The 57,671-nt window shown below is 35.1% G+C and carries 54 protein-coding genes, 1 riboswitch and 2 other annotated features (1 of these 57 running past the window's edge); of the genes, 15 read left to right on the forward strand and 39 right to left on the reverse strand.

Features of this window, described 5'->3' with window-relative positions; genetic code table 11:
• Positions 1-275: the 3' portion of a radical SAM protein gene (locus ACWG0P_RS00625; RefSeq protein ID WP_455800020.1), read on the forward strand. 1,120 nt of this gene lie to the left of the window's left edge; only the last 275 of its 1,395 coding nucleotides appear in the window; the start codon falls outside the window, past its left edge; it ends in the stop codon at positions 273-275.
• 41 nt (positions 276-316) lie between these two features.
• Here ACWG0P_RS00625 and ACWG0P_RS00630 read toward each other — a convergent pair whose 3' ends face one another.
• Genes ACWG0P_RS00630 through ACWG0P_RS00640 form a run of 3 tightly spaced genes read right to left on the reverse strand, consistent with a single transcriptional unit; the run spans position 317 to position 2,417 of the window.
• Positions 317-988 carry an amino acid ABC transporter ATP-binding protein gene (locus ACWG0P_RS00630; RefSeq protein ID WP_455800021.1) on the reverse strand — a complete coding sequence of 224 codons (672 nt, stop codon included), beginning with the start codon at positions 986-988 and terminating at the stop codon, positions 317-319.
• 11 nt (positions 989-999) lie between these two features.
• A complete protein-coding gene (locus ACWG0P_RS00635) occupies positions 1,000-1,626 on the reverse strand; it encodes an amino acid ABC transporter permease (protein ID WP_455800022.1) in 627 nt (208 codons plus the stop codon).
• A 17-nt stretch (positions 1,627-1,643) separates the two neighbouring features.
• Positions 1,644-2,417: an amino acid ABC transporter substrate-binding protein gene (locus ACWG0P_RS00640; protein WP_455800023.1), complete on the reverse strand. Its 774-nt coding sequence runs from the start codon at positions 2,415-2,417 to the stop codon at positions 1,644-1,646.
• Positions 2,418-2,481: 64 nt separating this feature from the next.
• Positions 2,482-2,721, reverse strand: a binding site (T-box leader).
• A gap of 459 nt (positions 2,722-3,180) precedes the next feature.
• Between ACWG0P_RS00640 and trpB the strand changes: the two genes are divergently transcribed.
• The gene (gene trpB / locus ACWG0P_RS00645) at positions 3,181-4,431 is read left to right on the forward strand and encodes a tryptophan synthase subunit beta (protein ID WP_455800024.1); all 1,251 of its coding nucleotides are present in this window, start codon (positions 3,181-3,183) and stop codon (positions 4,429-4,431) included.
• A gap of 54 nt (positions 4,432-4,485) precedes the next feature.
• On the opposite strand, the gene ACWG0P_RS00650 is transcribed toward trpB, so the two are convergent.
• The 16 genes from ACWG0P_RS00650 to ACWG0P_RS00725 all read right to left on the reverse strand — a co-directional run bounded on the left by ACWG0P_RS00650 (position 4,486) and on the right by ACWG0P_RS00725 (position 23,831).
• A complete protein-coding gene (locus ACWG0P_RS00650) occupies positions 4,486-5,307 on the reverse strand; it encodes an SDR family oxidoreductase (protein ID WP_455800025.1) in 822 nt (273 codons plus the stop codon).
• A gap of 89 nt (positions 5,308-5,396) precedes the next feature.
• Positions 5,397-6,257, reverse strand: a complete 861-nt coding sequence (locus ACWG0P_RS00655; protein WP_455800026.1) for a DegV family protein — start codon at positions 6,255-6,257, stop codon at positions 5,397-5,399.
• Positions 6,258-6,389: 132 nt separating this feature from the next.
• Positions 6,390-6,821, reverse strand: coding sequence for a DUF3021 family protein (locus ACWG0P_RS00660; RefSeq protein WP_455800027.1), 432 nt, complete (start codon positions 6,819-6,821; stop codon positions 6,390-6,392).
• A gap of 16 nt (positions 6,822-6,837) precedes the next feature.
• Positions 6,838-7,278, reverse strand: coding sequence for a LytTR family DNA-binding domain-containing protein (locus ACWG0P_RS00665; protein WP_455792616.1), 441 nt, complete (start codon positions 7,276-7,278; stop codon positions 6,838-6,840).
• A 13-nt stretch (positions 7,279-7,291) separates the two neighbouring features.
• On the reverse strand, positions 7,292-8,203 hold the full coding sequence (locus tag ACWG0P_RS00670) for an ABC transporter permease (RefSeq protein ID WP_455800028.1): 912 nt from the start codon (positions 8,201-8,203) through the stop codon (positions 7,292-7,294).
• A 2-nt stretch (positions 8,204-8,205) separates the two neighbouring features.
• A complete protein-coding gene (locus ACWG0P_RS00675) occupies positions 8,206-9,123 on the reverse strand; it encodes an ATP-binding cassette domain-containing protein (protein WP_455800029.1) in 918 nt (305 codons plus the stop codon).
• 190 nt (positions 9,124-9,313) lie between these two features.
• Positions 9,314-11,173, reverse strand: a complete 1,860-nt coding sequence (locus ACWG0P_RS00680; RefSeq protein WP_455800030.1) for an ABC transporter ATP-binding protein — start codon at positions 11,171-11,173, stop codon at positions 9,314-9,316.
• Positions 11,173-12,897 carry an ABC transporter ATP-binding protein gene (locus ACWG0P_RS00685; RefSeq protein ID WP_455800031.1) on the reverse strand — a complete coding sequence of 575 codons (1,725 nt, stop codon included), beginning with the start codon at positions 12,895-12,897 and terminating at the stop codon, positions 11,173-11,175. The genes ACWG0P_RS00680 and ACWG0P_RS00685 overlap by 1 nt, the downstream gene beginning before the upstream one ends.
• 12 nt (positions 12,898-12,909) lie before the next feature.
• Complete coding sequence (locus ACWG0P_RS00690; protein ID WP_455800032.1) at positions 12,910-13,338, reverse strand: MarR family winged helix-turn-helix transcriptional regulator; 429 nt, start codon at positions 13,336-13,338, stop codon at positions 12,910-12,912.
• Positions 13,339-13,457: 119 nt separating this feature from the next.
• Entirely contained in the window at positions 13,458-14,234 is a 777-nt protein-coding gene (gene phnX, locus ACWG0P_RS00695) for a phosphonoacetaldehyde hydrolase (protein WP_455800033.1), read from the reverse strand.
• Positions 14,234-15,331: a 2-aminoethylphosphonate--pyruvate transaminase gene (locus tag ACWG0P_RS00700; RefSeq protein WP_455800034.1), complete on the reverse strand. Its 1,098-nt coding sequence runs from the start codon at positions 15,329-15,331 to the stop codon at positions 14,234-14,236. The genes phnX and ACWG0P_RS00700 overlap by 1 nt, the downstream gene beginning before the upstream one ends.
• A 9-nt stretch (positions 15,332-15,340) precedes the next feature.
• Positions 15,341-17,950: an extracellular solute-binding protein gene (locus tag ACWG0P_RS00705; protein ID WP_455800035.1), complete on the reverse strand. Its 2,610-nt coding sequence runs from the start codon at positions 17,948-17,950 to the stop codon at positions 15,341-15,343.
• A complete protein-coding gene (locus ACWG0P_RS00710) occupies positions 17,943-18,695 on the reverse strand; it encodes an ABC transporter ATP-binding protein (protein ID WP_455792588.1) in 753 nt (250 codons plus the stop codon). Before ACWG0P_RS00710 ends, ACWG0P_RS00705 begins: the two co-directional genes overlap by 8 nt.
• Before the next feature lie 575 nt (positions 18,696-19,270).
• The gene (locus ACWG0P_RS00715) at positions 19,271-19,492 is read right to left on the reverse strand and encodes a hypothetical protein (RefSeq protein ID WP_455800036.1); all 222 of its coding nucleotides are present in this window, start codon (positions 19,490-19,492) and stop codon (positions 19,271-19,273) included.
• Between the two features lie 154 nt (positions 19,493-19,646).
• Entirely contained in the window at positions 19,647-21,545 is a 1,899-nt protein-coding gene (locus ACWG0P_RS00720; RefSeq protein ID WP_455800037.1) for a 5'-nucleotidase C-terminal domain-containing protein, read from the reverse strand.
• Positions 21,546-23,831 carry a bifunctional diguanylate cyclase/phosphodiesterase gene (locus ACWG0P_RS00725; RefSeq protein ID WP_455800038.1) on the reverse strand — a complete coding sequence of 762 codons (2,286 nt, stop codon included), beginning with the start codon at positions 23,829-23,831 and terminating at the stop codon, positions 21,546-21,548.
• 224 nt (positions 23,832-24,055) lie between these two features.
• On the opposite strand from ACWG0P_RS00725, the gene ACWG0P_RS00730 reads away from it, so the two are divergent.
• Both ACWG0P_RS00730 and ACWG0P_RS00735 read left to right on the forward strand, forming a co-directional pair.
• Positions 24,056-24,679: a transposase gene (locus tag ACWG0P_RS00730; RefSeq protein ID WP_455800039.1), complete on the forward strand. Its 624-nt coding sequence runs from the start codon at positions 24,056-24,058 to the stop codon at positions 24,677-24,679.
• Positions 24,643-25,635 (forward strand): transposase, encoded by a 993-nt coding sequence (locus ACWG0P_RS00735; RefSeq protein ID WP_455800040.1) that lies wholly within the window; start codon positions 24,643-24,645, stop codon positions 25,633-25,635. Before ACWG0P_RS00730 ends, ACWG0P_RS00735 begins: the two co-directional genes overlap by 37 nt.
• Before the next feature lie 153 nt (positions 25,636-25,788).
• On the opposite strand, the gene ACWG0P_RS00740 is transcribed toward ACWG0P_RS00735, so the two are convergent.
• Complete coding sequence (locus tag ACWG0P_RS00740) at positions 25,789-26,733, reverse strand: TIGR03943 family putative permease subunit (protein ID WP_455800041.1); 945 nt, start codon at positions 26,731-26,733, stop codon at positions 25,789-25,791.
• A 1-nt stretch (position 26,734) separates the two neighbouring features.
• Positions 26,735-27,757 (reverse strand): GTP-binding protein, encoded by a 1,023-nt coding sequence (locus ACWG0P_RS00745; RefSeq protein WP_455800042.1) that lies wholly within the window; start codon positions 27,755-27,757, stop codon positions 26,735-26,737.
• 182 nt (positions 27,758-27,939) lie between these two features.
• Here ACWG0P_RS00745 and ACWG0P_RS00750 point away from each other — a divergent pair, with 182 nt between their 5' ends.
• Both ACWG0P_RS00750 and ACWG0P_RS00755 read left to right on the forward strand, forming a co-directional pair.
• Complete coding sequence (locus ACWG0P_RS00750) at positions 27,940-28,542, forward strand: hypothetical protein (RefSeq protein ID WP_455800043.1); 603 nt, start codon at positions 27,940-27,942, stop codon at positions 28,540-28,542.
• A gap of 67 nt (positions 28,543-28,609) precedes the next feature.
• On the forward strand, positions 28,610-29,827 hold the full coding sequence (locus ACWG0P_RS00755) for a VanZ family protein (protein ID WP_455800044.1): 1,218 nt from the start codon (positions 28,610-28,612) through the stop codon (positions 29,825-29,827).
• Between the two features lie 33 nt (positions 29,828-29,860).
• Here ACWG0P_RS00755 and ACWG0P_RS00760 read toward each other — a convergent pair whose 3' ends face one another.
• The 7 genes from ACWG0P_RS00760 to ACWG0P_RS00790 all read right to left on the reverse strand — a co-directional run bounded on the left by ACWG0P_RS00760 (position 29,861) and on the right by ACWG0P_RS00790 (position 33,437).
• On the reverse strand, positions 29,861-30,334 hold the full coding sequence (locus ACWG0P_RS00760; protein WP_455800045.1) for a YbaK/EbsC family protein: 474 nt from the start codon (positions 30,332-30,334) through the stop codon (positions 29,861-29,863).
• A gap of 136 nt (positions 30,335-30,470) precedes the next feature.
• Positions 30,471-30,683, reverse strand: coding sequence for a hypothetical protein (locus ACWG0P_RS00765; RefSeq protein WP_455800046.1), 213 nt, complete (start codon positions 30,681-30,683; stop codon positions 30,471-30,473).
• A gap of 39 nt (positions 30,684-30,722) precedes the next feature.
• Positions 30,723-30,935, reverse strand: a complete 213-nt coding sequence (locus tag ACWG0P_RS00770; protein WP_455800047.1) for a hypothetical protein — start codon at positions 30,933-30,935, stop codon at positions 30,723-30,725.
• Positions 30,936-31,504: 569 nt separating this feature from the next.
• Positions 31,505-31,930 (reverse strand): hypothetical protein, encoded by a 426-nt coding sequence (locus ACWG0P_RS00775; protein ID WP_455800048.1) that lies wholly within the window; start codon positions 31,928-31,930, stop codon positions 31,505-31,507.
• Positions 31,914-32,465: a cytochrome B gene (locus ACWG0P_RS00780; protein WP_455800049.1), complete on the reverse strand. Its 552-nt coding sequence runs from the start codon at positions 32,463-32,465 to the stop codon at positions 31,914-31,916. The genes ACWG0P_RS00775 and ACWG0P_RS00780 overlap by 17 nt, the downstream gene beginning before the upstream one ends.
• Positions 32,416-32,910, reverse strand: coding sequence for an ATP:cob(I)alamin adenosyltransferase (locus ACWG0P_RS00785; RefSeq protein ID WP_455800050.1), 495 nt, complete (start codon positions 32,908-32,910; stop codon positions 32,416-32,418). The genes ACWG0P_RS00780 and ACWG0P_RS00785 overlap by 50 nt, the downstream gene beginning before the upstream one ends.
• Positions 32,911-32,927: 17 nt before the next feature.
• Positions 32,928-33,437 carry a cob(I)yrinic acid a,c-diamide adenosyltransferase gene (locus tag ACWG0P_RS00790; protein ID WP_455800051.1) on the reverse strand — a complete coding sequence of 170 codons (510 nt, stop codon included), beginning with the start codon at positions 33,435-33,437 and terminating at the stop codon, positions 32,928-32,930.
• Positions 33,438-33,527: 90 nt separating this feature from the next.
• Positions 33,528-33,690: riboswitch (cobalamin riboswitch) on the reverse strand.
• A 223-nt stretch (positions 33,691-33,913) separates the two neighbouring features.
• Here ACWG0P_RS00790 and ACWG0P_RS00795 point away from each other — a divergent pair.
• From ACWG0P_RS00795 to ACWG0P_RS00820, 6 genes are all read left to right on the forward strand, one after another.
• Positions 33,914-34,894 (forward strand): ABC transporter substrate-binding protein, encoded by a 981-nt coding sequence (locus ACWG0P_RS00795; protein WP_455800052.1) that lies wholly within the window; start codon positions 33,914-33,916, stop codon positions 34,892-34,894.
• A gap of 15 nt (positions 34,895-34,909) precedes the next feature.
• Positions 34,910-35,896, forward strand: coding sequence for an ABC transporter substrate binding protein (locus ACWG0P_RS00800; RefSeq protein WP_455800053.1), 987 nt, complete (start codon positions 34,910-34,912; stop codon positions 35,894-35,896).
• 12 nt (positions 35,897-35,908) lie between these two features.
• A complete protein-coding gene (locus tag ACWG0P_RS00805) occupies positions 35,909-36,826 on the forward strand; it encodes an ABC transporter permease (RefSeq protein ID WP_455793152.1) in 918 nt (305 codons plus the stop codon).
• Positions 36,827-36,836: 10 nt separating this feature from the next.
• On the forward strand, positions 36,837-37,637 hold the full coding sequence (locus ACWG0P_RS00810) for an ABC transporter ATP-binding protein (protein WP_455800054.1): 801 nt from the start codon (positions 36,837-36,839) through the stop codon (positions 37,635-37,637).
• A gap of 188 nt (positions 37,638-37,825) precedes the next feature.
• Positions 37,826-39,655, forward strand: a complete 1,830-nt coding sequence (locus tag ACWG0P_RS00815; RefSeq protein ID WP_455800055.1) for an NAD(P)-binding protein — start codon at positions 37,826-37,828, stop codon at positions 39,653-39,655.
• Positions 39,649-41,379, forward strand: coding sequence for a [FeFe] hydrogenase, group A (locus tag ACWG0P_RS00820; protein WP_455800056.1), 1,731 nt, complete (start codon positions 39,649-39,651; stop codon positions 41,377-41,379). Before ACWG0P_RS00815 ends, ACWG0P_RS00820 begins: the two co-directional genes overlap by 7 nt.
• A gap of 83 nt (positions 41,380-41,462) precedes the next feature.
• On the opposite strand, the gene ACWG0P_RS00825 is transcribed toward ACWG0P_RS00820, so the two are convergent.
• Positions 41,463-43,775: an ABC transporter ATP-binding protein/permease gene (locus ACWG0P_RS00825; protein WP_455800057.1), complete on the reverse strand. Its 2,313-nt coding sequence runs from the start codon at positions 43,773-43,775 to the stop codon at positions 41,463-41,465.
• A 181-nt stretch (positions 43,776-43,956) separates the two neighbouring features.
• Between ACWG0P_RS00825 and ACWG0P_RS00830 the strand changes: the two genes are divergently transcribed.
• Entirely contained in the window at positions 43,957-44,721 is a 765-nt protein-coding gene (locus ACWG0P_RS00830; protein ID WP_455800058.1) for an EFR1 family ferrodoxin, read from the forward strand.
• A 45-nt stretch (positions 44,722-44,766) separates the two neighbouring features.
• Positions 44,767-45,010: a binding site (T-box leader), on the forward strand.
• A gap of 161 nt (positions 45,011-45,171) precedes the next feature.
• On the forward strand, positions 45,172-46,458 hold the full coding sequence (locus tag ACWG0P_RS00835) for an O-acetylhomoserine aminocarboxypropyltransferase/cysteine synthase family protein (RefSeq protein WP_455800059.1): 1,287 nt from the start codon (positions 45,172-45,174) through the stop codon (positions 46,456-46,458).
• Between the two features lie 40 nt (positions 46,459-46,498).
• Here the strand turns inward: ACWG0P_RS00835 and ACWG0P_RS00840 are convergent, their stop codons facing one another.
• The 10 genes from ACWG0P_RS00840 to ACWG0P_RS00885 all read right to left on the reverse strand — a co-directional run bounded on the left by ACWG0P_RS00840 (position 46,499) and on the right by ACWG0P_RS00885 (position 57,051).
• Positions 46,499-47,272 carry an ABC transporter permease gene (locus tag ACWG0P_RS00840; protein WP_455800060.1) on the reverse strand — a complete coding sequence of 258 codons (774 nt, stop codon included), beginning with the start codon at positions 47,270-47,272 and terminating at the stop codon, positions 46,499-46,501.
• Position 47,273: 1 nt separating this feature from the next.
• Positions 47,274-48,206: an ATP-binding cassette domain-containing protein gene (locus ACWG0P_RS00845; RefSeq protein WP_455800061.1), complete on the reverse strand. Its 933-nt coding sequence runs from the start codon at positions 48,204-48,206 to the stop codon at positions 47,274-47,276.
• Between the two features lie 64 nt (positions 48,207-48,270).
• On the reverse strand, positions 48,271-48,918 hold the full coding sequence (locus ACWG0P_RS00850) for a TetR/AcrR family transcriptional regulator (protein WP_455800062.1): 648 nt from the start codon (positions 48,916-48,918) through the stop codon (positions 48,271-48,273).
• Between the two features lie 101 nt (positions 48,919-49,019).
• A complete protein-coding gene (gene treC, locus ACWG0P_RS00855) occupies positions 49,020-50,660 on the reverse strand; it encodes an alpha,alpha-phosphotrehalase (RefSeq protein ID WP_455800063.1) in 1,641 nt (546 codons plus the stop codon).
• 10 nt (positions 50,661-50,670) lie between these two features.
• The gene (treP, locus tag ACWG0P_RS00860; RefSeq protein WP_455800064.1) at positions 50,671-52,584 is read right to left on the reverse strand and encodes a PTS system trehalose-specific EIIBC component; all 1,914 of its coding nucleotides are present in this window, start codon (positions 52,582-52,584) and stop codon (positions 50,671-50,673) included.
• Between the two features lie 138 nt (positions 52,585-52,722).
• Positions 52,723-53,748: a PD-(D/E)XK nuclease family transposase gene (locus ACWG0P_RS00865; protein WP_455800065.1), complete on the reverse strand. Its 1,026-nt coding sequence runs from the start codon at positions 53,746-53,748 to the stop codon at positions 52,723-52,725.
• Positions 53,749-53,872: 124 nt separating this feature from the next.
• Positions 53,873-54,583 carry a trehalose operon repressor gene (gene treR / locus ACWG0P_RS00870; RefSeq protein WP_455790207.1) on the reverse strand — a complete coding sequence of 237 codons (711 nt, stop codon included), beginning with the start codon at positions 54,581-54,583 and terminating at the stop codon, positions 53,873-53,875.
• Entirely contained in the window at positions 54,573-55,571 is a 999-nt protein-coding gene (locus tag ACWG0P_RS00875; protein ID WP_455800066.1) for an alpha/beta hydrolase, read from the reverse strand. The genes treR and ACWG0P_RS00875 overlap by 11 nt, the downstream gene beginning before the upstream one ends.
• 110 nt (positions 55,572-55,681) lie before the next feature.
• The gene (locus tag ACWG0P_RS00880) at positions 55,682-55,885 is read right to left on the reverse strand and encodes a DUF378 domain-containing protein (protein ID WP_455790205.1); all 204 of its coding nucleotides are present in this window, start codon (positions 55,883-55,885) and stop codon (positions 55,682-55,684) included.
• 53 nt (positions 55,886-55,938) lie between these two features.
• Positions 55,939-57,051, reverse strand: a complete 1,113-nt coding sequence (locus tag ACWG0P_RS00885; protein WP_455800067.1) for a helix-turn-helix transcriptional regulator — start codon at positions 57,049-57,051, stop codon at positions 55,939-55,941.
• A gap of 189 nt (positions 57,052-57,240) precedes the next feature.
• Here ACWG0P_RS00885 and ACWG0P_RS00890 point away from each other — a divergent pair, with 189 nt between their 5' ends.
• Entirely contained in the window at positions 57,241-57,663 is a 423-nt protein-coding gene (locus ACWG0P_RS00890) for a DUF3788 domain-containing protein (RefSeq protein WP_455800068.1), read from the forward strand.
• The last annotated feature ends 8 nt before the right edge of the window (positions 57,664-57,671 follow it).

A 57,671-nucleotide genomic window follows, 5' to 3' on the forward strand; every position in this document is an offset into this window, starting at 1 on the left:
CAAAGTTTATTTATCCTGGATTGGGTGTTACTTTACGTGCTTATCAACGCGATTATTTTTACCATCAGCTGAATCATTATTTCCCAGGGAAAATGGAATTGTACGAACAGCGATATCATAAAACTTACTCTTGTGATGTACCAGACGCAAGACGTCTATGGAACATCTTTAAAAAGGAATGTGAGAAGTATGGGATCGTATATAAGATGAAAGATATTATCAACGGATATAAATCTGTTGTTCCTAATGAACAAATGCAACTGCCACTTTTATAAAGAACACCCCATCCTGCAAACGCAAAATGGGGTGTTTTATATTATTTTGTTGTTTTCTTATTGATATCATTGATGCGGATTACTCTTGTACCTACTGTTTTCGCAAATCCTTCATCATGTGTGATGATTAAAATTGCCATATCTTTACTTAAATCTTTGATAATGGATGTAACTGAGGCAATGGATTCTACATCTAATGCACTCGTAGGTTCATCAAAGCATAAGACGGAAGGCTGTAACATACAAGCTCTAGCGATAGCTACACGTTGTTTTTGTCCACCACTTAAGGTATTAGGATAGGCTCCCTCTTTATCTTGTATTTGTAAGCGAAATAACAATTCCAATGCTTTTGTTTTTGCTTCTTCTTTGCTCATCAACTTATGATACAATGGCGCATCCATCAAATTCTGTAATACGGTACGATGTGGAAACAATTGATAGTTTTGAAAGACAAGACCGATATCCCTACATATTGTTTGTTTTTCTTTCTTATCCGCAATGACTCCATCTTTCAAAAGATAATTGCCATTGATACAAATACTACCACTATCTGCTTGTTCCAAGTCGCAAAGGCAACGTAATAAGGTTGTTTTACCACTGCCACTTAAACCCATCAAAACAACGATTTCTTTGTCGTCCACATTCAAATTCAAATCCGTAAGTACCTGATTTTCTTTGAAGGATTTACATAAATTTTCTATTTGTATTTTCATCATGTTTCCTCCTAGTAGTAATTCAAGCGTTTTTCAATTACATTCAGTCCTCTTGCGATTGGAATGTTCAATAGTAAATAAATAATACCTACATATACAAATGGCATAACAGTGGCATAAGTACCTGCAGCTATTTTTGCATAACGTAACAATTCATCGATTCCAAGAATTGAAACAAGGCAAGTATCCTTTAATAAAGTCAAACTTTCATTAATGAAAGAAGGAATACAATTCTTTAATGCTTGTGGCATTAAAATGTGTAAGAAGGTATAACGAGAAGAAAAACCAAGGGTTTTGGCAGCTTCCACTTGTCCACCATCAATGGACTGTATTCCTCCACGCAATATCTCTGTAAAATATGCGGTATAGTTGAATAGGAATGCCACAAGTGCAGCCTCCATACGATCCATTTTAATCCCAAGAAATGGCAATCCAAAATAGACAAACATCAACTGTAATAAGAGTGGTGTTCCTCTCATAATATAAATATAAAAACGAACGATTGAAGAAAGTAAGCGATTTTTAGATAAACGAATATAAACCATAGGTAGTGCAAATAGGAAAGACCCTACTAATGTCACTACCCAGAAAAACAATGTAATCTTTAAACCCTCCATAAAGGAGGGTAATAAATCCATAAACATGCTCATGTATATTATTTAAACCATTCTGCTTTTACTTTATCGTATGTTCCATCGTCTTTCAATTCTTTCATCGCTTTGTTAATTGCCTCGCATAAATCCTTATCTGCTTTACGCATACCTACAGCATATTCTTCTGTACCAAAGTTTTCATCAAGGTATACATAGTTAATTCCGTTATCTTGTTGTTTTACATAATAACGTGCTAATGTTTCATCCACAACAATTGCGTCACTTCTTCCAGATTCTAAATCCATGAAACAATCGTTATTGGTATCAAACTGTACAAGTTTTCCATCTTTTAATTCTTTTACGAAAGCTTCTTCTTTCATAACTGCATCATATGCACTTGAATTCTTTTGTACGGAAACTGTTTTTCCTTTTAAATCTGCCTTTGATTTAATTCCTGTTTTATCTGTAGTGATGATCATCTGGCGATTTTCCATATATGCATCTGAGAATAATACCTGTTCTTTACGAGCTTCCGTTACGGAATATCCATTCCAAATCAAATCGATATTACCAGCATCTAATTCTGTTTCTTTTAGATCCCAGTCAATGTTTTGGAATTCCACTTTCTTATCCAATTTTTTTGCGACTGCTTGTGCCATTTCTACATCGAAACCAACAAGTTTTCCATCTTTTTTAAAACCCATTGGCGCAAAAGTATCATCAATTCCCACAATCAACGTATCTTTGCTCATAGTTTCTACACTATCTGAACTTCCACATGCACTCATTCCTATTGCCATCAACAATGCCAATCCTGTAACAACTAATTTCTTCATATCAATTCCTCCTCTTTTTGCTTTCCTTCATGAAAAGAAAAGACTTTCCTCCTACTAGCATTCACTAGAGGACGAAAGTCTTATGACTTGCGTGGTTCCACCTCAATTTATCAATACCTCACGATATTGACCTCATCAAGTACCATGTACTTGTTCATCGTATAACGGCTGTACCGGCAGACACTACTCTTTGTTCGCATCTGCAGCTCCAAGACGTGTTCCACAATATCCCATGTTCTTTTACACCAACCAAGAACTCTCTATGATGGTACAACTGTGTACTATTTCTTTTCATTGCTGTTGAATAGATTCAGTATAATAGATTGTATGAAAATTGTCAACATTTTTATGTAAATAAATGAAAAGAGATGTAAGTTAATTGAAATAATTTTCGTTTTCTTGTTGACATTAGGTTTCTTCCGTTTTATAATCAAGACAACAAATTCGTTTGATTCAGGAAGAGTAATATGTGTATGAACGAGATAGAGAGTTGATGAAGGTGGAAATTCAACACGAACGTCATATGTGAATGGGCCTGATAGAAGCATAGGTGAACAATACGTTTAGTAGCTTATGACGCTATTCCCGCGTTATCGAAGGAAACAGACATGATGGTGTTTGTATAAGAGTGACTTTCACACAATAGGTGGCATAACGAAGACATCCTTCGTCCTATGAAAATAGCGACGAGGGATTTTTTTATACTCACTCTTATGCATCCTGAAAAGAGAGGATGGTGCGTTATGATAATACACGCAAAACGATGGCAGAGTTCTTATATTTACAACGTATAAATACTGCCAAGTGGCAAGAAAAGGAAGATAAATATATGAATAAAGGTATGTTTGGAGAATTTGGAGGACAATACGCTCCAGAGAAATTGATAAAGGTATTAAATGAATTAGAAGAGGCTTATGATCGATTAAAAGATGATCCAAAATTTCAAGAGGACTTATCTTACTATTATCGTGAATATGCAAATCGTCCTTCTTTACTATATTACGCAGAGAAAATGACAAAGGATCTTGGTGGCGCTAAAATCTATATGAAGCGTGAAGATTTAAATCATACAGGTGCACATAAAATCAACAATGTACTAGGGCAAGCTTTGCTCGCAAAATATATGGGGAAAAAGAAGTTAATCGCAGAAACAGGAGCGGGTCAACATGGTGTCGCAACCGCTACTGCCGCAGCCCTATTTGATATGGAATGTGATATTTATATGGGAGAAGAAGATACACGCCGTCAATCCTTGAATGTATTTAAGATGGAATTACTAGGTGCTAAGGTGCATGCGGTTACCACAGGTACAAGAACTTTGAAAGATGCGGTCGATGAAGCGTTAAACGCATGGGTAGAAAACTGTGAGGATACGTTCTATTTATTAGGTTCTGCTGTTGGTCCTCACCCATATCCAACAATTGTACGTGATTTTCAAAAAATCATTTCAGAAGAAATGAAGGCACAGTGTTTAGAAAAAGAAGGAAGATTACCCGATGTAGTTGTCGCATGTATCGGTGGAGGAAGTAATGCCATTGGTTCATTCTATGATTTCATTGATGATAAAGACGTAAAACTGATAGGCTGTGAAGCTGCTGGTAAAGGACTTGATACTACAGATCATGCCGCAACACTCGCAAAAGGAAAAACAGGTGTCTTACATGGAATGAAAACCATTTTCTTACAAGATGAAAAAGGTGAAGTACTTCCTGTATATTCCATTTCAGCTGGATTAGATTATCCAGGTGTAGGTCCTGAACATGCTTATCTTGATGAAATAAAGAGAGCCGAGTATGTTTCGATTACAGATAAAGAAGCTGTTGATGCTTTCTTATATCTAACAAAAACAGAGGGTATTATTCCAGCGATTGAAAGTTCACACGCTTTAGCCTATGTTATGAAATTAGCTCCAACAATGCCAAAAGACAGTATTCTTTGTGTCACTGTTTCAGGTCGTGGAGATAAAGACGTAAAGAGTATTGCGGAATTCTTAGATATCGAAATTGATGAATAAATAATGAAAGCATATGGCAAAACCCATATGCTTTTCTTATGCGATTTTCTATAATCAATCCTTTCCATAAAGGAAATTCGCTGTGGCTCCCCCATCCATTAAAATATCACTACCTGTAATAAAACTTCCATGAACTCCCATCAAAAGATCCGCTACACCCGCTACTTCATCTGGTGTTCCAGCTCTTTTCGCAGGACATGCGTTTAACATGTTCCTATAGAATTCTCCTCTTACTCCGTGAAGTTCATCATTCGCAAGCGGAGTTATGATAATACCTGGACTAATAGAATTGATTCTAGCTCCTTTTTCACCCCATAGCAACGCCTCTTTTTGTACACGTAATACATTTGCTCGTTTCGCAAGTTGATACGCATGTAATGTATCTCTTATCTTATCCTTTTGTAACATATCTAAACTCATCAATTCCTCACTTGGAGTAAGCGCTAATAAAGCATTCTCACGTTCTTGAAGCGCGGGTAAACGATGTCCCGACTGTGAAGAAATAATAAGTCCTGCTCCACCATAGCTTATAACCTTACCAAACTCTTCTGACAATATTGCTGTTCCATATAAGTCTACTTTCAAAATTGTTTCTATCGATGCTTGTGATGGAGATACCCCTGCACCATTTACAAAATACTTGATATGTCCTAATGTTTTCGCATAAGCTATGAGTTTTTGTATTGATATTCTTGATGAAATATCGACTTGATGCGCATATGCTTCATATCCTGCATTGGATAAGTTTTGTACAACCTCCTGTGCTTGGCGCAAAGATACATCCGCAATCACAATTGATTTAGCAACTCCAATCCTTCGTATAATTGCGACTCCAATAGAACCCGCCCCTGTTAAGACTACAACTTCTTTGTTCATATGTATTTACCATCCTTCAACTATATTCTTACTATAATCCTTGGAGTTCACTCTAAGTCAAGAAAAAAAACTGCAAATTCTGCAGTTTCTTAATCTTCTAACACTTGTACACAAATACCAATTGTTCCAGGTCCGGTGTGAACACCCAAAGCTGGAGAACATTGCTTTTCTACATAAACATCAAGATTTGGTAATTTTGGTAAGATACTTGCCTTTATTTCATCAGAGATATCTTGCGCATCTCCATTTACAATGGAAACATTATATTTCTTATGATTTCCAGCAAACTCTAACGCCAAGTCTTTTGTCTTTGAAATTGATTGTTTACGACCACGTACTTTTGATACCGTATAATAAATACCATCTTCATTACAAGAGATAATCGGTTTTAAATTCAATGCATTTCCAAATAGAGAGGCAACTAAACCAATACGACCACCCTTTTGTAAGTATTCTAGTGTTTCCACAACGAAGAACACTTTACATTTTTTAATACCCGCTTCTAATTTCACTTGGATATCTTCAAAAGATAATCCTTCTTCTATATAACGTGCCGCTTGAATTGCATGAAACCCTGCGCCGATGGAGATATTCTTAGTATCTAAAATAAAAGTATCTAAATCCGTATTATCATCCGCAATTAAGTGCACCATATTATTAGTTCCACTCAATCCACTAGAAATGGTTACTGCAATTATTTTCTCATATCCATCTGCCTTGATTTGATCAAAGATTTCTTGAATATCTTGTCCTGAAGGAAGGGATGTCTTAGGTACTTCTTTTGATAAACCACGATATACTTCTTCAGCAGTGATATCTACTCCATCTAAATATTCAGCGTTTTGATAGATAACTTTTAAAGGGATCACGTACATTCCATATTGTTGCGCATAATCTTTTGGTACATCACAACAGGAATCTACAAGGATAGCGATTTTTTGTGTATTCATAATAAACCTCCAACTATATTTTCAAATGAAATATTATGATTATGCTTACAGTATATTATAATTCGCATAATTAGTCAATCTAGTTTTTAATACCAAATATATCCATATACGAAAAAGACCATATAAAATGGTCTACGGTACATGATGAGTCTTGTTGTACTCTTGGAGTCGCTCGTTCATTTTCATTGTTTCTCTTTTGGATTGTTCATACACAATGTACATAATTGTTACAAATACAATCGTGATGGATACCAACATCGCAAATACCATATGAAGTTGTGTCCACTGAAACCAATCAAAATATAATCCAGAACCGATCACTACACACACCACATACAAATAATGAACTACATGGGAGAAATAGAGTTGTTTTTTTGTTAATTTTCTTTGTGGATATAAGAAATTCCCTAAACAACAAACTGCACTTGTGAATAGTATCTGCCATAAAATACTTGCATTTACATCATTTTCCTCATAAAAAATGGAGATGAAAATGGCTGCCATAATCAGAGAACCTGTCGTCACACAGGAAAATGTAAACAGTAAGTCTTTTAATTTTCTCATTTTCATATTCCTCCCTTCACAACCCTAACAACGCTTTTAGTTGCGCAACATATTGTCGAGATATAATAATTTTTTCATTGTTCATAAGCACTGCCTCTAAACGACTTCCAATGACTGGGGATAAATGATGAATCTTTGTAAGATTGATAATAATCGATTTGGAGGCACGCAAGTAATCTCCTCCTTTATAATTCTCTTCTATCTCATAAAGGCGCTGTTTTATTTCATATACTTGCGTTTGTGTATAAAGGAATGTTTTGTTATCTACAGATTCAAAATAGAAAACATCCTTTGGATCAATTCGTTGAATAGACGTCCCTTGCATAGCAGTGAATTTCTCTTCTTGTACTTTGAGACGTTGAATCAAACTTAGTATCGATTCATCCATTGTATCACAACGAATGATAATACAATCTTCATCTTTTGGATCTTTTTTATCTTCAATGATAATTTTCACAGCGACCTCCTTTCTATCGATCGAACGATGCTCTTTTCTTTAATACATAAACTGCGATGCTTAATGCTATTATACCACAACCAACAAGCAATAGAGCCTGCATCGATGGCGATATTGTTTGATCGAATACTTGCACACTGATTCCCATGTTTTCTTTATATACACTCATCACATCACTAGGTAAACCTTTAAATATTCTTTCAACACTTTGTTGTGTAAACACACTTCGTAACATACTTGCTTGGTGTAGAAACGGCAAACTACGCAAAATGTTTTGTACAACGTTCGGTAACATTGTCATCGGTAAATAAATACCACCTAGAAAACCAATCAAAGTACCTGCAATGGTCCCAAAAGAACCCCAAGCATTACTCGTAATTACAAATTGGGATACGATTAACACCAATGCACTGGATACACTCACACTAACCAACAACATTCCATATACTTGTACCCAACCCAGCGCATCCAAGAAAGGATGCCCTTGCATAGATACATACAGAAAAGATAATAAACAAGTAATTGTACACATAATCATACCATTGATGATTGCCGCAATTAAATATCCACATAATAGTTTCATTCTAGAAATAGGCGCACAATAAAAGCTTTCTAGCTTATGATATTGTCTATCTTGTACATATATTCCTATGATCGATAATGGAACAGTAAAACTATTCACCGCTAACATACCAGCGATTGTCCACATCAACACAACATACTCCGCATTTTGTTCATCTGCTGTTGTAGTTGCGACACCCTTTATCTTCTCTAACGCTTCTAATAAGGAATCCTTATTCATATCTCCTAAAAATACAACCATCAACAAAAGCACCATTAACACAGATAATAAAGAAAAGAATAAAGAGGCTTTATCTTTAAAGTACAACAACATATTTCGTTTTACTAAATACAATAATGACATATCTACACCCCCTTCTCCAGTGCTCTTCCAGTAATGTTTAAGAACACATCATCCATGTTTCCTTGTATCATTTCAAATCCTTCCAAAAATGATTCTATATCTTTCAATAAAGGAATCGCACTTTTTGTATCTTTCATTGGAATTGTGAATACATGATCATATCTTGCATAACTATATTTGTGCTCATTTAAGTATTCTTGTAATTTCTCTTCTTCTAGCGGGTATGCGATCAATTGATCTTTTGCGTACTTGTTCTTTAATTCAAAGGGTGTTCCAAATTCTTTTAATACACCTTGATCAATCACCGCAATATGATTTGCTTTGGCGGCCTCTTCCATATAATGTGTTGTCAGGAAAACGCTCATATCACTTTCTCTTCTTAACGTATCGATACAATCCCATACAACTTTCCTAGTTGCAGGATCTAATCCCGTTGTTGGTTCATCTAAAAACAAAATTTTAGGTGCATGCATGAGTGCTCTCGCTATTTCACAACGTCGTTTTTGTCCACCAGATAACTTCCCAAATGGACGATTTAAAAGATCTTTTAAATCTAATATCTTAGTGACGTGTAGTAATTGTTCTTGTAGTTTTTTCTTATTGTTGATATACATAGAACCTCGAATTAACAGGTTATCTTTTACACTCAACAATTCATCTAAACAATCTCGTTGATATACAATGCCTATTTGTTTTCGAATGGCATCATCCTCTTTTCCTAATTCATAGCCACAAACCCTTGCACTTCCACTGGTTGGAGGAAATAATGTACATAACATATTAATGGTGGTAGATTTCCCTGCCCCATTGATTCCTAAAAATCCAAAGAGTTCTCCTTGTTCTACATGAAAACTAATTCCATTTACCGCATGTACATCCTGATAACTTTTCTTCATATCGTTTACTTCAATTGCATACATAATATAAACCTCCCTTTCACACCTTGATTATAGAAAAGATGAAAATCCCTTACAATAGGCCTTATGCTAAGTTGCATTTCAACTCAATTAACTAGCATAATATAGCAATTAAGATACATGTACAAAATATGCACATTAAAAAAGCTTGAATTTTCATCCAAGCTTTTTCTTCGTTTATAGGTTTGATTTTTTATGATAATTCAAACTGTCCAGTATATAACTTATAGTACGTACCCTTTTGTTCTAGCAATTCATCATGACTTCCTCTCTCTATGATTTCGCCATGATCCAATACCATAATCGCATCAGAATTTCGTACCGTTGATAAACGATGCGCAATTACAAACACTGTACGATGTTCCATCAATCGATCCATTCCTTTTTCAATTAACTTCTCTGTACGTGTATCGATGGAACTGGTTGCTTCATCCAAAATAAGAACCGGAGGATTTGCTATCGCAGCTCGTGCTATGGCTAGTAATTGGCGTTGGCCTTGACTAAGGTTTGCACCATCGCCAGACAACATCGTATCATACCCTTTTGGTAAACGTTTGATAAAGGAATGTGCATTCGCAAGTTTGGCGGCTTCTATTACATCATCCATACTCGCATGCAAATTCCCATAACGAATATTGTCCGCAATCGTTCCAGTAAACAAATGGGTATCTTGTAAAACAATGGAAATAGAACGTCTTAAATCCTCTTTACGTATGAGTTTTACATCGATTCCATCGTATGTGATACTACCACTTTCAATGTCATAGAAACGATTGATGAGGTTGGTAATGGTTGTTTTCCCAGCACCTGTACTTCCTACAAATGCTATTTTTTGTCCAGGTTTCGCATATAATTGAATTCCTTTTAGAATGGTAACACCTGGTTCATATCCAAAAACTACATCATGAAAGCGAACATCTCCTTGTAAAGGTACAAGTTCTATTTTTCCATTACTTCTAGGATGTCTCCATGCCCAATGTCCTGTATATTCTTCACACTCATGACAACTTCCATCCTCTAACATACGCACACGCGTTAGTGTAACTTTTCCATCATCCACTTCTTCTTGTTCATCCATCATCGCAAAGATACGCTCTGCCCCAGCCATAGCGGCTAGAATAAAGTTCAATTGTTGAGTGAATTGATTGATTGGTAAAGCTGTTTGTCGTACATAAATCAAATAGGAAGCTAAGGCACCAAGTTCAATTTGTCCATGGATTGCGAAGAAGCCTCCAACACAGGCAACAATCGCATAATTGAAATAGGATAAAGAAACTACCGTGGGAATCGTTCTTCCAGAATAGGTCAAGGCTTGTGTAGAAGCTATACGTAAAGCTTCATTTCTTGTCTCAAACTCTTTAAAATTAGCCTGTTCATGATTGAAGACTTTTACCACCTTTACTCCATCTACCATTTCTTCAATAAACCCATTAAGCACACCCATAGCACGTTGTTGATGTGTAAAATAATATTTACTCTTCTTACTAAAATATTGAATTAGATAATACATCACAATCATAAAGAACACAACCAAAAGAGATAAACGCCAATTTAAGATAAAGATTGCGATCAAGGTTCCCACAATCATAGTGAAGCTTTGAATCAAATTATCGAAACAATTGTTCATCGCATCTTGAATGGTATCTAAATCATTTGTAAAACGACTCATGATATCTCCATGTGCATTGGTATCAAAGAATTTCAAAGGAAGTTTTTGCATCTTAGAAAATAAATCTGCACGTATTTCCTTTACAATTTTTGAAGAGGTATGTGTCATCATCTGTTTATAGAAAGCTGTACACAATGCCCCACTGGCATACATCCCTGCCATAAACAAAATGGCTTTCGTAAATCCTTGATAATTCTTAGGCAGGATATATTGATCGATAATAGGACTTACCAAATAGGTTCCATACAAATTCGCTGCGGCACTAATCACCACAAGAATTGCGACCAATAACAAGGAGAACTTATGTCTTCCCATATAATGCAGGAAGTTAAACATTGTTTTTTTCATATGTTTAGGCTTTTTATTCGAAATCTGTTTTGCCATTATAAACCAACCCCTTCCTGTTGAGATGTGTAGATATCCTGATAAATAGGATCTGTTTCAAGGAGTTGTTCATGTGTTCCAATCGCATGGATTTTCCCATCTTCTAATATAACGATTTGATCAGCGTGCATAACACTACTTACACGTTGGGCAATGATCAGTTTGGTTGTATCTTTTAAGGATGCCAAGCCTTCTTTGATTTGTGCTTCTGTAGCACTATCAACTGCACTTGTAGAATCATCTAATATGAATACTTTTGGATGTTTTAATAATGCTCTCGCAATACATAAGCGCTGTTTTTGTCCGCCTGATACATTTACTCCCCCTTGTCCTAAATCCGTATCATATCCTTCAGGAAAATCCTTCACAAATTCATCTACACACGCAACACGACATGCCCAAGCAATATCTTCTTCACTTGCATGTTCATTGCCCCATAATAGATTTTCCATAATCGTACCAGAAAACAATGTGTTTTTTTGTAAAACCATACCCACTGCGTCTCGTAGATGTGAGATTGAAAACTCTTTAACATCGATACCATCGATGCACACACGACCATCAAACACATCATACAAACGTGGAATTAATTGCACAAGCGTTGTTTTCGCAGATCCTGTTCCTCCTAATATCCCTGTTGTAGAGCCTTTTGGCATACGTAAAGAGATATCACTTAACACATACTCTTGCGCATCTTCTTTGTATTTAAAGTATACATGCTCAAAAGAAATAGATCCCTGTGTGATTACTTTGTTGGATTCTTTGGTATCAATAATATCAAGTGGTTCATCTAGTACTTCCACGATTCTTTCACAACTCGCAAGTGATCTTGTTAACATTAAGAACACACCCGATAACATCATTAAAGAATTTAAGATTTGTAAAACATAACTTAAAAATCCTGTTAATTCTCCAACTTGCATGGTACCCGCAAAGATCATATTCCCACCAAAGTAAAGAATACATATGATGGTTCCATACATTACGATTTGAAACAAAGGCATATTCCAAACGGAAGTACGAAATGCTTTTTCACTTGAAAAACGTAGATCGTCATTTACGTTCTCAAACTTTTCTTTTTCATAGGTCCCTTTGACATAGGACTTCACCACACGTATCGCATTCAAATTCTCTTGTACAATGGTATTTACTTTATCTATCGAACCTTGCATCATACGATACAATGGACCTACTTTATGAACAATGATAAATAGTCCTACGGTTAAAATGGGAATCGCAACCACAAAGATAATTGCGAGTTTCGCATTGATGGAAAAGGTTAATACCAATGCAGTCAACAACATAACAGGACTTCGTACAAAGGGACGAATACCATTACTAATGGCAGTTTGTAAGATGGTTACATCACTCGTTAATCGTGTAATCAAAGACGAAGTAGAAAAGTGATCCGTATTTGAAAAGGAAAAACTTTGTACTTTTTCAAATTCTGCCTTTCTAAGCTCTGCGCCAAATCCTTGTCCTGCAGTTGCGGCATAACGAGCATATAGGATTCCTAATACAAGCGCAATCAATGAACAAATTATCATCTGCGCCCCCTTTACTAGAATGTACTCCTTATCCCCATTGGCTACACCAACATCAATAATATCTGCCATAATCAAAGGAATGATCAATTCAAAAATCGTTTCCGTAATTACACAAATGCAACTGATAATTAAATAGCGATTATACTTTTTCATAAAAGGAAACATTCTCTTTAACATACTTACACCTCCCTATTCAAATGTTCGATCTGTTAAATTTTGATACATCCTAGAAAGAAACAGCTTAAACTGTTCTTTTTCTTCTGTGCTAAATCCCTCTAATGATTTTTCTTCTACCTCATCACAGTGCTTACTCCATAAATCTAGAGCTTTTTCACCCTTCTTCGTGATTCTTAAAGATAGAGCTCTTTTATTATCTTTCACAATCTCCCTTGTAAGCATTCCGTTTTCTTCTAAATTGTTCAATATTTTTGAAACAGTTGCTGGTTCTACATCGCAATTATAAGCAATGTCTTTTAACATACAATCCTCATGAGAATGTAAATAACGTAACACTTTAGGCTGTCCTGGAGATAATCCATAGGCACTCATATTTTGTCTTATTTTATTTCGTTGAGCATGATATGTTTTAAACATCATCATGTGAAATGGCAATTCCATAAGTCTCCTCCTCAATAATTAGCTAACTAACTGTTAGTATTCTAACTATATGATAAACTCCTTTTTTTGTCAATGATATAGGCACAACTCTAAAGAAAAAAAGCACCCATTTTGGATGCTTATGCAATGGATTGAATCAATGCTGGAAGTTCTTTTAAATTATAAAGGATAAAATCTGCTCCTGCTTCTCGATATTCTCTTGTTAGTTTCTTAATCAACGCTTCTTGTTCTTCAACGTTCAAGTTTTTATATTCTTCTTCACTCAATCCCATCAATGAGCTACCTTCTAGAATACCTACAGCTAATACACCAGCAGCTTTTGCTTCTTCAATATCTGAAATTGTATCTCCAACCTTTAAAACACTGCGTACATCTTTTATTTGCATTGCTTCTAGGTTACGGAAAATCATATATGGATATGGACGACCGCAATTATTTACACTGTTTGGAGTAATCCAATAATCTGGTGAATAACCATTATCTTTTGCTTTCGGAAGTACAATATTCATCATCTCGTCTGTATATCCTGTAGTAGAACCAATGCGAATACCAGTTGCACGTAAAGCTTCTACTGCTTCCCTTGCATATGGTTTTAACTCACAATATTGGTCTAATATTTTCAATAAATTGGAAGTGAATTTATTATGCATTTCATCAATATCAGAATCCTGACTTGCTCTTCCATATTTCTTTTCCCATTGTGCTTTTATATTAGGCATCGCCAACATTGTCTTAATATGATCCCACTTTAACATCCCCATAGGTTGTCGTGTTTCATCCATTGTTACATCAATTCCATATTCCTTAAACACTTCTATAAATGTTCTTACTGGCGCAAAACAACCATAATCTACTGTAGTCCCTGCCCAATCAAATATAACCGCCTTAATTTTCATTACTTGTTATCTCCCTTCATATAGTCTTTCATAATACTTGTTAATGTGTGAATATCTTCTTCATAGATTTCACCAATAGTTCCAATTCGAAAGGTATCCGCATCCGTCAACTTCCCTGGATAAATGGCATACCCTCTCTCTTTGATATAATCGTACATAGATTGAAAATTAAAGTTTTGTCCTTTTGGATATAAGAATGTGGTGATAATTGGTCCTTGATAAGCTTTTTCTACATAGGGTTTAAATCCCAGCTTTTCAAATTCGTCAATCAAGGTTTTCATGTTGTTGTAATAGCGCTTGCTTCTTGCGGCTACTCCACCCTCTTCTTCTAATTCTTCCATGGCTTTCGCAAAGGCTAAAACAACATGTGTTGGAGATGTATAACGCCATTTTCCATCTTTCTCCATACCAACCCACTGATCATATAAATCCAGAGATAAAGAACGAGCATTTCCCTTTGATGCGATTAGTTTTTCACGATTTGCGATAATGAAGGAGAAGCCTGGTACTCCTTGAATACATTTATTTGCAGAACTTACTAAGAAATCAATATGATCCTCACATAAGTCAATATCCACACCACCAAAGCTTGACATTGCATCTACAATGAATGTTTTTTGATACTTCGCACATAGTTCTCCAATCGTGTGAATATCATTTAAAATGCCACTCGTAGTCTCGGAGTGAATCATAGCTACATGTGTAATTTCACTATGTTCTTTTAATGCTTCTTCTGCTTTTTGTGCATCTGGAATCAGATTGTATGCTTGTTCAATATGAATGCATTTGATGTTATGATAAGTACACATTTTTGCAATACGTTCTCCATAGGCACCATTGCTTAACAACAATAAAGCACCATCTTTGGGTAGGATGCTAGAGATAGCACTCTCTACTCCAAAAGTTCCTGAGCCTTGCATCAAAACACTTGTATATGTACGTTCATCCACATGTGCAATCGTTAATAAATCTTTACGAATTCTTTGTGTTATTTGTTTGTAATCATCATCCCATGTACAATGATCAAATAACATTTCTTGTTTTACGGTATCGCTTGTCGTAAGTGGTCCTGGTGTTAATAATTTGTATGTATTCATTTTCTTCTCCTATTTCTGGCATTCCTCAAAGAATGTCTGGTGTTCTTTTAGTAAGTCTACTGTTAAAGGGTATTTATAAATTCTTGGTTTTGTAGAAGCTACATCACGATCGACTTCTTCTCCTTCATAGAGGGTCGTCGGATAAGTTTCTAACAATTCAGATCGTGCATTTTCCATGATGCATCTTGCGATTGCCATTGCTGTTGCGCTATTTTCTTTCTTAACAACGGCTAGAGATTCCGTTAAGGTATAATTTCCTTCAGTTGGATCTACAACTTGAATTGGTAATCCTTTTTTACTATCTGCGATTGCTTGATGTCTTAATCCAAATGCAATCCCAACTTCTCCTGATCGAACTTTCTTGATTGGACCGGAACCACTGGATTCTAAATGAGGTCCAACATTATCTAACAGTTTCGTTAAAATGATGTTTCCTTCATCTTCTCCATATGTATTTAGGATTGCTTGTACCAATAACCATCCCGTTGAACTTGCCTTAATATCTGGGATGGATATATAGCCTTTATATTTATCATCGGTTAATTCTTTTATAGAGGTTGGTATACTTAAACCCTTCTCCTCAAGGAATTGTGTATTTACAATGAGAGCTCCTTCCAAGGCAGTAAGTGGTGTATCATAATCGGAATAGGTACGTATGGTATCTGTACGGAAGGTAAGCTTTTCAAACATGTTTTGTTTCTCTTGTGCACTATCTACATAATAGGTACTCATAGAGATTAAGTCTGCTTCTATATTAGAACCTTCAGCCATCAGCTTTCCACCCAGTTCACTTGTCCCAAAGGACTGCAAGATGTATTGATCAGCGAACCCATTCTCATCTAATGCATGACGTATCGCAACTAATGCTTCTTCATCCGCATTGGAATAAATTACAACTTTCTCTTGGGATGTCCCAAAGATAAAGGTAAATGCTAATAAAACTACAGCTCCTAGCGCAAGTACAATCTTCTTAATACTGAAGGATTTCTTTTCCACTTGTTTTCCTTCTTTTTTATGTGCATACAATTGTACAAGTCCTTTTACAATTAGGTTCGTAATAAGGATCAATAAAGATAATACAAAGATTTCATCGAATTTGGCGAAGTGCTGTAATTCTTTAATCTTCGTTGTAAGAACTGCTGTTTTCGCCCCTACGATAAAGATAAGTGCACTAATCGTAACCATAGAGTTTGTAAAATAATAGGCAAACATTTCTAAAATAGTGCTCTTTGAATTTGGGATAACCACTCTTCGTATGGTCTTCCACCAACTATCTCCCATCAACATTGCAGTTGTTTCAAATGATGCATTCATTTTTCCCAACGTATTTTTTGCCATTACATATGGCGTACAGAAGAAATGAATCACATTACAAATGATAATAATATAGAAGGTGTTTTGAAGTGACGTTCCACTAAAGATAAATAGGAAGGCAATACCAATCACCATACCTGGAATGGAATTTGAGATACTACTCATAATATCGATGGATGTTTTCGCAAACTTCGATAATTTACTACGCATTGTAATCAATGCACTACAATAAGCAACAACAGTACCAAAGAGTGCGCTTCCTAATGCAACAAGTAGTGAATTTTTGTATACTCCTAGCAAATTACTTGACGTTAACGTATCCACGAAATGATCAAGTGTAAAGCTTGCGTCATATGGCCATTCACTTATAAATGGAAGTATGATAATCACCGCAAAGATTGAAACAATGAATCCAAGAACGAATAAAGATGAAATGGAGCATATTCTATCTCTAATTTTATGTTTTGGTAAATCAATATCAGTAACTTTATGATAACGTACATTGAAGCGTTCTAAATAATGAAGTATGGCAATACTTGCGATACTTGGCAATAACATCATCATCGCAACTACGGCACCATTAGCAAAGTTTGGAATCGCGCCTAACATTTCATTATATAAGGTTGTCGCAACAACATTGAATTCTCCTCCAACAGCTGCAGGAATTCCAAAGTCAGTGAAACATAGGAAGAAAGATTGAATGAAGGCAGCTGCTAGTGTAGGAATTAAAGGAATGATGGTAGTCATCATAAAACGTTTCCAAGTATTGTCTTGCATAATCTTCGAAACAATTATAAATTTCTTATCAATATAACGCATCGCATTATTCAACAACAAGAAAGCGATTGGAAGAGTATAAATTACATATGCAATTAATAACCCCCAAAACCCATAGATATCAAAGAATTGTATATGAATCAATTTCGTAAATAATCCTTGTTTCCCAAACGTATATATAATCGCAAATCCATATGTTATAGTAGGCAACAACATAGGCATGGTTGCGATAACTTTAATGCTTTTTTTGAGCTTAGGGAATGCATTTGTAAAATTGATTGTATATGCTAATAAGAATGCAAGTAACAACGTAACGAATGCTGCTACTCCTGAAACAAGAAAGCTATTTTTAAAGGCGATCATAAACTTTCCTGATTGAAACATGCCCGTATAATTCGCAAGTGAAATTTCATTTCCACTTACAAATGATTTGTATAATAATGTAGCTACAGGCATCAATAGAAAGATACAGAATAACAATGCCAATAATGCATATATAATTTTTAATTCTCTAGACTTCTTAAGCATATTGCTCTCCGAATAATTGATAGATATTATGACGTTTAATTTCTAATTGTTGAAGAATAAATTCTCTTACAAAATCGCTGGATGGTTGATTGATAATATCCTGAGGTTTTGCATATTGAGAAATACTTCCCTCTTTCATAATCAACACGCGATCAGATAACGTAAGCGCTTCTTCAGGATCATGCGTTACAATAATAGTTGTCAATTGATATTCTTTCGCAATGGTTTTGATCTTTTCTTTGATGCTTTCCTTAATCACTCCATCTAGTGCAGATAAGGGTTCATCTAATAATAGTATTTTGGGTTTCATTACCATTGTTCGAGCAAGTGCAACACGCTGTTTTTGACCTCCAGATAATTGATCAATACGTTTATCAAGGTGTGCAGATAATCCAAGTAAATCGATCAAATCATTCACTTCTTGGCGTGTGGATATAGTAGGTTTGTTTTTCAATCCATACATAATGTTGTCATAAGCATTTAAGTTTGGAAATAAAGCATAATCTTGGAAAACAATATTGAACCCTCTCTCTTTCATAGAGACATGAGTTAAATCTTCTCCTTCAAAAATAACTGATCCTTTATCAATATCTGTAATGCCTAAGATGCAATTTAATAGGGTTGTTTTCCCTGAACCACTTGGTCCTAGAATGGAAACAATTTCTCCTTTATTTATTTCCAAGGAAATATCGTTTAATATTTTTACATCATCATATGATTTGCATAAGTGCTCTAACTTTAACATGCAGATCCTCCTTCAGGTAATTACCTTTCGAGCATCATTATATCGGTTATTTCCTTGAAAACAAGGCAAGTAAAAGCTTCTTAACGATGCGTTAACAAACTGTTTACAGAAACCGGTTACACACACATTTCTGTTAATTCTGTGTAAAATTGTGTCGTTTTATATAAGAATCTGAAACAAAATATTCACAATGAACACTCTTCTTAAATTTACTGTTATTTTTTTCTAATGATGTATGAATTTTTGAACAAAAACAAAAAAAGACAAGTTTTCATCTTGTCCTTATCATTCATAATCTTTAAATTGAATTTCTTATTTCTTCGAACGTTTGAGCATCCATTAGCAAGTGTGATACTTGTTGTAGTTGTGCCATGGTTAAAGTTGATAGCCAAGAAGATGCTCTACATTAAACTTAGGTTGAATGAGTTGATTCAAAAGCTTACTGTATCCTTCTGCTTTTCCTTTCTCCTCTCCTTCTTTAAGTTGTTTCTCTAAATCTTTGCGCCATAATACTCAAATCGATTCGTTAGATTTGTGAGTAATCCTTCAACTTGCATATCATAAAAACGTAACCGTCACCCATCTTTCGCGTGCATATCCAATATGATTTTCTTACCTGCAAGTGCTTCTGGATTCATTTCAGGATTTACCACAATATTATCTACTGGATCAATTCTTGTAATCTCCTTAATCATAAAGTGGCGAATCATTTTGGAATCTTTATCTTGTGAAGATAGGGCGAATTTGAAGAGCACATCATTTTTATAGCTTACTTTTGTTACATCTTTTGTAGCCATATATATCATTTCCTTTTTTGTTCTTACACTTTACATATATGAGATGAATTTTAAAATCCCTTAAAAACCAACAAACTTTATAGTAAATATGTAAAAGTAAACATAAAGGATAGTAAAGAAAAGAGATCACTTCACTGTGATCCCTTTTCGCATATTATTCTTCTTTTATGGTGAATCTACCATCATTTGATGGACTAATCGTTTTCTTTTCTTGAATTTCTTGTATTAGCAAATCTTTTATTAGGACTCCTGTCTTCTCACAAGATATAATATATTCATTTGGTACACTTTCTTCCATAACTGCAATACTATATTCCTTATCCTTTATGATTTTCTCACCATCACTAGTTTTGATGCTTTTGATTCTGGAACCAGGATCCGCCGTAGGATCAAACGTTACCTTTAGTCCAGAGAAATAGTAGAACCAACCAGTTATATTGTTAATTGACATAGAATATTCCAATGTCTTCATTAAATTTTCACCAGTCATTGTGATCTTCCAAAGTTCTCCCTTTTCACCAAACTTATAGTCAGGCATAACTCTTTGCATATCCACTTCCGTTATACTACCTTTATAGAACTTACCGGATACACCCTTTCCACTATATAAGCCATCTTTTCCATTGTCCATAAACAATGCAAAATCACTCTTACTGGTTGTTCGAATTACATCACTTATAAAATTTCCTGTGTCCATCAAACTGAAATCTTCGCTTGCTTTTCCATAAGTTTCTAGTTTTTCTTCTCGCGTTGGTATTTGATTCTCCTTATCCACCATTTCTCCTAATTGTTCTTTTGTGGTTGTACCTTTTAACATACCTTGTAAACCTCGACGTAAGGCGGATTCACTTCTCTCCAAGGTAGGGAAAATTCCATATCGTCCTTGTGCAAGTGTTGTACGCATATCTTCGATTTCCTTGTCTTCAGAAATTTTCGCATCTTTCAAGCTAGAATACATTGTACCATTTCCACTAGCCAATGCTGCCTGTCCATCTGGAGTACTGATGTAATTCATAACCTTCATTACTTTATCATACTGTTCTTCATTGCCTTTATCTTGTAGATGCTTGCTCATACCAATATAACAAACCATATACAGTCTTGCCCATGTGCTTTCTGGATCTCGATTAAAGAATGGCATGATAGCATACTCATCCTTGCTTCCACCTTGTGTCTTGGCAATTTTGATTAGTTGCACTGAATCCTCTGTCATTACAGTCCCACGTGTATATAGATTGCCTTGAGTATCGTTATAGTGCAATTCAAGATCACTTTCTTTGATAATCCCATCATTAATCAAAGCTTGAAAAGTATCCACAGCTTCACCAAAATGATCAAGAAACTTTCCATTTCCTTCATTATACGTCGCAAGCCAAGAGGCATCTTCTGGTTTACTATAGCTTGTACCAAAATTAAATCCAGTAAAAGCTGTATCCAGCACTTCATCATTTCCTAGAGGTATTTGAAATGCGCGATTTCCAGTAGCCTCAATTTGTTTACACAGGGCCACAAATTCTGTATAGTTATTGGGTACTTCCCAACCGTTTTCTTCAAACATTGTCTTATTATATACAATGCCTCGAATAGATGCTGGACCTGGTAAGTAGTATAAATTGTCATTTTCATCTGCAATGCTATCAAGCATAGAAACGTTATATTTATTCGTAAACGGCATTCCCGACATATCGATCAATCGATCTTTCCAATATTGACTTCCTACATCATAAGGCCAAGTCATGACGATATCTGTCAAATCATCATGTTCTAATCGTGCTTCATACTCTTTTCCTAAAGCTGTATTTGCTGTGTAATCGCCTACTAGTACAATATCAATATCAGGAAACTCCTTCTCTACCGCTTTTTCGAAATCATAGGTAGTAAATGCATATTTGGTAAGCACTGTAATTCGCGTTCTTCCATCTTCACTCTTCTTTTGAGTAAGCACATCATTTGTAGTATCTTCTTGATTATCAGTAGTACAACTGCTGATAAAAAGACAAGTCGAAATCATAAACATTATCAATATGCGTTTTCTCTTGTCTTTTTTTATCATTTACTTATCCTCCGTTTTATCTTCTTTTGAAAATAGAATTTCCTCAAAATCACGAATTGGCATTGGTTTTGCATATACAAATCCCTGTACATAATCACAACCCATAGCACGTAATGAATCTACTTGATCCCATTCCTCAATACCCTCAGCCACCGTTGTCATCTTCAATGATTGTGCCATATCCAATACACAACTAATAATTGCTTTGGTACGTGGGTCATTTTTAAAATCGTTCTTAAAGAATACGCGATCTAATTTTAAGGTATCCACATGAATATCTTGGAGTAAATTTAAGGATGAATATCCACTACCAAAGTCATCCATACTACATCCAAACCCCATAGTATGTATATCATCAATGACTTTGGCTAAGAACAATGTATCTTCGAAAACCATATTCTCTGTAAATTCTAATTCTAAATATTCACTTGGAAATGTGTATTTTTCAAATATTTCTCCATAAGCTCTCAAGAAATTTGGATCCTTTAAATGTGCACGAGAGCAGTTTACTGATACTTTTACTAATTTTTTTTCAGAATCTTGCCACTTCTGTAGCAACATACAAACTTGTTCAAACATCCACAAATCTAAACGAATAATAAAACCATTTTTTTCAAATAGGGGAATAAATGCATTTGGATATATCATTCCATCTTCTTTACTCTGCCAACGAACAAGTGCTTCAGCACCACCGATTTCATCATTGCTAATCATATATTTAGGTTGTAGGTACACTTTGAATTCATTTTCTTTTAATGCGACATCCATCATATCTTCTAAATGCTTCTCTAATAACATTTGGGCTCTCGTAGCATCATCATAATAAGCAAAATGAATATAATCGTTTTGTCCATGCACGATTGTTGCATCACGTAATGATAATTTTGTTCGATCCATCATATCTTCTAAAGCTACATTCTTATCTTCAATTACATAAATTCCATATTCCATAACAAAGAGTGGAAATGCGTTCAATGTCTCTAATGCTGCATTCCCCATATCTATACGCCAATCATATAGACGCTTTTCTAGTTCTTCCTTCTCTGTAAATTTCACTAAGATATGGAAGTTATCAGCGGCTTGATGTCCAATATATTCTCCTTCTGTAAGAGATTGAAAAATACCATTATGAATGCTTACAATAATTTGATCACAAGTTGCACGTCCAAATTGATCATTCAATACTTTGAACCTCTGTATATTAGTAAATATAAGAGCGTAATGACCTGTACCTTCTTTTAATTCAACCTTTACTAAATCATGGAATCGCTGAATCGTATTTCCTTTGGTTAAGGTATCCACGTATGCTATCTGTTCCAATTTTTTCTTATGGCGTGAGAAACTAAATATAATTATCATTAAAAACATAAAAAATACTAAGAAAATCAATCCTGTTATCAACAGTGTATTTCTAAGAAGTAAATTTGATTTTGTGTTTACAACAGAAACTGGTACAAACGTGAATAATTCCCAACCATCTAACTCTATTGGAGTATACACCAAATACTCATTTGAATCGGCAATCTCAAACTCAAATTGCGCTGCTTTTTCTTTCTTCATTGCCTTTTTTAACTCTTCGATTTCATCTTTCTCATTTGATTCATTATTTGCCAATGTATGAATGATATTATATCCAAACTTACCTGCAATTGCAGAGGAAGATCGCGTGATTGCTTTCCCCTTCTTATCTACAATATAGGAATATGCTTGCTCATCGAAAGATGCCATGGATAAAAGCTGATCAAAACTCTCTGGTTTATAACAAGTAGCAAGTGCCTTCATTTTCTTACCATTAATAGTCGCATTCAATGGAGTCGCAAAAATCAAAGTCTCCTCATTGTTGATAATTTGTGTTGGCGCAATCATCGCTTTGTTTGGAGTTAACTTACGAAGAAAAGAATCTCCAGTAATGGAAACTTCTTTCCCCTCAAAATCGTATGCTGTGCCACCCTCATCAATCATCATAGCCTTATAAAAGTCCCAATGATCCTCTTGCTGTTTCATGAAAGAGCTAACCTGTTCAAACGTATAGCCTTGATTATCTTCAAGTACTTTACGCATCGTTTCTAAAATCGCAAAATTATCCGCGATGGTGCGTTCAATATTACTACTGATACGATTTGAGATCTCTCTTAAGTAATGTTCACTCTCATCTTGTACCGTTTGACGCACTTGATTATAAAAGTTTATACAGGCAATTCCCACGATTGTGCAGATCACAATTAAGACTATGACGACTTTTTGAAACGTCCGTTTATCATCGTACGCTTTCTTTAGAAATGTCATAATGACCTCCGAGTAACTTTTTCTACAACAATATCATACCATATTATTCGGCAATTTCTACTTTTTTTACAAAACTAACAACCAATTTCAATGAAAATTGTCTCAAATTCGTTTCATTTAACAAAGAAAGAAAAAAGAGGCTGTAACGAATAAGAAACAGCCATAACATAAAAAATACGTCAAACTCATAAGAGCACGACGTATTTTTTTGGTATAATTTAACTATGGAAAACAACAATGTGTTAGAGTTAAATTATCCATACCTAAGCAATATGGATTATACTACACAACAGATGATTTTACCACTAGATTTAGGAAAAAAGTTAAATTCTTCAGATCCAGTGTTCAGTTTTCTTAAAGTGATGGAAGGAGTCAATTGGAATAAATACCTGTCACACCCGATACGAAAAGGTCGTGAAGAATACAATCCCTTTAAGATGATTAAAATCGTTCTGTTTGCGTTTATGAATAAAATTTATAGTTTAAGAAAGATTGAGCATGCATGTAAAACAGATATTCGCTTCATGTATCTCATGAATGAAGAACAACCTTCTCATATGGCCATTCAACGTTTCATTAATCACTATATGAAAGATTCAGTTGAAAACATATTTAAAGATATTTTTACTTCCATCTGTTCACTGGATATAGTAGACACTGAAGTCATGTATATCGATGGAACAAAAATAGAAGCAAACGCAAATAAGTTTACATTCATATGGAAGAAGACCGCAATAAAGACTAGAGACAAAACGTTTATGAGATTAAATTTTATGATGTCAAAGCTTTCTGATATATTGAATGTGCTAGCATGTGTGAATGGACACCAGAAGAAATACAGTCTTTGATTGACAAGCTCACAAAGGTAATTGACAAACAAGGAATACAATTTGTTTATGGAAAAGGTAAGCATAAAACACCATTACAAAGGCTTTATGATGATTTGATTAAATATAAAGGTATTCTTGAAAACTGTATGGAACGAATCAATCTATGTGGACCTGATAGAAATAGCTGTTCAAAAACAGACCATGATGCGACGATGATGCATATGAAAGAAGATTATTACATGAAAACAGGAATCTTTAAAGCAGGATACAATGCACAGATTTCTGTAAGTGATGAATACATAAGTTATGCATGTGTGTTTCAGGATCGAGCAGACCAGAAAACGCTCATGAAGTTTTTAGAACGATATCGAGCATTGTATGCATCATATCCAAAAACGGTTGTGGCAGATGCAGGATATGGAAGTTATGATAATTATTTTTATTGTCTAGAACATAATATAGAAGCGTATATCAAATATACAATGTACAGTAAAGAAAAAGAAACAAAGTATCAAAAGAGAAAATACCTCAAAGCAAATTGGGAACAAAACGAATATGGTCAAAGAATATGTCCAGCAGGTCATGTATTCACATACGAAGGAGAACATGAGGATAAACGCTCTAAGTATCCGCGAATTAACCAAAAACATAGTTGTAGGAAATGTAGTGAATGCGAACGAAAGAATGAATGTACAAAGTCAAAAGGAGATCGAAGTATCACGGTTAATCCAATCCTAGAAGAATTTGAAAAGACAGCAAAAGAAAACCTTGATAGTGAACAAGGAATACAATATCGAGTACAGAGATCGATTCAAACAGAAGGAGCATTTGGAGTCATAAAAGAGAATAATCAATATGACCGATTTCATAGAAGAAACATCAAAAATGTAGAAATGGAGTTTCAATTGGTGTGTATAGGGTTCAATCTTATGAAATATCACAATAAAAAGAATCGTCAAAAACTACAGTCTTAAAGTTTTCCACAATAGAAGTATTTTTCTTATACCCTTTTTTAAGCTCAATGAGCTGATTTTAACCCATATGATTCATATACATGAAAAAAAGAGGTCGTAACCTCCTAGACATCATCTGAATTTCCAAATGTGTCTATTTCGTTACAGCCTCCTTTAGGTAAAATATACGAATTCTTCTTTTAGAGCTTCTACAACTTCCATTGCCTTTACATATAGAATCGGAACTTCTCCATGATAGCTTTCATCGTATTCCACTTCTATTTGTGCTTCTACTTCAACCCACTGATCCTTTTTCATCTTGTTTGCATTTTTGTAATGGCACAGCAAGCCAATAAGTGAGGTATCATCTGCACAACAAACCATCGCATAACGTCCAAACACAAATACATTACGCATGCCTTCCACTTTCGTAGAAATAACTTTGGCTTTTACTCGAACACTCTTCCCCTCATATTTACGAGGATGTTCTAAAGCGTCCATATACCATAAACCATAGTCATCATCCGCAATTTCAATGACATCCTTGTGTAGATCAAACGGCATATCTTCTTCGCCAAGTTCTACAATGTTTCCTTCTTTCGTTTCATAAATCAACTGCGCCCCTTTATTGATCGCTTTGATATTATTGCGAAGATACAATTTCTTTGTATCCTCATCACATCGATTAAAAATGATAGTCTCAGAATGAAGGAGTTGATCATAAATCATAGATCGCATATTGTTAATATACATTTCAAAGGAAGACGCATCCACAGTGGATACAATCTGCACTAAGAGCCAATCAAATGGATACTCCACTTGCATAAACGTAGATAAATTCCATGTTCCGTTAAACTCTATCAGTACTCGATCTGGTTCTATAACTGCATCGAGATTCTTTAAAAATTCATAAGTTAAGTCTTCTTCTTGACTCACATAAATCAAGGTTGTATTCGTTACCTTAAGAAATGCATCGTCGTATTCAACTTCGCCTTCTTCACAAACCAATAACAAAGTTTTTTCATCCATTCCAAATCCAGGGTCTTGTAATGTGTCTTTAATAAGTGTGGATTTCCCACTTTCTAAAAATCCAGTAAATAAATAAACAGGGATTGTCATATTACGCCACCTTAAACAATGCCTTTAATGCATCGATATCTAATTGTGCACCAATGACACAAAACCTTCCAGTATACGTCGGATTTCCACTGCGTATTTCATATTCTTCTGGTACTAAATCAAAATACATCCATTCTTGAGTATCACTTTCTAGCATTCCTTTTGTACGTAAAATTGTTCCATAAGTAGTTCCATGAGACAACTCTTTTAAAATATGTTCCAATTCTTCTCTTGTATATTTTCTTGGAGTCTCACTACCCCAGCTTGTGAACACATCCTCTGCGTGATGATGTTCATGGTGCTCATGATGATCATGTCCACAACAACATTCCTCACCGTGTTCATGATGATGCTCATGATGGTGTTCGTTATGATGATGTCCACACTCTGGGCATACTTCCTCTTCTAACAATGTTTTTTCCAATGCATGTGCATGTTCCATAGCTTCTAAAATATCATTCCCATGTAACTTATCCCAAGGTGTAGTAATGATGCTTGCATCTTCATTATGATGTTTTATTTCATGTACAACTGCTTCAAGTTTTTCTTCTTTTAAATTCTGTGTACGGCTTAATATAATCGTCGTCGCAAATTCAATTTGATTGTTAAAGAATTCCTTAAAATTCTTCATATACATATGGCATTTTTGTGCATCTACAACGGTTGTATAACTATTTAATGTAATATCCACTTCTTCTTGAACATCCTGAACTGCACGAATCACATCGGATAGTTTACCAACACCAGATGGTTCGATGATAATACGCTCAGGTTGATACTCTTCTAGCACTTTCTTAAGTGCCTGTGAAAAATCCCCTACGAGCGAACAACATATGCACCCTGAGTTCATTTCACGCACTTCGATTCCCGCATCTTCTAAAAATCCACCATCAATTCCGATTTCTCCGAACTCATTTTCAATAAGAACGATTTTTTCTTTATGTAATACATCTCCTATAAGCTTCTTAATTAGCGTTGTTTTACCAGCGCCTAAAAATCCTGAAATAATATCAATCTTTGTCATTTTTATTAGCCTTCTTTCACAATTTACTATCTATATAATTCCCAACATTTCATAGTATAACACTAAACCTAGTCTTCTTTCAAATCAAACGAAATTTTGAAATTGAGTCGCAAATCATTTTCAGAAACAAAGGAACATGCTATACTTATTTACGTAATCTTACGATAGAAAAGGTGATGAATATGAAACATTCTATACTTCGTGTAAACAGTCTTCCTAATTTATATAAACATTGTTCGAAAATACAATTATTACATATTGAACTACAAAACTACGGTGTTGATGATGACCCCGCTTTTGTACAAGCTTACCTTGATTATGTGCGTGAACAAATGTATTCTTCTATTGAAACGAACAATGTAACTGCGCAAGCAACAAAAGTGATTTCAAGGATCGAAAGCTTTGTAATTTTCAAATCAAACGTAAACACCCGTATGATGTTAGATACACTTCATGCTTTATTTGCGGAGTTATCTGAATATTGTGATAATAAGGTGGAAATCTCTTATCAATTTACGGGCGCAATCATTTATTTGGATGGAAAAGCAGCAAGCTTGTTCCACAAAGTTGATGGAAAAGATGAGATACAAGACGATGAAAGTTATTTAACAAATAAAATAGGATATGATGGAAAAGCGAAACCTCGTGGGAAATACTTATTATCAATGAGTCAATATCATGATATTTATGATCGTATGCCGAAAAGAACAAGTCCATCTACCGTTGTCACAAAAGAAAAAGAATCTATAGTTTCAAACGATGTTGATGTTGAATATTGTATCTAAAGTGCGTTTGCACTTTTTTATTTTTCTATGAACATGCTATAATAGTCCCACAAAAGGAAGTGATGTTATGTCTACATATCTTATACCAATAGAAACCGCAATACTTACATTCCCAATAATAGCCGCTATAATGACGATTCCCTACATCCTTGTACAGTATCGCAAATATGGTTCTATTTTGCCTTTGCGAGTAGCGATTGTATACTCTTTTGTCTTTTATTTGTTGGTTGCTTATTTCTTAGTTATATTACCACTTCCACCGATTGAAGAAGTTGCACAATACACATCGCCTACTACCCAACTCATTCCTTTCGAATGCATACGTGAATTTAGTATGTCTTCCTCTTTGGTATTACAAGATTCTTCTACCTATCTAAAAGCACTCAATGAACCAAGTTTGTTCCTTATCTTATTCAATATTTTATTAACTGTGCCTTTCGGTATGTATTTACGATATTACTTTGCTTGTACTTGGAAAAAAACTCTATTGTTTTCTTTCCTTTTATCATTATCCTTTGAATGTATACAACTAAGTGCTTTGTTTGGTATTTATCCTAGACCATATCGTCTCTTCGATGTAGATGACCTTATTAATAATACGTTAGGTGGTGGTTTGGGCTATATGTTAACACCACTTATCTCTTGGTTTTTACCAAGTCGTTCCACATTAGATGAAACAAGCATGTTAAAGGGAAGACAGGTATCCTCCTTAAGAAGAATATGTGCATTCTTTATTGATTTCATAATTGTGGCTCTAGCAAGCGCAATTACATTATTCATAGGATATATTATGAACTTCATAGATGCCTCTTCTATAAGTACAAACATCTTATACATATACGCAACGTTCACAGTCTTATTTATCATCATATTCTCTATCATTTTTAAGGGAAAGACACTTGGAAAAGCACTTGTAAAGATACGTTTGGTGAGTGGAGAATCTACACTACTAAAATGGTATCAACATATCATACATTATGTAGTTTTGTATTTATGCATCCTACCAATGCCTTATATAATTTTCTTAAATCTCCTTGATTATTTTGATATAACAACATCTAGTTTCTCTATTTCTATACTTCTTATCGCACTTATGATTGTATTCTATATTGTTTCTCTAGTTCAATGTGTTCGATCGTTATTTGTGAAAGAACATTATGCATGGTATGACAAGCATTGGAAACTTCATAATATTTCTACAATTCCTTATGAGGAAACAGACGATAACGTTGAAATAGAAGATGTGCATAATGATTGTATAGAAAAAACAAACTCAAATACTTGAGTTTGTTTTTTTTATGAAATTTTTAGAACACACTTATTCTTTCCATCCCTTACATACATCCACCCAAACGGCACCTTCTATAAGGGTTTCTAAATCCTCCATTGTACAGCGTATGGCAGAATTACTACTTCCACATGCAGGATAAATATAATCAAAACGTTTCATAGACACATCCAAATACACCTTTGTTTCTTTTGGTATCGCAAAGGGACATACACCACCAATGGTATGATTGGTATATCGTTCAACTTCTTCTGGTTTCAACATTTTTGCCTTTACTTTGAAATACTCTTTAAAAGCATGATTATCAATTTTACAATCTCCTGCACACACGATAATAACTGCATGATCTTCCACAAGGAAGGAGAGTGATTTTGCGATACGCTCTGGTTGTGTAGATAATGCCTGTGCTGCCAATTCTACCGTTGCACTAGAAGTATCCAATTCTATAATATCCTTGTCTCGTCCATAAGCTTTTAAATATTCTCTTACAATTTCAATCGCCATTACGATACCTCCAAACTTTGTAATTCATTGTACAATTTTACTACCTTGTTTGTAAAGCTCGAGATACAAAGGCACCAACCTATTTTCTTAGGTTAATGCCTTTGTGCCAATAGTTGTCTTTTTCGATTAAACGTTGCTAATCATTCATGTTAACATTAGATATTAAATACTTTGCTTTATCGTAGTCTGTTTTTTTAACTTTGAATTTGTATATAGTGGATGATTTATAGCCTTCTCTAACCGGCCCATTTCCTCCACCTAAAGGAGCACGATCAATGGTGGTTACATCATATGCAATACCATTTCCACTAAGTATATCTCTTATTTCTGACTGAGCTCTTAAGGACATTGTTAAACAAAGCTCTTTTTTATTGAATATTATCATATACTATATCAATACTACAAAATCTCCAGACCAAATTGAAGATCCTCTCTTAAGAATATAAAATTGGGTTTGCCCAACCGTCATATTAAAATCTCCCCATGAATACACGTATGCCCATCCGTGATTTGGAGTAATTTCTTTGCCTTTAGCTGATATTACAGTTGTCATAGAATCCAACAAAACAACACTCATCATATAAGAAATTAATTTTTTCATCAATTCATCCTCCTGTTCTTATCAATATGAATTATATAAACAAAAAGGGGGGGTATCTAATTTGATTATATCAAATAAGGTTGCTTCATAATGTCTTTTCACCCTTAACACCTCTTCCCTTCGTGCTGTATCTAATGTAATCATAGCACGATATTTTGTCTTTACAATCTAATCTTTTCTAGAGAGCTTATAAAACGAAGATTGATTATCTCCAATTACAACCCAATCCTTCATATAGTCTTCTGAGGATATCTTTATAACTTTATTTACTTAGCACTACTTATGTTTCTTCGATAATCTTTCTCATACAATTTATTCCTAACTTTTTTTATAAAAAGCGTTTAAAAAAGAACAACGTCAGTACGGTTTACTATAGAGCACTCTTGTAATACCTACATAAAAAATATAATTTCTTACTTATCAAGTTTGGAAAAAGGTCAAGGATCATAAGCTTCTATTGTACTTACAATTCCTATTACAAATTTTATTTTATTTATTTCAGATAAGGGTATAAGAAAAGACTGTCAATGTAATATCAACAGTCCAAATTCAACTTAGATGAGTTGTCCTTATCCAAATGCGTGTGTATAAGTAAAGACGAATTTATCTCCATCCTTAATATCTAAATCATCTGCAGCATTACAACTTCCATTTGCTACGCAAGCTTCGTTATTGCTAGATTCATATAACCACCATGGGCCTTTATCAAAATCATCTGTTCTAACACCTTTTACCCCAAGGATGACTTTTCCAAATTGACCGTCTTCCATCTCTACTTCTAAATCTTTTGCTTTTTCAAGGAAGTCCGCAAGAGTCTTCACTTTCCCATTTACTGTAACATCACCTTTAAATAGCTCTTTGTTATTTACAGCATCTTTCACTGTAATATTTAATGTAATTTCTTGGCTCTTTGTTTCTTCTTTTTTGTCGCCTGCTGAGCAACCTCCTAAAACCAATACAGATACTAATAATAGTGCACTAATAATTTTTTTCATAATGTAATCTCCCTTCGATTTTTTTCAATACTACATAGATAGGCTTATAACATATAAAACAGGTAATGCCGGATACAATCCCTTGAATAAGAGAAGTCTTTAATCCGGCTAGGATATATAGCATTGTAATTTTATCAGACACTAGCATAAATGGCAACTGCACAAGTTGACCTGTTAGAAATGATAAAAAGGCACATACTACTACAATGACTATAAAATGAGTTCGCAGATAAGGTTTCAAACATCCAATAAGTAAACTATAAGTAGGATATATCAACACATACATGATAGACCAAGGTGTGACACCTTGCATACTAAAATTGATAATTCCAAAGACAATTGCGCCTAGAACAGCAACTCTTGTCTGAAATACCATAGAGAATAAAAGAACGGTCAATGTAATACATTCTAGATATAATACAAACGAAAAAGATGTGAACATAACGAATTCCAATGCGCCAATAACTGCGATGAAACATAGCTCTCTAACTTTCATAACTGCGGCTGACAAATTCTCTTTCCATATGTAGTTCATACTTATTCTCATATAAACACATCATAAAACATGTATTTGATAATAAGTTCATAAAATCAAACAACGTTGATTCAATCGAAAAACCCTCACGTTCAATCTGATGCATGATACGAATCACAGCTTTTACATCAGCTCTAATTTTATGTAAATAACTAGCGCCTATACAGCCATCAGGTAAAACGAAATGTTTCATTTCTACATAATAACGTTCATATATTTCTTTTAGTTGTTGTACTTCCAATTGCTGGATTACACATTTGCCACGAATTGATCCATTGGCATGATATACAAGCTCAATCAATTGAACCATATCGCTTTGCGTAATATGTTTTACATAATGACGCGCAATTGATAAGGAACTAGCAAGCTGATCACTCGCAATTTCATAATCGCAACGATGATCTTCTTCTTTCAAAAAACTATATGCACAAAATTCCATTGACATCCTTTTCACCACCTTTCTTAATACTCAACACCCTTACGCGCTTGCAAGCCTTTTTCATAGGGGTGTTGTTTCATAACAACCTCGGTTTCATAATCTGCACATTCTTTTAATTTCGCAGAAGGATTTCTTCCCGTTAGAACGATCTCACATTGTCGTTTCGCTCTAGAAACATATTTCAAAAAATTTTCCTCATCGATGATCTGTAAATTCAACACATCCAAAATTTCATCAAGGATTACACAATCGTATTGTGAACTTTGACTTTCTGCAATTTGAAATAGTAACCACTGTGCTCTTTCACATGCAGATTTCTCTTCCTGGTCCATTTGAAAATAAAACTTTTGAGGTAATTTAACAGCATGTGTCGTCACATTTACAAAGCTATCCATTGCCTTCATTTCCCCGCTATCTCCATTTTTAAGGAATTGTAAAATCAATACTTTCTTGTCATGTCCTGCCATTCGTAGTGCCATACCAAAAGCAGATGTTGTCTTTCCTTTTCCATTACCATGAATGATATGTAGCATAAGACCCTCCTTGTATAAAAAAAGTCCTTTTCCAATACAGCATAAAAAGGACTGATAGCTCAGTTATCACATCTTTATACTCCGTAAAGTGCTTGTTATGTAATCATAGCTGTATTCCGGCTCAACTTCATTGTAACTGCAACCTTCCCAGGATTTACCCAGTGGTTTTATCTGCAGAACTCCATTTTACGGCGGCGGGACCGCTCAGGTTTTTCACCTGATTCCAATATCTACCATTACGATTCTTTTTTTATACGTTGACATTATAGCATAACTTCTTTTGTCTGTCTGTGGAATAAGAAATTTTAACTATCAAAAGAGTGGATTTTCCTTTGAAAATCAATAAAATTCTTACATTTTGATGAAAATTGTAAAAAACACTTATCTATTTCAAAAACTTTCATGAAAACATTGATTTTATTATCAAAAAACGGTATCATCTTAACATAGATAATTATATAGAAAAGAGGGAAATTATGAAAAAAGTATTAGGAGGATTGGTCTTTTGTCTTGCATTAGCGGGATGTGGATCTGATAAAAGTAGCGAACCAGTAGATAAAGATAAAACTTTTACGATTGGTATCGTTCAACACAACACACACCCTGCACTTGATGATGCAGTGAAAGGGTTCAAAGAAGCTTTAGAGAAAAAGGATATTAAAGTGAAGTTTGTAGAAAAGAATGCACAGGGTGATAAGGGTACCAATGATTTAATTGCGAAGCAGTTTGTATCTGATGGGGTGGATTTGATTTATGCGGTTGCTACACCAAGTGCTACGGCTGCATTGAATGCTACAAATGGAAAAGATACACCGATTATCTTCAACGCTGTAACAGATGCAGAAGACGCAAAATTGGTTAAGAGCAACGATAAACCTGGTGGAAATATTACTGGTGTATCAGATGCAGCTCCACTTGAACAACAGTTGAAATTGATTCGTGAAGTTTTACCAAATGCGAAAACTATCGGTATGATGTACAACATCGGAGAACCAAACGGGAAATTGCAAGTTGAACAAGTTGAAAAGCTTGCTTCTAAATATAACTTTACAATTCAAGTAAAAGGTATCTCACAAGGTTCTGAAATAGCAAGTGCTGCACAACAACTAGCTGAATCAAGTGATTGTATCTATAACATTACAGATAACATGATTGCTTCTAACTCTGCTGCGATTGCGGATAAAGCAACTGCTCAGAAGATTCCTGTATTTGCTGCAGAAGAAGGGCAAATGGTAGGAAGTGGTATCATGGCAAGTGATTCTATCTCTTATAAGAAATTAGGAGAACAAGCTGCAGAAATGACATACAACATTCTTGTCAAAGGGGAAAAGACAGAATCAATGGCTGTACAAACTGCACAAAGTACAAGTTTGATAATCAACAAAAAAGTTATGGAATCTTTAGGGATTACAATTCCTGAAGATTTAGCAAAACGCGCAACCTATATGGAAGAGTAAAGAAGGAGGGATACTATGTATAAAAAGTTAATTTCTACAATTGCAGTATGTCTGCTTTTGACTGGATGTGGTAGTTCTACGGATAAAGAAACAAATAGTGATTCAAAAGATAAAACCTACACAATCGGTATTGTCCAACATATGACACATGGTTCTTTGGATGCGGCTGTTAAAGGCTTCAAAGATTACTTGAATGAAAAAGGAATCGAAGTAAAATTTATCGAAAAGAATGCACAAGGAGATAAAGGTACCAACGATTTGATTACGCAACAGTTTGTATCAGATAAAGTAGATTTAATTTATGCAGTTGCGACACCTAGTGCTACAGCAGCCGTAAACTCTACTATGGGAAAAGATACTCCTGTATTATTCAACGCAGTGACTGATCCTGTAGATGCACAATTAGTAAAAAGCATGGAAAAACCAGGAGCAAATATCACTGGAGTTTCTGATGCAGCACCTCTTGAAAAACAGATCCAATTGATTCGGGATTTTTTACCAGATGCAAAAACAATCGGTATGATTTATAATATCGGTGAGCCAAATGGTAAAATTCAAGTAGAACAAGTAAAAGAACTTGCTCCTAAGTATGGATTTACAGTAGAAGAAAAAGGAATCTCACAAACATCTGAAATCGCAACTGCTGCACAACAGTTAGCAGATAGCGTAGATTGTATCTACAATATCACAGATAATTCAGTTGTTGCCGCAACGCCATCCATCACGGATAAAGCAAACGCTAAAAACAAACCAGTATTTGCTGCAGAAGATGGACAAATGGAATCAGGATTGCTTGCAAGTGACTCTATTAGCTACACAAAACTTGGTGAACAAGCAGGGGCAATGGCATATGATATTTTAGTAAATGGTAAAAAGCCAAAAGATATGCCAGTACAAACTGCAAAAGATACAGCGCTTTATATCAACAAAGAAGTCGCAAAGAAATTAGGTATAACAATACCAGAGGAACTTGCGAAACGTGCAACGTATACAGACAAATAAGTAGGTGAAGAAATGGATTTTATGTTAGATGTACTCGTACAAGGACTTGCGTATGGTATCTTAGCCATCGGAGTTCTATTGACGTATCAAGTCTTAGATTATGCAGACTTGACCGTTGAGGGAAGCTTCCCTCTTGGTGCCGCAGCTGGTGCCATTTGTATTACCAATGGGTGGAACCCATTTGTTTCTTTAATTATTGCGTTTATTGCGGGTATCATCGCCGGATATGCAACAGGATTCTTACATGTGAAGTTTAAAATATCTTCCCTATTGAGTGGAATTCTAGTTATGACTGCTTTATATTCTATCAACTTAATTGTTGCTGGAAATGTATCTCAGATTAATTTATTTACTTATGATACGATGTTTACTTATGGAGATGGAATTGCATCTACCCTTGGACTAAGTGAAGGTGCTGCAGAAACCTTTATTCGCTTTTGGCCAGTACTCATCTTATCAGTATTAGCATTAGCAATGAAATTTATGTTAGACTGGTTTTTATCCACAAAATATGGTTTCTTAATGCGTATTACTGGAGACAACCCACAACTTATCGCAACTCTTGGAAAAGATATTGGTTGGATCAAAATGAATGGTTTAGCTATTTCTAATGGATACGCAGCGCTATCTGGTGCTGTAGTTGCCCAGTTGCTTCGTTCATTTGATGCTCAAATGGGTGCAGGTATGATTGTTCTTGGTCTTGCTTCTGTAATTATGGGTGTTACTTTATTCAAACGTTTCAAATTTGTTTCCTTTACATTCAGTGTTATTCTAGGTGCTATCACCTATCGTTTAGCAATCGCAGTATCTTTGAAATTTGGCCTTCCCCCAACGTATTTACGTCTAATGATGGCTCTTATCTTCATTGCTGTATTGATTTTGGGAAATGGCGTAATGGGAAAATTCTTCCATCGCGACGCAAGGAATTGAGGTGGATGCAATGTTAAAAATTCAACACGTCAGAAAGACTTTTAATAAAAATAGTGCGAATGAAGTTGTATTATTTACTGATTTGAATGTGGAAATCAACGAAGGTGAATTTGTTACCATCATTGGTTCAAATGGTTCTGGTAAATCAACATTCTTTAATATCATTAGTGGAAATATCCAACAAGATACAGGTACACTAACATTTAAAGGTAATGATATTTCAAGAATTCCTGAACATAAACGTTCACATTTTATTGGACGCGTATTTCAAGATCCACAAAAAGGTACAGCCCCTTCCCTAACCATCCTTGAAAATATGGCAATGGCCTACAACAAAGGAAAATCATATGGTTTAACAAAGGGTGTAGATAAGTCACTAATTCCTTTATTTAAGGAAGAGTTAGAAAAAATGCAATTGGGTTTAGAAGATAAAATGATGGTGAAAGTTGGAGCCTTATCTGGTGGACAACGACAAGCATTATCGCTTCTTATGGCAACTTTGATTCGTCCAGATATTTTATTACTAGATGAACATACTGCCGCACTAGATCCTAAGACGAGTGATTTGATCATTCAACTAACAGATAAATTAGTAAGTGAGAAAAAGATGACAAGTATTATGATTACGCATAACTTGAAACATGCTATCACTTATGGTGATCGTCTCTTAATGTTCCATAAAGGACAAGTAATTATGGACATTAAAAAAGAAGAAAAGAAAACACTTACTGTAGAAAAGCTAATTGAAAAGTTCAACTCTTTAAATATGCTAGATGCTTTAGATGATGAACTTGCATTTAGTGCAAACTAAAAAACAATAATCGAATCGCACATACGTTGCGATTCTTTTTTATACCCATAATTACTTTATCTCTATAGTATACTCTAATGAAAACGGCTAAGAAATGTAAGCGTTTAAATTCACATCTTATTTCTATTGGTTTCTCATTTGATTCGCGTTATACTTTAAGTAACAAGCAACCGCTATGGAGGTAGAACATGAGCAGATTAACGATTATGACAACGACGCAAGCGCAACGTGTCATAGAAGATTTGTATAAAGACCTTGAAAGAAGAATTGTAGCCAGTCCTCCTGGTTTATGTCCAGTAGATATGGCAAGTGCTTTCTTAAAATTGTGTCACGCACAAACATGTGGAAAGTGTGTTCCTTGTCGCGTAGGATTGGCACAATTACAAAGTTTGATTGATGATGTATTGGATGGAAATGCGACATTAAATACAATCGATTTGATTGAAAAAACAGCGCAAATCATTTGTGATAGTGCAGATTGTGCCATAGGATATGAAGCAGCTAATATGGTGTTGCATGGTATTAAAGGATTTCGTTATGACTATGAAGAACATATTTTACATGGTCGCTGTACATGTAGTTTAAATCAACCTGTGCCTTGTGTTTCGATGTGTCCTGCAGGAGTTGATATCCCTGGATACATTGCCTTAATTGGAGAAGAAAATCATAAAGATGCTGTGCGCTTAATTCGAAAGGACAATCCTTTCCCTTCCGTATGTGCATTTATATGTGAGCATCCTTGTGAAGCAAGATGTCGAAGAAACATGTTAGATGACTCCATTAACATTAGAGGATTAAAACGTTTCGCAGTGGATGAAGCAGGAAAGGTTCCTGCTGAGACATGTGCACCAAAGACAGGTAAGAAAGTTGCTATTGTAGGGGGCGGTCCTGGAGGATTAAGTGCCGCTTACTATTTACAAGAAATGGGACATCAATGCACAATCTTTGAAAAACGTAAGAAATTAGGAGGAATGCTACGTTATGGTATACCTAACTATCGACTTCCTAGAACGCGATTAGATGATGAAATTGATACTATCTTATCCACTGGTGTAAACGTTCATACAGAAGTAGACATTGGAAAAGAAATAACTTTGCTGGACCTTACGAACCAATACGATGCTGTGTATTTGGCAATTGGTGCACAAACAGATAAAAAAGTAGGAATCCCTGGAGAAGAAGGAGAAAATGTCATTTCTGCAGTATCTATGCTACGTGATATTGGAGATGATATCATGCCTAATTTCACTGGACAACGTGTTTTGGTTATTGGTGGTGGAAACGTTGCGATGGATGTTGCGAGAAGTAGCAAACGTGCCGGAGCTTCTATGGTTGGCATTGCATATCGAAGAAGGAAAGAAGACATGACTGCCCTTCCTGATGAAGTGGATGGAGCCATAGCAGAAGGATGCGAATTATTGCAGTTAGAAGCACCTGTTCGTATTGAACTTGATGAACATAACAAGGTAGTTGCCTTATGGACACAACCTCAAATTATTGGTATGCATAAAAATGGACGTCCTGCCCCAATGAACGCAAATTTACCAGAAAGACGTATTCCATGTGATATTGTTGTTGTGGCTATCGGACAAGGAATTGAAAGTCAAAAATTTGCAGAAGAAGGTGTTCCTGTAAAACATGGTGCAATTGATGCCTTAGATCATAGTGGTATCAATTCCATGGAAGGAATCTTTGCGGGAGGAGACTGTGTAACGGGTCCTGCTACCGTCATACGTGCAATTGCTGCAGGAAAAGTAGCTGCAGCTAACATCGATGAGTATCTTGGATATAACCATATCATCTCATGTGATGTAGAAATACCTGAAGCAAACTTTGCGGATCGTCCAAATTGTGGACGTGTACAATTAAAAGAAAGAGATATGAATCGTAGTGCTGATTTTGAGCCTATCGAATTCAATATGACACGAGAAGAAGCTATGCAAGAATGTGGTAGATGCCTACGCTGTGATCATTTTGGATTTGGCGTATTTAAAGGAGGTCGAGCAACAAAATGGTAACCATAACAATTGATAAACAAACCATTTCATGTGATGAGCATTTGACCATCATGGAAGCTAGCAAATTAGCACATATTGATATCCCTCATTTATGTTATTTGAAAGGTATCAATGATATTGGTGCATGTAGAGTATGCGTTGTAGAATTAGAAGGTAAAAACAAATTAATAACAGCATGCAATACCGTTGTTCGAGATGGCATGGTGTTATTCACCAACTCACCTAAAGTAAGAGATACACGAAGAACCAATATACAGTTAATACTTTCTCAACATGATTGTGAATGTGCCTACTGTTCAAGAAGTGGAAACTGTTCCTTACAAACCATAAGCAATGATCTTGGAATCACCAAACTACCTTATGAAAAACATGTAAGTTATCTCCCTTGGAATCCGAATTTCCCATTGATTCGTGAAGCAAACAAATGCATTAAATGCATGCGCTGTATACAAATTTGCGATAAGATACAAAATCTACAAGTGTGGGATGTGTCTGGAACTGGTTCACGTACAACTGTTAACGTATCTAATAATCGCAAAATAGAAGATGCAGATTGTTCTTTATGTGGACAATGCATAACACATTGCCCTGTAAACGCCCTTCATGTGCGTGAAGATACAGAAACAGTCTTTGATGCATTCAATGATCCTAATAAGATTACAGTAGTACAAATTGCTCCTGCTGTTCGTGTTGCTTGGGGAGAACAATTAGGATTAAGCAGAGAAGAAGCAACCATAGAACGCTTAGCTTGTGCCTTCAAGAAAATGGGTGCGGACTATGTATTTGATACAGATTTTGCGGCAGACTTGACCATTATGGAAGAAGCCAATGAATTTTTAGAACGCTTTACCCACGGCGAATTAAAAGAAATGCCGATGTTTACTTCTTGTTGTCCTGGATGGGTTCGCTTTTTGAAATCACAGTTTCCTGAATATGTACCTTATCTATCTACTTCAAAATCACCACATCAAATGTTTGGTGCAATTACAAAAACATACCTAGCACAAAAGCTAAATATTGACCCTAAACAACTCTACGTCATTTCGATTATGCCTTGTGTTGCAAAGAAGCATGAAATAGAACTACCAAACATGAATGATTCTGGATACAAAGATGTAGACGTTGTATTAACTACTCGTGAAATTGTACGCATGATTCGTGCAGAACACATTGATGTGGCTTCCTTACAAGAGACTACATTAGATGATCCACTAGGTACTGCAAGTGGTGCTGGAGTTATCTTTGGCGCAACTGGTGGTGTAATGGAGGCCGCATTACGCAGTGCATATTATTTCCTTACCAAAGAAAATGCACCCATTGAGGCATTTAAAGAGGTTCGTGGTATGGAAGCATGGAAAGAAGCAAACTTTGAAATACAAGGAACTACTGTTCGTACTGCTGTCGTAAGTGGATTAGGAAACACTCGTAAGCTCATGGAAGCTATGCGCCGCAAAGAAGTATCCTACGACTTTGTAGAAGTAATGGCATGTCCTGGAGGATGTAGTGGAGGCGGGGGTCAACCAATTTGGGATGGGCAAGAAATGGCCGCAATACGCTCTCAATCCCTTTACCAATTAGATGATCATGCGACTCTAAGATTTTCTCATGAAAATCCTAAAGTACAAGCATTATATGACGAATTTCTAGAAAAGCCTTTATCTCCTTTAGCAGAGAGATTACTTCATACAGATCATACGGCATGGAATATGCCTAGTGATAAATAAAAGGATTCAAATTTTCTATAAACGAATACGAATTGTCCCTTGACATGCAAAAAGACAAAACCACATGGCTTTGTCTTTCTTTTTTATTCTGTTCTAAGAGCTGTAACTGGATCTTTTTTCGATGCGATTTTAGAAGGTATAAATCCTCCAATCAAAGTCAATGTCATACTGATTAAAATCAAGACAACTCCATGCATTGGATTTAATTGTGCAACATTTGCTAGCCCTGACATTTCTTCAATCACAATATTTGCAGGAATCGTTAACAATTGTGCAATCAAGATTCCTAATAGACCACTACACAATCCTACAATTAATGTTTCCGCATTAAACACTCGAGATATATCACGTTTTCTAGCACCCAAAGCACGTAAAACACCAATTTCTTTTGTACGTTCTAATACAGATATATACGTAATAATACCAATCATAATACTAGATACAATCAAGGAAATTGCAGAGAATGCTACAAGAACAATCGTAATTGCGTTCATGATGTCCCCAGATAAAGAAGAAATCATTTCTGCCATATCGGTATACAATACAGATTCATCTTTTGTTTTCCCTTCATTATAATCATCTAAATAAGCTAAGATTTCATCTTTTGATGCAAAATCTTTAGGATAGATATACACAGCTGCTGGTACAGAATCTGCTCCTAAATAAGCCAATGTATTTTCTTTCGTATTGGTAGCCCCTTCTCCTGTTTCAAAAGGCTGACCCGTTAACACATTATAATCTTTTTCTTCTTGCATTTTTACAATCTTAGAATCTTTATTCTTTTCAATTACCAGATTTGTTAATGCACTTGTATAACCGACACCACTTCCAGAAGTGATTAGTTCTTTATCTTCTTTTCCACGTAGGATTGCACTCACTTTTACAGTGATAGCATTCTCTTTCTTATACAACGATTCATAATCTTGATCAATGGTAAAGAATTGTCCTTTATCCACATAATAGTCATCATTGGAAACAATCTTTAATTCTTTATTTAAGATATCTTCAAAACTAATGTTATCATCCACTTTAAAACCTAAAGAAGTTAATGTTTCTTCACTGATACGATTTTGAGAATCTACCATTAACACTAGACCTGGTTTTGTAGTATCTACTTTTCCTGCAAGTACATCATAATTTGCTAGGATGGTATTGTTATCTTCATTTCCATCTGGTAAAGACTGCCAAGCATGCATTCTATCTCTAGTATTTACAGTAGCATACGTTCCATCACTCTTCTGTGCCACGACATTAAAGCCTGTTGATTTCATATAAGAAATACCACCAACTAGTGTTTTATCAATCTTTTCCACATACTCAATATAATCTTTTGTAATATCGTTGGTATGTAACATCGCTGTTGACATATCTTCCATAGGAGTCACTACTTTTTTATCGGTATATTTAGGTAGATACTTTTCATTGTCTCCCATATGATATTGCATCATTGTTTCAGGGTCCATTTCCATAGATTGCTCAGAAACACTGATTGGCATTTGTGAGAGTGAATCTCGTTCAAATGTATCAATTTGCATTTGAAATCCATTTGATAATGACATGATCAACGCAATCCCAATAATCCCTATACTAGAGGCAAAAGCAGTTAATAAGGTTCTTCCCTTTTTTGTCTTAATATTATTAAAAGATAAACTTAAAGCAGTTATATAATTCATTGCTGTTTTCTTAATATGGATTTCATTCTCGACTTGTTTATCTTCAGTTAAGGGATTTGAATCGCTCATGATTTCCCCATCTTTAATCTCTACGATACGATTTGCATATTCTTTTGCCAAATCAGGATTATGCGTAACCATAATTACTAATTTTTCTGAAGCAATTTCTTTGATCAATTCCATAATAGAAACACTTGTTACAGAGTCCAATGCTCCTGTTGGTTCGTCCGCAAGAATGATTTCAGGATCATTTACTAATGCACGTGCTATTGCCACACGTTGCATTTGCCCTCCAGATAACTGGTTCGGTTTCTTATATGCTTGATCCTTTAGACCTACTCGATCCAAAGCTTCTAACGCTTTCTTTTTACGTTCTCCATGAGAATACCCACTTAACGTCATACTCATCTCTACGTTTGTTAAAACATTGATGTGTCCAATCAAATTATAGGATTGAAAAATAAACCCAACGCAATTGTTACGATAGGCATCCCAATCTTTATCCTTGTAATCCTTTGTTGATACATTATCGATAATTAGATTCCCACTTGTATAATGATCCAATCCACCAATAAGATTCAATAATGTAGTTTTTCCACATCCACTAGCACCAAGAATTGCGACAAATTCCTTCTTACGAAATTGAAGATTGATTCCTTTTAAGGCATCTACTTTTGTATTTCCTGCTATATATGTCTTCTTAATATCTACTAACTTCAACATGTTCTATTACCTCCATTGCTTTTTCAAACTATGCAAAAAAGTTATGCTCATCATACACCCGACCATAGGAAAAGTCTACCATTTATACTAGAGATAACACGATTTAACATAATGTTAATATTTCCACATAGATTCTTATCATCCTATTTTAGTATAATAAAGATATAAGGATGGTACATATATGATAGGTATATATTTTAGTGGAACGGGTAATTCAAAATATTGTTTAGATAATTTTCTAAAAGTTTGTAATCCACAGTCCAATGCATACGCGATAGAAGAACCACAGTGTATAAACGAAATACAAAAGCATGAGGAAATAGTGTTTGCTTATCCTGTGCAATATAGTAATATACCAAAGATTGTAAAAGACTTCATTGTTGCACATAAAGAACTTTGGAGTGGTAAAACAGTTTTTGTTATTGCGACTATGGGATTGTTCAGTGGAGATGGTGCAGGTATTTTAGCACGGCTTTTAAAATCCTATGGCGCGAATATTTCAGGGGGACTACATGTGTTGATGCCAGACAGCATCAGTGATGAAAAGGTATTAAAGCATTCCTATGCGAAAAACAAAGAACGTATTGCACAAGCACTTGTAAAGGTCGAAAAGGCTGCGCTACTATATAAAGAAGGAACCCCTACAAGAGAAGGATTACATATAGGTTCACATATAGTAGGACTATTTGGTCAACGTTTATACTTCTATCATAAAACAAAACATTATCGTTCAAATTTGAAAATAGATGTAGAGTACTGTACAGGTTGTGGTACTTGCGTAAAGCTATGTCCAATGAAGAATCTCTCCCTATCACAGCATAAAGCACATGCTAGTTCTTCATGTACCATGTGTTATCGTTGCATTAGTCAATGTCCCAATAAGGCAATCACATTACTAGGAAAGCGTGTAATAGAACAGTATCATATAAAGCATTACGTTGAATAAAAGTGTTGACAATTTCCAAATATTTCTATATCATATAATCAATACAAAAATACTAGGAAAAGAAGAGTAAAAGAAAGAACGCTTTACGAGAGAGTCCATGTTGGTGAAATTGGATAAAGTTAGTACCTCTTTGAACATGATCTTGGAGTAGCTTATGTGAGCCATTGGTTAGCATATGTCGTGATCGCACGTTACAGCGATAGAGTATGATTGTACTCGAAGAGGTTTATATCGTAAGATATAGATGAACCAAGGTGGTAACACGTAAGCTCAAGCTTTCGTCCTTATGGATGGAAGCTTTTTTTGTTAGAAAGTAGGATTCGTATATGGGATATCATATTCGCAGTTTGTTAGATTATAGTATCGCACGGTGTATTGATCGAATGTGTATGTACCATAACGTAACATACAAACAAGATTTTATGGAAAAAGAAAGATGAGGAAAATCCAATGACAAAAGCAAATAAAAACTACAAATTTGAAACACTACAACTACATGTGGGACAAGAACAACCAGATCCAGCTACAGGAGCACGTGCTGTCCCTATTTATCAAACTGCTTCTTATGTATTTGACAATTGTGAACAAGCTGCACAACGCTTTGCGTTAAATGATGCGGGAAATATTTACGGACGTTTAACAAATTCAACACAGGATGTATTTGAAAAGCGTATTGCGGCTTTAGAAGGTGGTGCAGCTGCATTAGGAGTCGCTTCTGGTGCTGCGGCTATTACGTATACGTTTATGACGTTAGCACATCAGGGGGATCATATCGTTTCTGCGAAAACAATTTATGGTGGTACGTATAATTTATTAGCTCATACCTTAAAAGATTTTGGTATTGAAACTACCTTTGTAGATCCAGATGTAGAAGGTTCCTTCGCACAAGCTATACAAGAAAATACCAAAGCAATCTTTCTTGAAACAATAGGAAATCCAAATGCAACCCTTATCGATATTGATGAAGTTGCTCGTATTGCACATAAAAACAACATTCCATTAATTGTCGATAACACATTTGCGACACCTTATCTATATCGTCCTATTGAACATGGTGCAGACATTGTCGTTCATTCTGCCACAAAATTTATTGGAGGTCATGGAACTGCATTAGGTGGCGTTATCATTGATAGTGGTAAATTCGATTGGAATGCGAGTGGTAAATTTGAAAAGCTTACGAAAGCAGACCCTAGCTATCATGGCGTACGTTTTGCTAGTGATTGTGCACCTCTCGGTTTTATATTGAAAGCACGCGCTATCTTATTACGCGATACTGGAGCTTCCATAGCTCCTCTCCATGCATTTTTATTCCTTCAAGGATTAGAAACATTATCTTTACGAGTAGAGCGTCATGTGGAAAATGCATTAAAGGTAATTGCATTCTTAGAGGCACATCCTCGTGTGGAAAGTGTCAACCATCCATCTCTAAAACAACACCCACATCATGCTTTATATGAAACTCACTTCCCAAATGGTGGAGCTTCTATCTTTACCTTCAATATTAAAGGTGGTGCGAAAGAAGCTCAAGCTTTCATTGATAAATTAGAAGTGTTCTCACTACTTGCGAATGTTGCGGATGTAAAATCCCTTGTGATTCATCCAGCAAGCACTACCCATGCACAATTAAACGAAGTGGAGCTACAAGAACAAAACATCCAACCAAATACTATCCGTTTATCTATCGGTACAGAGCATATCGATGATATTCTAGAAGATTTAGCACAAGCATTAGCATAGAAATAAAGTCTCATTTCACCATTTAGAAATGAGACTTTTCTTATGCCATAATCTTTCTTTTAAACAAGCGAATGGATAGTATATAAAAGAGTATACCCAATGCAATACACCAAACAATCGCCACTATAACCGTTTGTACATCCAATGCAGTCCCTAAGGATAAAGAACGTATGGTATCGATAATAGGAGTCATTGGTTGATGTTCAGCAAATATACGTAATAGTTTAGGCATTGTATCCACTGGTACAAATCCTGAACTTATATACGGCAATACAATTGCAAATACAGCAAAGGCTCCTGCCCCTTCTGCATTTTTCGCTAAGATACCAAAATAGATCGATAACCAAGAAATCATCACGATATACAATAATAGAACTACGAAGATTAATGCCCATCCCATAATATCTGCACTTGGACGAAATCCAACAACGAATGCGACAATGATAACCAATATTGTACTCATTGTACTTCGTAAGATTGATTCTATTGCATGTCCCATTAATATGGAGGATTTACAAATAGGCATCGTACAGAAGCGATCCACGATTCCTTTATGCACATCATTGCTTACACTAATAGAAGTATTGGATACACCTTGTCCAATACACTGTATCAAGATACCTGGTACAATGTAGTTCACATAAGATCCATTCCCTACATCCATTGCACCTCCAAATACATAAGAAAACAACAACATCATCAAAACTGGAATTAATACACTTGTTACGATAGTATCTGTGTTGCGAAATGAAATTCGTAAACATCGTATTGTCATTGTCTTTGTATCTTTATATAACTTTATCGCATTCTCCATATTAAGAAGCCTCTCTTTCATTAATGAGTGTTAAAAACACATCTTCCAAGGATGGTTTTTTCTGAATGAACTCTTGTATCACGATTCTATTTGCATCCATGATATTTAAAATCTTAGATAAATGTGAAATGGAGCCATCGCTAATAATCGTCATAGAAAGTTCATCATGATTACATGTACATGGGAAGTCCTCTAGTAAAGACATACTTAGATCTAAATCTTGTACACTATGAAATCTAAATTCTATAACGCCCTGTGGAAGTAATTGTTTTAATTCATCTGGTGTTCCCTGTACCATAATACGGCCATCATGTAAAATCGCAATTCGATCTGCTAATAGTTCTGCTTCTTCTAAATATTGGGTGGTAAGGAAAATGGTTACTCCATTCGCATTTAACTCTCGAATGATTTCCCACATCGCATGGCGACTTTGTGGGTCAAGACCTGTTGTTGGTTCATCTAAGAAAATAATAGAGGGCTCGTTAATTAAACTCATTGCGATATCTAGTTTTCTTCTCATACCTCCAGAGTAAGTAGCTACTAGACGATCTTTTGCTTTCACTAAATCAAAATACCTCAGTAGTTCATTTGCCCTATCTTTAGGGTCTTTTATATGGTGTAATCGACCCATGATTGTTAGATTCTCCATGCCCGTTAGAGATTCATCTACTGCCGCATACTGCCCTGTTAGACTAATCATGGAATGAATTTTATTGGGATGATGAAGAACATCTATTCCTTGCATGAATACACTCCCTGCATCTGCCTTTAAAAGTGTTGTTAATATCTTAATCGTCGTTGTCTTTCCTGCGCCATTAGAACCTAACAAGGAGTAAATCATTCCTTTTTCAACTTCTATATTTACATCTTTGAGTACTTTAATATCTTTAAATGTTTTCTTTAAACCCTTTACAACAATTGCTTTGTTATTCATATGTTCTCCTTTCATACATTCAGTATGTATGTATATTTCTAAAAAATAAAATTGCATCGCAATCTTATTCTTTATATATCTGCTCAACCATGCCTTTCATACGCGATAAAAGCTCATCGTCAAAAACAGGCGCTCCTAAGTGTTCCATTAGTTCTTTCACAAAATAGAATTTATTGAGAAACTCTTCTTGTGTACATGGATAAAGGAATGGCACAAACCACATGTTTGTAATAAACGTAAATAACTCTGAGAGCTGCTTTACATATGGACTCTTTTGAATAGAACCATCTTCCATACCTTCCCTAAAAAGTTCTTCAAACCATGGGGTAATCATCGTTTGATTTGTTTCTATAAAATTCGCTAGTATTTTAGGATTCTTTGCTATCGATTCCCCCATTAGGTTCACCTTCGTAAGATCTGAATTACTATCTTGTAAACTCATTATTTTCTTAATCTTCTCAAGTCCGTTTAAATTCTTTTCTTTCTTCACAAGTTCAAATGGATTGTTTTCAAAAAACAGCTTATCACTAAGTGCATCCCAGACTTCTTCCTTGGATTTAAAATGATGATAAAAGGCTCCACGTGTTAACCCACCAAGTTGATCCACGATATCTAAAATAGATGTCTGTTCGTATCCTTTTTCCAAAAACAGTTTTAAAGAAGCATCTAGAATTCTTTGTACGGTTTCTTCCGGATATTTATTACGTGGCATACAACGCCTCCCATTACATACACTGTGTATGTAAATATAATATAACATGTGAATATAGTGTTGTCAATATAGAAAACCTGCATCAGACGACGCAGGTAGTATTATTTTTTATAGAATACGATGGATTCATAAGGGTTTAATATCATCATACTTTGATATTCACGTTTTGGATAGTTGCTTAATAGACACGTATAGTTTCCTTCCGTTAGTTCTATCGTCGTATTTGTTCCATAGAAATTATTCACAACGATAAGTTCTTCATCTTTCCATATACGTTTATAAGCAAATACTTGCTCATGTTCTTCTAATAGTGGTTCAAAACTTCCTTGTGAAATAATATCGTATTGTTTCCGTAATTGAATAAGCTTACGATAATGTTGTAGCACAGAATCCTCATCATTCTTGCTATTTTCCACATTGATGTCTTGATAATTATGAATAATTGAAATCCATGGTTCTTGTTGACTGAAGCCAGCATTCCTACTCGCATTCCACTGCATAGGGGTACGGCTATTATCACGAGAACGCTCTTGAAGAATACGGTATATATCGTCTTCTTTCATACCTTCTTGTTTCAAAATACCGTAATAGTTAATAGATTCCACATCTTTATACTGTTTGATATCAGTAAAATATGCATTGCTCATTCCAATTTCTTCTCCTTGATAAATATAAGGAGTTCCTCTTAAACAATGAATGGCAGTCGCCAACATCTTAGCGGATTCTTTTGGATAGTTCTTATCATCTCCAAAACGAGACAGTGCTCTAGGTTGATCATGATTGCACCAGAATAATGCATTCCATGCTTGTTCCTTTTGCATTTCTAATTGCCATGTTTGGAACAAATCTTTTAATTCCATAAAATCAAAGGGTTTCAAAGCCCATTTTTGTTTATCTTTGTAATCCACTTTTAGATGATGAAAGTTAAACACCATGGAAAGTTCATGCGCTTTTTTTCCTGCGTATTTCACACAGTTTTCTAATGAAGTAGAAGACATTTCTCCTACCGTTATAATACGTTCATCTTTTCCAAAAGTTCGCTCATTGATTTCTTTTAAATATTCATGAACATGTGTTCCATCAGTATAAAAACGTCTTCCATCACCTTCATAATCATCTTGTAATACATCTGGTTTACTTATTAAATTAATAACATCAAAACGAAATCCATAGACCCCTTTTTCTGTCCAAAACTTTAAAATCTCACAAAGTTCATTACGTACTTCTGGATTATCCCAGTTTAAATCTGCTTGTGTTTTATCAAATAAATGAAGATAGTATTCATCGAAATCTTTCACATATTCCCAAGCATTTCCACCAAACTTACTTACCCAATTGGTTGGCGCATCTCCATTTTCTTTCCCTTTTCGAAAGATATAGTAATCTTTATATTTTTTTTCACCACGCATCGCTTTTTGAAACCAAACATGCTTTGTAGAAGTATGATTGAATACCATATCTAACATAATATCGATATGATGCTTCTTAGCTTCTTTGATTAGATTTTCAAATATTTCCATTGTCCCAAAGCGAGGATCAATGGAACGATAATCTGCCACATCGTATCCATTGTCGTTCTGTGGAGATACAAAGAAGGGAGTCATCCATATATAATCAACACCAAGATATTCCAAGTAATCTAATTTTTCTATGATGCCTTGTAAATCTCCTAACCCATCTCCATCACTATCATAAAAAGACTTGGGATATATTTGATATACTACTTTATTTTCAAAGTTCATAATTACTCTCCTACTCTTGTATATTAAGGATTCCAGTTTCCTTTGTGTGTACCTTTTGATTTACTTTTTGCACTTCTACTTTTTCCCCACTTGTAAATATCACAGGTGAAACAAGGGATTTTCCTTTTTCTTTGATTTCTGATATATCTACCTTTGCGATGCATTCACCCTGTCGTACAGTATCACCTACTTGTACACAAGATTCAAAACCTTTACCTTCTAATTCCACGGTATCCATTCCAATATGAAGTAAGATTTCTTTCCCATCATTTGTGCGCAATCCATATGCATGCTTACTAGGGAAACAAAGAATGATTTCACCACTCATTGGTGCGACTATGTCTCCTTCTTCTAATTCTATCGCAAACCCATCTCCCATTGCCCGTGAAGAAAATGCTTTATCTTCAACTTGATCTAATGTTAACAGTGTTCCACTCATTGGAGATATTAGTTCTTCATGTATTGCGTTTATTTCGTCTGCATCTACAAGTTCAATTCCTGTAAGTTCTTCTTGTGATAATTTTTTCTTTCCAATCACATACGTAATAAGGAAAGGAATTACAATTGCTATACACATTGCCATTGCAAACATAAGCATATATTGTGTCTTAATAGAAAGAATTCCAGGAATTCCACCAACACCGATTGTTTCAGCCATAACACCCATACCCACAGAGAAGGTTGCCGCACAAGCAGAACCTATCATACCTGCTATAAATGGAAACATATATTTTAAGTTTACCCCAAACATGGCTGGTTCTGTTACTCCTAGATAACAGGAAATACATGCTGGAATTGATATTTGTTGTGCTTTTTCATTTTTACGTTGTAATACGATCATTGCCAGAACCGCAGAACCTTGCGCAATATTGGATAATGCAATCATTGGCCATAAGATAGTTCCATTGAATTCACTCACCAACTGTAAATCGATCGCATTGCTCATATGGTGAAGCCCGGTAATCACAAGTGGTGCATATAAGAATCCAAATAAAGTAGCGAATAACCAGCCAAACGCAGATGTTAGCCCTCCATAAACAACACTTGAAATTGCATTTCCTATTGTCCATCCAATAGGACCTACAATGGTATGTGCAATTAAAACTGCAGGAATCAGTGAACAAAATGGCACAACAATCATGGATATATAATCTGGGGATATTCTTCTGAAGAATTTTTCAAGATATACAAGTACAAAACCCGCCATCATTGCAGGGATTACTTGTGCTTGATATCCAATCATCTGTACACTCGCAAACCCAAAGTTCCATACAGGTATATCTGCAGTTGCTGTAGTTGCTACAGAATATGCATTCAATAATTGTGGAGACACCAACGTAATTCCAAGTATGATTCCAAGGATTTGTGTGGTACCCATTTTCTTAGTAATGGACCAAACAATCCCTACTGGTAAGAACTGGAATACAGCTTCTCCAATCAACCATAAGAAGGAGTCTACACCTGCCCAAAATTGTGATATCTCAACTAAAGTCTTAGATCCATCTTCAAACATTTTGATAGAATCAATAATATTTCGAAAGCCTAATATCAAACCTCCACAAATAAGGGCAGGAATCAATGGTGCAAAGATTTCGCCAAGGTTCCCCATAATTCTTTGCAAACGTGTTTGATTCGTTTTCGCTGCTTTCTTGATATCTTCTTTACTTACTCCAGACAATCCGCTTACCAGCATAAATTCATTGTAGAATTCTTGCACATCATTTCCTATAATAACTTGAAACTGTCCTGATTGCGTAAAGGTTCCCTTTGCAGACTTTAAAGATTCGATTTTCTTAACATCTGCTTTTGCTTCATCTACCAAAACAAATCGAACACGTGTGACACAGTGAGAAACTGCGTTAATGTTTTCTTTTCCACCAACGTATGTGAGTAATTCTTTTGCGTCATTTGTATATTTGCTCATATGACATCCTCCTAATTCATCTTGTACGTACAAGTTCTTTATGCCCTAATCATAAACCTGTACGTACATGTTGTCAACACTTATTTTATATGAATTTAAAAAAGGTATGAAATTGTAGTCTCACACCTTTGTTCTATATCACTCTTTACTCTTTAACTCTTTTAAGGTTTCACACAAAAACAATTCATCAATGATATGTTCTAGTTGTTCTTGTGTCATGGTTGAAAGCCATTCATTTTCATCACTCCCAAACTTTTGTCTTATAAATTTTGAGATTATATGGAGACGTTCTTCCTCTTTGCCTTTACGAGAACCTATTTCAATTCCTTTTTCAATACCTTTTTCAATTCCTTTTTCAATGCCTTTTTCAATGCCTTTTTCAATACCTTCTTTGATTCCTTTTTCAATTCCCTTTTTCATACCCTGCTCTAGAGCTATTTGAGTTCTTTCTTCTAATTGGTTCTCCGCTCTCATTTCTCCCATTTCAATTGCCATTGCAATGGACCAAAGATCTTCATCATCCTGCATGTGTTGATATTTTTCCATGATTGCTCTCACCAACCTTTCCTCTGACTTCAGTATATCACGATTTCTATTATTTTTAAACAGATAGCAAAGCTGTTCAAATCCACTCATATGTAAGGCTCCCTTTTCTTTCGCGATACGATTGATTACTGGCAAATGAATGAAAATACTTTTTATGAGGGAATCTCCACCCATAGGATATCCACCTTTATTCATTAACTCATATTCATTAATTAAATCTTCATTACATGGGGCTATTGCATCTACAAATACGATTTGATATACATGTTTTAACTTTTTGTAATTATCCCCTTTCCTCAACTGGTTTGATAACATCCTAGTCAAATACAATTGAAATCGTTTATTATCTATCGATCCAATATAAGTTGTCTGCATTTCAATATCATATTCGTTATCCTGTTCATCCTTAACATGAACATCTAGAACAACTCCTTTTTTCCCAATAATCTTCGAATCCAAAATGGGATTTAAAACTTTGCTTTCTTTGGGATGAATGCCTGTGAGTTCTTCGATGATAGAATGTCGAATGAATATTGAAGTCTCATCATCTGCGCTTAACGCATATTTAAAAAATACATCATTACAAAAATTTACTTCTTTGCTTCTTGTGATCATCATTATGATTCCTCCTTGGAAAGGGTATACCCCTTCCATAGGTATATACGAAATAAATTTCAAAAATCCTAAAATTTTTATGTATTTACATAATTAATTTAAAAATGCAGTCCGTAGACTACATTTACTAACTATCTCTTCTTGCGAAATCGATGAATTGAAACTTATCTGGTCTATGTCTAGATTCCGTATATTGAAATAACGTAGCATCTTCCAAATAGGTAAATGATTTTACTGATACAACCATTTCATACTGTTTCATATCCAATAACTCTTTATCTTTTTGTGTTGCATTCTGTACTGTAATTTCTTTTTTCGCAAAACTAATCTTCAAACCAAGGGTGTGCTCTATGTAATCGTAAAGTGAATCTTGTGCGATTTCCTTTGTTAATCCTGGGATAATTTGAGCATTTAAATGATCAATATCACGAATGATGCGTTCACCATCAAATTTACGAATACGCTCAATCTTCCAAACTTTACCTTCTTCCATCATGAGTTCCCATTTCAAATCTTTATCTGCATCTACACTCTCAAACACGGATACGATGGTTTCAATAACTCCCCCCATACTTTGAGCAAGTTCTTTAAAACTAGTCACTCCAGACACTGGAAAACTAAAACGACTATTATCCAACACAACAGAACCTTTCCCTTTTGCCTTAGAGATATAACCGTTTTGTGCCAAAAGGTTCAATGCTTTACGTATGGTATCACGTGATGCGTCGTGAATCTTCATCAATTCATTTTCACTTGGTAATAAATCCCCAGCTTTTACTTTCTGTTCTTCTATCATGGTTAAAAGTTTTCCATATATAGTATGATATTTACTCTCCATGTTTCTTTCCTCCTATATCATCTTTCCATTGATTTGCAAAGTATTTTAAACTGTGATCTGCTTGTGGAAATACTCCTAGCTTATCTAAAAATGCATGATTTACACCCGCATAACAAACCAACTCTATATCGTGTTTCTCTTTGAATTTTTGATAAAACTTTTCTTGAGATACACGTAAATAATCAAATTCTGCAACGCATAAACGAATGGGAGGCAATCCCTTTAGTGTTTCAAGCAATATGGGAGAAGCAAGTGTATTTGTGCTATCACTTCCTTGTAAGTAACATACTTGAAACATCTTCTCGCAATCTTTTAATGATGTAACGCAAGCATCGATATGAGGGTTACTCTTTTTTCCATAATAAGCAAACTCCCATGTATATTCTTTCTCTATGCGTTGATCTACGACCGGATAATACAGCATTAAAAATGATAGAATTGATGATTGTGTAGCATCTAGCTGCGCAACCCCCAGTGCAATATTTGCCCCTGCACTATCCCCAGCTAACGCGATATGATTTTTATCTATGTTATATTGCTCAGCGTGTTCATAAAGATAGCGAGTTACTTCATAACATTGATGAATTGCGTAAGGAAATGGATATTCTGGAGCTAACCCATAATCAAAGGATATTACACATGAGGAACTTAACTCTGCCAACCTTTTGCATGGATGTTCTACAGCATCTAAACTTCCCGCACAAAACCCTCCTCCATGTAAATAACAAATACAAGGGAGTGTACCTTCCACACCTTTTGATCGATATATTCGAACATTCATTTCTAAAATCTGGATACTTTCAACATTCACATCCTTTGAAATATCTATATTGGGATATCCATTATTCGCTCTTTGCGCACCAATATCATAGCCCTGAATGTATGGTCCTACATTTGCCTTTTTTTGAGGTCGCTGATCTTGATATTTTTTTAATTTTTCTTCCACATGAACATCATCTAAAATATTCCCACAAACTATATAGTTCATCATGATCTCCTACCTTATATAACATGATTATAACCTGTACGTACAGAATTGTAAAGGTAAGCTAAAAAAAGAAAAGAGTACCTAAGTACCCTTAACTTAACAACATTCTCTTAATATTTCGTATCGTTCAATCTTGGAAAGAATGTGAGCATCCATAGACCACTGATACCAACCAATACATATACAATTCTTGTCAACATGGTATCTACACCAAATAGCATGGTCACAAGGTTAATATCGAATAAGCCAATGAGACCCCAGTTTAATGCTCCTACGATTCCTATAATCAACGCGATATAATTCAGAATTTTCATATTGATTCCTCCTTATAGAATAGTATGAGCAGACTTATAAACTTTATGCATTCCTATTTAAATAAGGTACCACTTTGTAAAATAGACCAAGATGCTTCTTCATTCTTTGTAGTAAACGTAATATTGAATATTGCTTGTGTACTATCAAATACGATACTTCCTGTACCGCTATTTCCATACCCATCATCCTTGAAATCAAATGTCATTGTATTAGCGTTGATGCTACCTTCAATACCATCCAAAGATGCCACATTTTCTGAATTGGATGGATCATAACTTTGTAGAGTAAATACCGCTTTGTTGTTGTCTACACTTTTAATGTGTAAGGTAGAATTGTTCCCACTCCATTGCCCTACTACGATATATGATGAAGCTTCATCCGTAGTATCAGAATCATCGCTACCCTCTTCTTCTTCATTAGGTCCTTCTTTACTATCACTTGTAATTGAGCCCCTCGTGAAGACATCACCTTTCTGAATGGAACAACCTATGGTTCCCTGCACTTTTAAGGAATTAGCACTCAGGATTTTAAATGTAATTACATCTGCTGAATGACTTGTCAGAGTCATACTATTCTCATCCATAGTCCACGTTCCCTCTTTAGTAGAATCCGCACTGCAATCGTTATACTTCATTTGATAGGTTCCATCACTCTTCAAAAGAATACTTGAACTACTATCTTCGTAAATCTTTTCGCTTGTAAATGTACCTGCTATTTCATTCATAGTATAGCTGTTCTTTTTCACAAATGAATATTCATCTCCATATTGCCAATACAAATAGCCACCTGCACCAATCAATCCGATCAATAACAAAAGGATCACTAGAAGTGGCCAATTCCTTTTCTTTTCCACCGTCTTATGGTCCACATTCTTGGTTTTATACTTCGTTTTCTTTTTCGTCTTACGCTTTATCTTCCCCTTCTTTGAAGGAGTGCTTTTTTCCTTTGTAGAAGATGATTTTTTATCTTCCTCATATCCATTAGAAAGCCCATCTAATGAGATATCAAATAAAGAGGCAAGTTCACGAAGTTGTTGAACGGAGGGTTCCTTAACTCCATTTTCCCAATTCAAAATTTCTTGTTCACTTACTTTCATAAACTTCGCAATACGCAAAGCACTAATATCATACTCTTCACGCAAAGTTCTTAAATTTATTTTATTCATAGGAATACCTCCTCCTAGATATCTTTTATCTTACACGCATATATCCTATTGTCTAGAGAACTCAAGAAATGTTTTGTTAATCTTAATGAAATCGTCACAAAGATGACAGATAAGACATAATTTTTAAATATGACATAGCGTTGTCATGTACTTTCCTATATACTTTATGTATAAGGATTGGTGATGTATATGGCACGTTGGGATAAGATGAATCGAATGGATGAGCCTTATGAAGAAGACATTAGAAATTTTGTAAGGAATGAAGTATGGGAAATCTTTTATGATTATATAACCCAAACTTATGCATGTAAGCCTGTTTTTGAATACAGCAATTGTGTGTGGCCAGGATGGAATGTGAAATTTAAAAAGGGTGGAAAGAATTTATGCACTGTATATCCTTTTGAAGGTTATCTTTGTGTACTTGTTGTAGTTGGTCAAAAGGAAAAGGAACGCTTTGAAAAAGAACTTCCTACCATGAGCAAATACCTTCAAAACTTATACCATGATACGCAAGAAGGCATGGGACAGCGTTGGTTAAGAATTGAATTAGAAGATAAAGAGAGAATGGATGATATAAAGAAATGTATACGTATCAAAAGTGGACAGAAATAATACCTACA

The organism is Amedibacillus sp. YH-ame6 (assembly GCF_053848845.1).

Bases quoted from the DNA above. Each gene is read 5' to 3' on its own strand.
- ACWG0P_RS00650 (WP_455800025.1), bottom strand. From the start codon at position 5,307: ATGAACAAAGAAGTTGTAGTCTTAACAGGGGCGGGTTCTATTGGAGTC.
- ACWG0P_RS00705 (WP_455800035.1), bottom strand. From the start codon at position 17,950: ATGCTTAAGAAGTCTAGAGAATTAAAAATTATATATGCATTATTGGCA.
- ACWG0P_RS00830 (WP_455800058.1), top strand. From the start codon at position 43,957: ATGATAGGTATATATTTTAGTGGAACGGGTAATTCAAAATATTGTTTA.
- ACWG0P_RS00800 (WP_455800053.1), top strand. From the start codon at position 34,910: ATGTATAAAAAGTTAATTTCTACAATTGCAGTATGTCTGCTTTTGACT.
- ACWG0P_RS00805 (WP_455793152.1), top strand. From the start codon at position 35,909: ATGGATTTTATGTTAGATGTACTCGTACAAGGACTTGCGTATGGTATC.
- treC (WP_455800063.1), bottom strand. From the start codon at position 50,660: ATGAACTTTGAAAATAAAGTAGTATATCAAATATATCCCAAGTCTTTT.
- ACWG0P_RS00820 (WP_455800056.1), top strand. From the start codon at position 39,649: ATGGTAACCATAACAATTGATAAACAAACCATTTCATGTGATGAGCAT.
- ACWG0P_RS00655 (WP_455800026.1), bottom strand. From the start codon at position 6,257: ATGAATACACAAAAAATCGCTATCCTTGTAGATTCCTGTTGTGATGTA.
- ACWG0P_RS00675 (WP_455800029.1), bottom strand. From the start codon at position 9,123: ATGTATGCAATTGAAGTAAACGATATGAAGAAAAGTTATCAGGATGTA.
- ACWG0P_RS00720 (WP_455800037.1), bottom strand. From the start codon at position 21,545: ATGATAAAAAAAGACAAGAGAAAACGCATATTGATAATGTTTATGATT.
- ACWG0P_RS00740 (WP_455800041.1), bottom strand. From the start codon at position 26,733: ATGACAATCCCTGTTTATTTATTTACTGGATTTTTAGAAAGTGGGAAA.
- ACWG0P_RS00660 (WP_455800027.1), bottom strand. From the start codon at position 6,821: ATGAGAAAATTAAAAGACTTACTGTTTACATTTTCCTGTGTGACGACA.
- ACWG0P_RS00795 (WP_455800052.1), top strand. From the start codon at position 33,914: ATGAAAAAAGTATTAGGAGGATTGGTCTTTTGTCTTGCATTAGCGGGA.
- ACWG0P_RS00755 (WP_455800044.1), top strand. From the start codon at position 28,610: ATGTCTACATATCTTATACCAATAGAAACCGCAATACTTACATTCCCA.
- ACWG0P_RS00845 (WP_455800061.1), bottom strand. From the start codon at position 48,206: ATGAATAACAAAGCAATTGTTGTAAAGGGTTTAAAGAAAACATTTAAA.
- ACWG0P_RS00885 (WP_455800067.1), bottom strand. From the start codon at position 57,051: ATGAATAAAATAAATTTAAGAACTTTGCGTGAAGAGTATGATATTAGT.
- ACWG0P_RS00715 (WP_455800036.1), bottom strand. From the start codon at position 19,492: ATGGCTACAAAAGATGTAACAAAAGTAAGCTATAAAAATGATGTGCTC.
- trpB (WP_455800024.1), top strand. From the start codon at position 3,181: ATGGCAGAGTTCTTATATTTACAACGTATAAATACTGCCAAGTGGCAA.
- ACWG0P_RS00770 (WP_455800047.1), bottom strand. From the start codon at position 30,935: ATGAAAAAATTAATTTCTTATATGATGAGTGTTGTTTTGTTGGATTCT.
- ACWG0P_RS00815 (WP_455800055.1), top strand. From the start codon at position 37,826: ATGAGCAGATTAACGATTATGACAACGACGCAAGCGCAACGTGTCATA.
- ACWG0P_RS00835 (WP_455800059.1), top strand. From the start codon at position 45,172: ATGACAAAAGCAAATAAAAACTACAAATTTGAAACACTACAACTACAT.
- ACWG0P_RS00875 (WP_455800066.1), bottom strand. From the start codon at position 55,571: ATGAACTATATAGTTTGTGGGAATATTTTAGATGATGTTCATGTGGAA.
- treP (WP_455800064.1), bottom strand. From the start codon at position 52,584: ATGAGCAAATATACAAATGACGCAAAAGAATTACTCACATACGTTGGT.
- ACWG0P_RS00725 (WP_455800038.1), bottom strand. From the start codon at position 23,831: ATGACATTTCTAAAGAAAGCGTACGATGATAAACGGACGTTTCAAAAA.
- ACWG0P_RS00700 (WP_455800034.1), bottom strand. From the start codon at position 15,331: ATGAATACATACAAATTATTAACACCAGGACCACTTACGACAAGCGAT.
- ACWG0P_RS00780 (WP_455800049.1), bottom strand. From the start codon at position 32,465: ATGAACTACATATGGAAAGAGAATTTGTCAGCCGCAGTTATGAAAGTT.
- ACWG0P_RS00710 (WP_455792588.1), bottom strand. From the start codon at position 18,695: ATGTTAAAGTTAGAGCACTTATGCAAATCATATGATGATGTAAAAATA.
- ACWG0P_RS00890 (WP_455800068.1), top strand. From the start codon at position 57,241: ATGGCACGTTGGGATAAGATGAATCGAATGGATGAGCCTTATGAAGAA.
- ACWG0P_RS00640 (WP_455800023.1), bottom strand. From the start codon at position 2,417: ATGAAGAAATTAGTTGTTACAGGATTGGCATTGTTGATGGCAATAGGA.
- ACWG0P_RS00630 (WP_455800021.1), bottom strand. From the start codon at position 988: ATGAAAATACAAATAGAAAATTTATGTAAATCCTTCAAAGAAAATCAG.
- ACWG0P_RS00825 (WP_455800057.1), bottom strand. From the start codon at position 43,775: ATGTTGAAGTTAGTAGATATTAAGAAGACATATATAGCAGGAAATACA.
- ACWG0P_RS00810 (WP_455800054.1), top strand. From the start codon at position 36,837: ATGTTAAAAATTCAACACGTCAGAAAGACTTTTAATAAAAATAGTGCG.
- treR (WP_455790207.1), bottom strand. From the start codon at position 54,583: ATGGAGAGTAAATATCATACTATATATGGAAAACTTTTAACCATGATA.
- ACWG0P_RS00775 (WP_455800048.1), bottom strand. From the start codon at position 31,930: ATGAAAAAAATTATTAGTGCACTATTATTAGTATCTGTATTGGTTTTA.
- ACWG0P_RS00765 (WP_455800046.1), bottom strand. From the start codon at position 30,683: ATGTCCTTAAGAGCTCAGTCAGAAATAAGAGATATACTTAGTGGAAAT.
- ACWG0P_RS00635 (WP_455800022.1), bottom strand. From the start codon at position 1,626: ATGGATTTATTACCCTCCTTTATGGAGGGTTTAAAGATTACATTGTTT.
- ACWG0P_RS00865 (WP_455800065.1), bottom strand. From the start codon at position 53,748: ATGATGATCACAAGAAGCAAAGAAGTAAATTTTTGTAATGATGTATTT.
- ACWG0P_RS00735 (WP_455800040.1), top strand. From the start codon at position 24,643: ATGTGTGAATGGACACCAGAAGAAATACAGTCTTTGATTGACAAGCTC.
- ACWG0P_RS00690 (WP_455800032.1), bottom strand. From the start codon at position 13,338: ATGGAATTGCCATTTCACATGATGATGTTTAAAACATATCATGCTCAA.
- ACWG0P_RS00850 (WP_455800062.1), bottom strand. From the start codon at position 48,918: ATGCCACGTAATAAATATCCGGAAGAAACCGTACAAAGAATTCTAGAT.
- ACWG0P_RS00760 (WP_455800045.1), bottom strand. From the start codon at position 30,334: ATGGCGATTGAAATTGTAAGAGAATATTTAAAAGCTTATGGACGAGAC.
- ACWG0P_RS00880 (WP_455790205.1), bottom strand. From the start codon at position 55,885: ATGAAAATTCTGAATTATATCGCGTTGATTATAGGAATCGTAGGAGCA.
- ACWG0P_RS00785 (WP_455800050.1), bottom strand. From the start codon at position 32,910: ATGTCAATGGAATTTTGTGCATATAGTTTTTTGAAAGAAGAAGATCAT.
- ACWG0P_RS00670 (WP_455800028.1), bottom strand. From the start codon at position 8,203: ATGTCATTATTGTATTTAGTAAAACGAAATATGTTGTTGTACTTTAAA.
- ACWG0P_RS00680 (WP_455800030.1), bottom strand. From the start codon at position 11,173: ATGGCAAAACAGATTTCGAATAAAAAGCCTAAACATATGAAAAAAACA.
- ACWG0P_RS00745 (WP_455800042.1), bottom strand. From the start codon at position 27,757: ATGACAAAGATTGATATTATTTCAGGATTTTTAGGCGCTGGTAAAACA.
- ACWG0P_RS00685 (WP_455800031.1), bottom strand. From the start codon at position 12,897: ATGTTAAAGAGAATGTTTCCTTTTATGAAAAAGTATAATCGCTATTTA.
- ACWG0P_RS00790 (WP_455800051.1), bottom strand. From the start codon at position 33,437: ATGCTACATATCATTCATGGTAATGGAAAAGGAAAGACAACATCTGCT.
- ACWG0P_RS00840 (WP_455800060.1), bottom strand. From the start codon at position 47,272: ATGGAGAATGCGATAAAGTTATATAAAGATACAAAGACAATGACAATA.
- ACWG0P_RS00750 (WP_455800043.1), top strand. From the start codon at position 27,940: ATGAAACATTCTATACTTCGTGTAAACAGTCTTCCTAATTTATATAAA.
- phnX (WP_455800033.1), bottom strand. From the start codon at position 14,234: ATGAAAATTAAGGCGGTTATATTTGATTGGGCAGGGACTACAGTAGAT.
- ACWG0P_RS00730 (WP_455800039.1), top strand. From the start codon at position 24,056: ATGGAAAACAACAATGTGTTAGAGTTAAATTATCCATACCTAAGCAAT.